42 protein-coding genes, 1 tRNA gene, 29 pseudogenes and 1 riboswitch (1 of these 73 running past the window's edge) are annotated in these 57671 nt (G+C 68.4%); of the genes and pseudogenes, 53 read left to right on the top strand and 19 right to left on the bottom strand.

Annotated features, from left to right (window positions below):
• Positions 1 to 234 precede the first annotated feature (234 nt).
• From K0H76_RS06485 to K0H76_RS06470, 4 pseudogenes are all read left to right on the top strand, one after another.
• A pseudogene (locus K0H76_RS06485) lies at positions 235 to 1180 on the top strand (MoxR family ATPase); the annotation flags it as partial.
• Positions 1181 to 1268: 88 nt separating this feature from the next.
• Positions 1269 to 2574, top strand: a pseudogene (locus K0H76_RS06480) (DUF58 domain-containing protein).
• A 40-nt stretch (positions 2575 to 2614) separates the two neighbouring features.
• A pseudogene (mnmA, locus tag K0H76_RS06475) lies at positions 2615 to 3740 on the top strand (tRNA 2-thiouridine(34) synthase MnmA).
• Between the two features lie 85 nt (positions 3741 to 3825).
• A pseudogene (locus K0H76_RS06470) lies at positions 3826 to 4095 on the top strand (chorismate mutase); the annotation flags it as partial.
• A gap of 92 nt (positions 4096 to 4187) precedes the next feature.
• Here K0H76_RS06470 and K0H76_RS06465 read toward each other — a convergent pair.
• Positions 4188 to 5370, bottom strand: a pseudogene (locus tag K0H76_RS06465) (cysteine desulfurase).
• An 88-nt stretch (positions 5371 to 5458) separates the two neighbouring features.
• Between K0H76_RS06465 and K0H76_RS06460 the strand changes: the two are divergent.
• From K0H76_RS06460 to K0H76_RS06450, 3 genes and pseudogenes are all read left to right on the top strand, one after another.
• Positions 5459 to 6544, top strand: a complete 1086-nt coding sequence (locus tag K0H76_RS06460; RefSeq protein WP_258934861.1) for a DnaJ domain-containing protein — start codon at positions 5459 to 5461, stop codon at positions 6542 to 6544.
• 15 nt (positions 6545 to 6559) lie between these two features.
• Positions 6560 to 7020, top strand: a pseudogene (locus tag K0H76_RS06455) (tRNA (cytidine(34)-2'-O)-methyltransferase).
• A gap of 88 nt (positions 7021 to 7108) precedes the next feature.
• On the top strand, positions 7109 to 9028 hold the full coding sequence (locus tag K0H76_RS06450) for an anti-sigma factor (RefSeq protein WP_258934860.1): 1920 nt from the start codon (positions 7109 to 7111) through the stop codon (positions 9026 to 9028).
• Between the two features lie 89 nt (positions 9029 to 9117).
• On the opposite strand, the pseudogene K0H76_RS06445 reads toward K0H76_RS06450, so the two are convergent.
• The 3 genes and pseudogenes from K0H76_RS06445 to K0H76_RS06435 form a co-directional block, all read right to left on the bottom strand.
• Positions 9118 to 9423: pseudogene (locus K0H76_RS06445) on the bottom strand (PIG-L family deacetylase); the annotation flags it as partial.
• Between the two features lie 470 nt (positions 9424 to 9893).
• Positions 9894 to 10472, bottom strand: a pseudogene (locus K0H76_RS06440) (trypsin-like peptidase domain-containing protein); the annotation flags it as partial.
• 14 nt (positions 10473 to 10486) lie between these two features.
• Positions 10487 to 11155: a hypothetical protein gene (locus tag K0H76_RS06435; RefSeq protein WP_258934859.1), complete on the bottom strand. Its 669-nt coding sequence runs from the start codon at positions 11153 to 11155 to the stop codon at positions 10487 to 10489.
• 111 nt (positions 11156 to 11266) lie between these two features.
• On the opposite strand from K0H76_RS06435, the gene K0H76_RS06430 reads away from it, so the two are divergent.
• From K0H76_RS06430 to K0H76_RS06365, 14 genes and pseudogenes are all read left to right on the top strand, one after another.
• On the top strand, positions 11267 to 12853 hold the full coding sequence (locus K0H76_RS06430; protein WP_258934858.1) for a hypothetical protein: 1587 nt from the start codon (positions 11267 to 11269) through the stop codon (positions 12851 to 12853).
• An 81-nt stretch (positions 12854 to 12934) separates the two neighbouring features.
• Complete coding sequence (locus tag K0H76_RS06425) at positions 12935 to 13744, top strand: PspA/IM30 family protein (RefSeq protein ID WP_258934857.1); 810 nt, start codon at positions 12935 to 12937, stop codon at positions 13742 to 13744.
• A 172-nt stretch (positions 13745 to 13916) separates the two neighbouring features.
• Positions 13917 to 14752: pseudogene (pdxS, locus tag K0H76_RS06420) on the top strand (pyridoxal 5'-phosphate synthase lyase subunit PdxS).
• A pseudogene (gene pdxT / locus K0H76_RS06415) lies at positions 14746 to 15364 on the top strand (pyridoxal 5'-phosphate synthase glutaminase subunit PdxT). The pseudogenes pdxS and pdxT overlap by 7 nt, the downstream one beginning before the upstream one ends.
• Positions 15365 to 15460: 96 nt before the next feature.
• The gene (locus K0H76_RS06410; RefSeq protein ID WP_258934856.1) at positions 15461 to 15952 is read left to right on the top strand and encodes a hypothetical protein; all 492 of its coding nucleotides are present in this window, start codon (positions 15461 to 15463) and stop codon (positions 15950 to 15952) included.
• Positions 15952 to 17247 (top strand): hypothetical protein, encoded by a 1296-nt coding sequence (locus tag K0H76_RS06405; protein ID WP_258934855.1) that lies wholly within the window; start codon positions 15952 to 15954, stop codon positions 17245 to 17247. The genes K0H76_RS06410 and K0H76_RS06405 overlap by 1 nt, the downstream gene beginning before the upstream one ends.
• The gene (locus K0H76_RS06400) at positions 17199 to 17528 is read left to right on the top strand and encodes a hypothetical protein (RefSeq protein WP_258934854.1); all 330 of its coding nucleotides are present in this window, start codon (positions 17199 to 17201) and stop codon (positions 17526 to 17528) included. Before K0H76_RS06405 ends, K0H76_RS06400 begins: the two co-directional genes overlap by 49 nt.
• A 421-nt stretch (positions 17529 to 17949) precedes the next feature.
• Positions 17950 to 18354 carry a hypothetical protein gene (locus K0H76_RS06395; protein ID WP_258934853.1) on the top strand — a complete coding sequence of 135 codons (405 nt, stop codon included), beginning with the start codon at positions 17950 to 17952 and terminating at the stop codon, positions 18352 to 18354.
• 159 nt (positions 18355 to 18513) lie between these two features.
• Complete coding sequence (locus K0H76_RS06390) at positions 18514 to 18882, top strand: hypothetical protein (RefSeq protein ID WP_258934852.1); 369 nt, start codon at positions 18514 to 18516, stop codon at positions 18880 to 18882.
• A complete protein-coding gene (locus K0H76_RS06385) occupies positions 18845 to 19528 on the top strand; it encodes a hypothetical protein (RefSeq protein ID WP_258934851.1) in 684 nt (227 codons plus the stop codon). The genes K0H76_RS06390 and K0H76_RS06385 overlap by 38 nt, the downstream gene beginning before the upstream one ends.
• Before the next feature lie 211 nt (positions 19529 to 19739).
• Entirely contained in the window at positions 19740 to 19892 is a 153-nt protein-coding gene (locus K0H76_RS06380) for a hypothetical protein (RefSeq protein WP_258934850.1), read from the top strand.
• A 133-nt stretch (positions 19893 to 20025) separates the two neighbouring features.
• Positions 20026 to 20241, top strand: a complete 216-nt coding sequence (locus K0H76_RS06375; RefSeq protein ID WP_258934849.1) for a hypothetical protein — start codon at positions 20026 to 20028, stop codon at positions 20239 to 20241.
• Between the two features lie 189 nt (positions 20242 to 20430).
• A complete protein-coding gene (locus tag K0H76_RS06370; RefSeq protein ID WP_258934848.1) occupies positions 20431 to 20766 on the top strand; it encodes a hypothetical protein in 336 nt (111 codons plus the stop codon).
• Positions 20691 to 21212, top strand: coding sequence for a hypothetical protein (locus K0H76_RS06365; RefSeq protein ID WP_258934847.1), 522 nt, complete (start codon positions 20691 to 20693; stop codon positions 21210 to 21212). Before K0H76_RS06370 ends, K0H76_RS06365 begins: the two co-directional genes overlap by 76 nt.
• Here K0H76_RS06365 and K0H76_RS06360 read toward each other — a convergent pair.
• The 3 genes from K0H76_RS06360 to K0H76_RS06350 all read right to left on the bottom strand — a co-directional run bounded on the left by K0H76_RS06360 (position 21184) and on the right by K0H76_RS06350 (position 22168).
• On the bottom strand, positions 21184 to 21453 hold the full coding sequence (locus K0H76_RS06360) for a hypothetical protein (protein WP_258934846.1): 270 nt from the start codon (positions 21451 to 21453) through the stop codon (positions 21184 to 21186). The two genes, K0H76_RS06365 and K0H76_RS06360, sit on opposite strands and share 29 nt — an antisense overlap.
• 258 nt (positions 21454 to 21711) lie before the next feature.
• Complete coding sequence (locus K0H76_RS06355; protein ID WP_258934845.1) at positions 21712 to 21849, bottom strand: hypothetical protein; 138 nt, start codon at positions 21847 to 21849, stop codon at positions 21712 to 21714.
• Positions 21850 to 21877: 28 nt separating this feature from the next.
• Positions 21878 to 22168 (bottom strand): hypothetical protein, encoded by a 291-nt coding sequence (locus K0H76_RS06350; protein ID WP_258934844.1) that lies wholly within the window; start codon positions 22166 to 22168, stop codon positions 21878 to 21880.
• Between the two features lie 89 nt (positions 22169 to 22257).
• Between K0H76_RS06350 and K0H76_RS06345 the strand changes: the two genes are divergently transcribed.
• From K0H76_RS06345 to nrfD, 5 genes and pseudogenes are all read left to right on the top strand, one after another.
• Positions 22258 to 22701: a LysR family transcriptional regulator gene (locus tag K0H76_RS06345; RefSeq protein WP_258934843.1), complete on the top strand. Its 444-nt coding sequence runs from the start codon at positions 22258 to 22260 to the stop codon at positions 22699 to 22701.
• Positions 22584 to 23039 carry a LysR substrate-binding domain-containing protein gene (locus K0H76_RS06340; protein WP_258934842.1) on the top strand — a complete coding sequence of 152 codons (456 nt, stop codon included), beginning with the start codon at positions 22584 to 22586 and terminating at the stop codon, positions 23037 to 23039. Before K0H76_RS06345 ends, K0H76_RS06340 begins: the two co-directional genes overlap by 118 nt.
• Positions 23040 to 23234: 195 nt before the next feature.
• Positions 23235 to 26530, top strand: a pseudogene (locus tag K0H76_RS06335) (molybdopterin-dependent oxidoreductase).
• Positions 26527 to 27532 (top strand): annotated as a pseudogene (locus K0H76_RS06330) (4Fe-4S dicluster domain-containing protein). Before K0H76_RS06335 ends, K0H76_RS06330 begins: the two co-directional pseudogenes overlap by 4 nt.
• Positions 27529 to 28594: pseudogene (gene nrfD / locus K0H76_RS06325) on the top strand (polysulfide reductase NrfD). The pseudogenes K0H76_RS06330 and nrfD overlap by 4 nt, the downstream one beginning before the upstream one ends.
• A 13-nt stretch (positions 28595 to 28607) precedes the next feature.
• Here the strand turns inward: nrfD and selD are convergent.
• Positions 28608 to 29611 (bottom strand): annotated as a pseudogene (gene selD, locus K0H76_RS06320) (selenide, water dikinase SelD).
• A gap of 110 nt (positions 29612 to 29721) precedes the next feature.
• On the opposite strand from selD, the gene K0H76_RS06315 reads away from it, so the two are divergent.
• From K0H76_RS06315 to K0H76_RS06185, 27 genes and pseudogenes are all read left to right on the top strand, one after another.
• Positions 29722 to 29816: transfer RNA gene (locus tag K0H76_RS06315), tRNA-Sec, on the top strand.
• Between the two features lie 24 nt (positions 29817 to 29840).
• A pseudogene (selA, locus tag K0H76_RS06310) lies at positions 29841 to 31172 on the top strand (L-seryl-tRNA(Sec) selenium transferase).
• 2 nt (positions 31173 to 31174) lie between these two features.
• A pseudogene (locus K0H76_RS06305) lies at positions 31175 to 31774 on the top strand (GTP-binding protein); the annotation flags it as partial.
• A gap of 169 nt (positions 31775 to 31943) precedes the next feature.
• The gene (locus K0H76_RS06300; RefSeq protein WP_258935529.1) at positions 31944 to 32591 is read left to right on the top strand and encodes a hypothetical protein; all 648 of its coding nucleotides are present in this window, start codon (positions 31944 to 31946) and stop codon (positions 32589 to 32591) included.
• Positions 32546 to 32989, top strand: a complete 444-nt coding sequence (locus K0H76_RS06295) for a hypothetical protein (RefSeq protein WP_258934841.1) — start codon at positions 32546 to 32548, stop codon at positions 32987 to 32989. The genes K0H76_RS06300 and K0H76_RS06295 overlap by 46 nt, the downstream gene beginning before the upstream one ends.
• A 158-nt stretch (positions 32990 to 33147) precedes the next feature.
• Positions 33148 to 34530: pseudogene (locus K0H76_RS06290) on the top strand (MBL fold metallo-hydrolase).
• A 141-nt stretch (positions 34531 to 34671) separates the two neighbouring features.
• On the top strand, positions 34672 to 35178 hold the full coding sequence (locus tag K0H76_RS06285; RefSeq protein ID WP_258935349.1) for a rhodanese-like domain-containing protein: 507 nt from the start codon (positions 34672 to 34674) through the stop codon (positions 35176 to 35178).
• Positions 35175 to 36031 (top strand): annotated as a pseudogene (locus tag K0H76_RS06280) (sulfite exporter TauE/SafE family protein). The gene K0H76_RS06285 and the pseudogene K0H76_RS06280 overlap by 4 nt, the downstream one beginning before the upstream one ends.
• On the top strand, positions 36028 to 36306 hold the full coding sequence (locus K0H76_RS06275) for a metal-sensitive transcriptional regulator (protein ID WP_146339667.1): 279 nt from the start codon (positions 36028 to 36030) through the stop codon (positions 36304 to 36306). The pseudogene K0H76_RS06280 and the gene K0H76_RS06275 overlap by 4 nt, the downstream one beginning before the upstream one ends.
• Before the next feature lie 100 nt (positions 36307 to 36406).
• Complete coding sequence (locus K0H76_RS06270; RefSeq protein ID WP_258934840.1) at positions 36407 to 37027, top strand: GntR family transcriptional regulator; 621 nt, start codon at positions 36407 to 36409, stop codon at positions 37025 to 37027.
• 37 nt (positions 37028 to 37064) lie between these two features.
• Positions 37065 to 38574: pseudogene (locus K0H76_RS06265) on the top strand (MmgE/PrpD family protein).
• Positions 38574 to 39498: pseudogene (prpB, locus tag K0H76_RS06260) on the top strand (methylisocitrate lyase). The pseudogenes K0H76_RS06265 and prpB overlap by 1 nt, the downstream one beginning before the upstream one ends.
• A pseudogene (locus K0H76_RS06255) lies at positions 39495 to 40632 on the top strand (bifunctional 2-methylcitrate synthase/citrate synthase). Before prpB ends, K0H76_RS06255 begins: the two co-directional pseudogenes overlap by 4 nt.
• A gap of 74 nt (positions 40633 to 40706) precedes the next feature.
• Positions 40707 to 41440 (top strand): annotated as a pseudogene (locus K0H76_RS06250) (GntR family transcriptional regulator).
• A 77-nt stretch (positions 41441 to 41517) separates the two neighbouring features.
• Positions 41518 to 42150, top strand: a complete 633-nt coding sequence (locus K0H76_RS06245) for a 5-deoxy-glucuronate isomerase (RefSeq protein ID WP_258934839.1) — start codon at positions 41518 to 41520, stop codon at positions 42148 to 42150.
• Positions 42147 to 42413, top strand: coding sequence for a 5-deoxy-glucuronate isomerase (locus tag K0H76_RS06240; RefSeq protein WP_258934838.1), 267 nt, complete (start codon positions 42147 to 42149; stop codon positions 42411 to 42413). The genes K0H76_RS06245 and K0H76_RS06240 overlap by 4 nt, the downstream gene beginning before the upstream one ends.
• Positions 42414 to 42438: 25 nt before the next feature.
• Positions 42439 to 43440, top strand: a pseudogene (locus K0H76_RS06235) (Gfo/Idh/MocA family oxidoreductase).
• A 192-nt stretch (positions 43441 to 43632) separates the two neighbouring features.
• Positions 43633 to 43992, top strand: coding sequence for a flavin reductase (locus tag K0H76_RS06230; RefSeq protein ID WP_258934837.1), 360 nt, complete (start codon positions 43633 to 43635; stop codon positions 43990 to 43992).
• Complete coding sequence (locus K0H76_RS06225) at positions 43970 to 44170, top strand: flavin reductase family protein (RefSeq protein ID WP_258934836.1); 201 nt, start codon at positions 43970 to 43972, stop codon at positions 44168 to 44170. The genes K0H76_RS06230 and K0H76_RS06225 overlap by 23 nt, the downstream gene beginning before the upstream one ends.
• A gap of 96 nt (positions 44171 to 44266) precedes the next feature.
• Positions 44267 to 44382, top strand: a riboswitch (SAM riboswitch).
• Positions 44383 to 44952, top strand: coding sequence for an ATP-binding cassette domain-containing protein (locus tag K0H76_RS06220; protein WP_258934835.1), 570 nt, complete (start codon positions 44383 to 44385; stop codon positions 44950 to 44952).
• Positions 44838 to 45935, top strand: a complete 1098-nt coding sequence (locus K0H76_RS06215) for an ABC transporter permease subunit (protein ID WP_258934834.1) — start codon at positions 44838 to 44840, stop codon at positions 45933 to 45935. The genes K0H76_RS06220 and K0H76_RS06215 overlap by 115 nt, the downstream gene beginning before the upstream one ends.
• 48 nt (positions 45936 to 45983) lie before the next feature.
• A complete protein-coding gene (locus tag K0H76_RS06210; protein WP_258934833.1) occupies positions 45984 to 46619 on the top strand; it encodes a MetQ/NlpA family ABC transporter substrate-binding protein in 636 nt (211 codons plus the stop codon).
• 49 nt (positions 46620 to 46668) lie between these two features.
• A complete protein-coding gene (locus tag K0H76_RS06205) occupies positions 46669 to 46875 on the top strand; it encodes a hypothetical protein (RefSeq protein ID WP_258934832.1) in 207 nt (68 codons plus the stop codon).
• A complete protein-coding gene (locus K0H76_RS06200) occupies positions 46872 to 47756 on the top strand; it encodes a MetQ/NlpA family ABC transporter substrate-binding protein (RefSeq protein WP_258934831.1) in 885 nt (294 codons plus the stop codon). The genes K0H76_RS06205 and K0H76_RS06200 overlap by 4 nt, the downstream gene beginning before the upstream one ends.
• Positions 47753 to 48838 (top strand): annotated as a pseudogene (locus tag K0H76_RS06195) (acyl-CoA dehydrogenase family protein); the annotation flags it as partial. The gene K0H76_RS06200 and the pseudogene K0H76_RS06195, both read left to right, overlap by 4 nt.
• 340 nt (positions 48839 to 49178) lie before the next feature.
• Positions 49179 to 49376: pseudogene (locus tag K0H76_RS06190) on the top strand (LLM class flavin-dependent oxidoreductase); the annotation flags it as partial.
• A gap of 226 nt (positions 49377 to 49602) precedes the next feature.
• Complete coding sequence (locus tag K0H76_RS06185; RefSeq protein WP_258934830.1) at positions 49603 to 50277, top strand: LLM class flavin-dependent oxidoreductase; 675 nt, start codon at positions 49603 to 49605, stop codon at positions 50275 to 50277.
• Between the two features lie 156 nt (positions 50278 to 50433).
• Here the strand turns inward: K0H76_RS06185 and K0H76_RS06180 are convergent.
• From K0H76_RS06180 to iolD, 11 genes and pseudogenes are all read right to left on the bottom strand, one after another.
• Positions 50434 to 51080 (bottom strand): annotated as a pseudogene (locus K0H76_RS06180) (sugar ABC transporter substrate-binding protein).
• A 360-nt stretch (positions 51081 to 51440) separates the two neighbouring features.
• Positions 51441 to 51728, bottom strand: coding sequence for an ATP-binding cassette domain-containing protein (locus K0H76_RS06175; RefSeq protein WP_258934829.1), 288 nt, complete (start codon positions 51726 to 51728; stop codon positions 51441 to 51443).
• Complete coding sequence (locus K0H76_RS06170) at positions 51662 to 52012, bottom strand: hypothetical protein (protein WP_258934828.1); 351 nt, start codon at positions 52010 to 52012, stop codon at positions 51662 to 51664. Before K0H76_RS06170 ends, K0H76_RS06175 begins: the two co-directional genes overlap by 67 nt.
• Positions 51996 to 52220, bottom strand: coding sequence for a hypothetical protein (locus tag K0H76_RS06165; RefSeq protein WP_258934827.1), 225 nt, complete (start codon positions 52218 to 52220; stop codon positions 51996 to 51998). The genes K0H76_RS06170 and K0H76_RS06165 overlap by 17 nt, the downstream gene beginning before the upstream one ends.
• Positions 52221 to 52282: 62 nt before the next feature.
• Positions 52283 to 52957, bottom strand: a complete 675-nt coding sequence (locus K0H76_RS06160) for an ABC transporter permease (protein WP_258934826.1) — start codon at positions 52955 to 52957, stop codon at positions 52283 to 52285.
• Complete coding sequence (locus K0H76_RS06155; protein WP_258934825.1) at positions 52939 to 53244, bottom strand: hypothetical protein; 306 nt, start codon at positions 53242 to 53244, stop codon at positions 52939 to 52941. Before K0H76_RS06155 ends, K0H76_RS06160 begins: the two co-directional genes overlap by 19 nt.
• Before the next feature lie 217 nt (positions 53245 to 53461).
• The gene (locus K0H76_RS06150; RefSeq protein WP_258935348.1) at positions 53462 to 53908 is read right to left on the bottom strand and encodes a Gfo/Idh/MocA family oxidoreductase; all 447 of its coding nucleotides are present in this window, start codon (positions 53906 to 53908) and stop codon (positions 53462 to 53464) included.
• A gap of 94 nt (positions 53909 to 54002) precedes the next feature.
• Complete coding sequence (locus tag K0H76_RS06145; protein ID WP_258934824.1) at positions 54003 to 54530, bottom strand: Gfo/Idh/MocA family oxidoreductase; 528 nt, start codon at positions 54528 to 54530, stop codon at positions 54003 to 54005.
• Positions 54531 to 54579: 49 nt separating this feature from the next.
• Positions 54580 to 55595: pseudogene (locus tag K0H76_RS06140) on the bottom strand (Gfo/Idh/MocA family oxidoreductase).
• 12 nt (positions 55596 to 55607) lie between these two features.
• Positions 55608 to 57110: pseudogene (locus tag K0H76_RS06135) on the bottom strand (CoA-acylating methylmalonate-semialdehyde dehydrogenase).
• A pseudogene (gene iolD / locus K0H76_RS06130) lies at positions 57107 to 57671 on the bottom strand (3D-(3,5/4)-trihydroxycyclohexane-1,2-dione acylhydrolase (decyclizing)); it runs 1419 nt beyond the window's last position. Before iolD ends, K0H76_RS06135 begins: the two co-directional pseudogenes overlap by 4 nt.

Raw genomic sequence — 57671 nt, 5'->3', positions numbered from 1 at the left:
GCGGCAGGGAACGCTGCGTCGGCTCGGACGCACCCTGCGGCTAGGCACCCATCCCGAACCCCACGCAGCGGCCCGCGCCGCCGCGCACCGCACAGGACGCGACCCGCAGGAGCTGACCGCGCTGCTGGAGCATCCCCGCGTGGACAGCAGCACCGACCTGGTGACCTATGCTCAGGCACTTCAGACGCTCGAGCAGCAGACCACCACCGTGAACACCCCGACGGAGGAGAACAGATGAGTGATGAGGCCCGGCAGAAGCTGGCCGCCGTGCGCGAGGAAGTGGCCAAGGCCGTCGTCGGCCAGGATGCCGCCGTCACCTCGGTGACCATCGCACTGCTGGTGCGCGGCCACGTGCTGCTCCAGGGGTGCCCGGTGTGGCCAAGACGCTGCTGGTGCGCGCTGTCTCGGCCGCCCTGAGCCTGGACTCCAAGCGGATGCAGTTCACCCCGGACCTGATGCCCTCCGACATCACCGGGTCCCTGGTCTACGACGCAGAAGGCGGAGACTTCTCCTTCCGCAAGGGGCCGCTTTTCACGAACCTGCTGCTCGCCGACGAGGTCAATCGCACCCCGCCCAAGACCCAGGCCGCGCTCCTGGAGGCCATGGAGGAGCGGCAGGTCTCCGTCGACGGCGTCAGCCGGGCCCTCCCCGACCCCTTCCTGGTGGCCGCCACGCAGAACCCGCTCGAGTACGAGGGCACATACCCGCTTCCTGAGGCGCAGCTGGACCGGTTCCTGCTGAAGGTCCACCTGGAGATGCCCGCCCGCGACGAGGAGATCGAGGTGCTCCGCCGGCACGCCGCCGGGTTCCGCCCCTCAGACCTTGCCGCCGCAGGCGTGCGGCCCGTGGCCGGGGTCGAGGATGTGCTCGCCGCCCGCGAGGCAGTCGCCCAGGTCGCCACATCCCCGGAGGTCTCGGCCTACATCGTCGACATCGCCCGGGCCACCCGCGACGCCCCCAGCTTCCAGCTCGGCGCCTCCCCCGCGGAGCCACCGCCCTGCTGAACGCATCCAAGGCCTGGGCCTGGCTCTCCGGACGGGACTACGTCACCCCGGACGACGTCAAAGCCCTGGCCCTGCCTGCGCTGCGCCACCGGGTCATGCTCTCCGCCGAGGCGCACATGGACGGGGTCTCCTCCGACGACGTGCTCCACGGCGTGCTGGCATCGGTCCCGGTTCCCGGCGTCCACAGCCCGGAGGGCCGGACCCCCAGCCCACAGCCCGCATACGCCCCAGCCCCTCAGCGGCAGCACTGAGTCCGCGCCCGCGATGCTCCTGACTCGGCGTGCGCTGTGGGCCGCCCTGGCCCTCGCCCTCCCCGTCGTCCTCCTTCCGGGGCCTTCTGGTGGTGGGTGGGGCTGCTGGCCGCCCTGACCGCAGCAGATGTGCTCCTCTGCGCCTCGCCCCGGCGCATCACGGTGGAGCGTGAGCCGGTGCGCCCCATCCGCCTCGACGAGCACGCCGAGGCCGTCACCGTGCTGCACAACGCCGGGCGGCGGCGCCTGCGCGGATACGCCCGAGACGGCTGGCAGCCCAGCGCCCGCGCCCAGCAGCCGCTTCACCCCGTGAGCATCGACCCCGGCGAGGCCCTGCAGATCCGGACCCGCCTCACACCCGTGCGCCGCGGGCACCTGCGCAGCGAGCACGTCGCCGTGCGCAGCCTCGGGCCCCTGGGGATCGCCGGACGCCAAGTCACCCACCGGGTGCCCCAGACTCTGAGGATCCTGCCCCGTTCCGGTCCCGGAAGCACCTGCCGTCGGCCCTGCGCCGCATCCGTGAGCTCGACGGAAGCTCCGCCGCCAGGAGCCTCGGCGCCGGCACCGAGTTCGACTCCCTGCGCGACTACGTCCGCGGCGACGACGTGCGCTCCATCGACTGGCGGGCCACCGCACGCCGCCGCGCCGGAGGAGCCGACCGGGGCGAGCACCTGGTGGTGCGCACCTGGCGGCCCGAACGCGAACGCCGGGTGATCCTCTGCCTGGACGCCTCCCGGACCTCCGCGGTGCGGATCGGCGACGAACCCCGCATCGAGACATCCATCGAGGCCGCCATGCTGCTGGGCACGCTCGCCGTCTCCGCAGGCGACCGCACGGACCTGACCGCCTTCCACCGCGAGCAGGTCGCACGGGCCTCCTCCGCCGCAGCGGGCTCCTTCAGCCATCACATGGCCGAGCAGCTGGCCTCCGTCCAGCCCGCCCTCGTCGAAGCCGACTTCTCCCAGCTGCCCGCCCGGGTGGCCGAGGTCAGCACCCGGCACGCGCTGGTCGTGGTGCTCACCGCACTGGACGCCGGTGCGGTGCTGGAGGGGCTGCTGCCCGTCCTTCCGACCCTGGCCTCCCAGCACACCGTCGTCGTCGCCTCCCCAGGACCCGGAGCTCCAGGCGCGGCTCGATGCCCGGCAGAGCGTCTCCGACGTCTACTCCGCCGCCGCAGCAGAGCGGCAGCTCTACGAGTCCGCCGCAGTCCGCGACGAGCTGACCGCAGTGGGGCCGAAGTCGTCGAAGCTCCTCCCCGGCAGCTGCCCACCGCACTGGCCGACACCTACATCCGCCTGAAGGCCGAAGGCAGGCTCTAGCTTCGGAATATCCGGATGAGCGCCTACGCTGGATACCGCGATGAAGGTACTAGCAGCAATGTCCGGCGGCGTGGACTCAGCCGTCGCCGCAGCCCGCGCCGTCGACGCTTACCACGAGGTGGTCGGCGTGCACCTGGCCCTGTCCCGCATGCCCGGGACCCTGCGCACCGGCTCCAGAGGCTGCTGCACCATCGAAGACTCCTCCGACGCCTGGCGCGCCTGCGAGAAGCTCGGCATCCCCTTCTACGTGTGGGACTTCTCCGAACGGTTCAAAGCAGATGTGGTCGACGACTTCATCGCCGAGTACGCCGCCTAAGCCGGACCCCAACCCGTGCATGCGCTGCAACGAGAAGATCAAATTCGAAGCGCTGCTGGACAAGGCGATCGCTCTGGGCTTCGACGCGGTCGCCACCGGCCACTACGCCCACATCATCGAGCAGCAGGACGGCACGCGCGAGCTGCACCGCGCCGCCACCTGGACCAAGGACCAGTCATACGTGCTGGGCGTGCTCAACGAGAAGCAGCTCGCCCACTGCTACTTCCCCTCGGCGACACCCCTCCAAGGATCTGGTGCGGGCCGAAGCCGCCGAGCGCGGCCTCTCCGTGGCGAAGAAGCCCGACTCCCACGACATCTGCTTCATCCCCGACGGAGACACCCGCGGGTGGCTGGCCGAGCAGATCGACCTGCAGCAGGGCCCCATCGTCGACCCCGAGGGCGAGCAGCTCGGCGAGCACGACGGCGCGCAGGCGTTCACCGTGGGACAGCGCCGCGGCATGAAGCTGGGACGGCCCGCCCCGGACGGCAAGCCCCGGTTCGTGCTGGAGATCCGCCCCAAGGAGAACACCGTCGTCGCCGGGCCCCAGGAGCTGCTGGAGGTGGACTTCATCACCGGCATCCGGCTCTCATGGGCTAAGTAAGCCCGTCGAGGAGGCCGCCGCGGGCACCCGTTCGACATCGAGCTGCAGATCCGCGCCCACGCCGACCCTGTGCCCGCCCGGGCGCGCGTGCAGCATGACGACGACGGCTCCCCCGCCTGCACGTGGAGCTGATCGATTCCCTCAAGGGCGTCGCCCCAGGCCAGACCGCTGTGATGTACCAGGGAACACGGGTGCTGGGCCAGGCCACCATCGACACCGCCCGCAGCCGCCACTACCAGCCTGCCTAGCCGGATTTCGCTAGGGTGTGAGGATGAGCACCCAGCAGCCCTCCTACGACCGGTAAGCGAAGCCGGGAAATACGTCGACCCAGAGATTCTGCAGGAGCTGCTGTCCATGCGCTCCTCCATCGACAACATCGACGCGGCGCTCATCCACATGCTCGCCGAACGGTTCAAGGCGACTCAGCGCGTCGGGCGGCTCAAGGCGCGGCACAAGCTCCCGCCCTCAGACCCCCAGCGGGAGAAGAACCAGATCGCCCGCCTCAAGCAGCTGGCGGCCAATGCGGAGCTCGACCCGGACTTCGCCGAAAAGTTCCTGAACTTCATCATCGAAGAGGTCATCCGGCACCACCAGGCGCTCTCCGCCACCGAGAGCGACGGACACCCCCGAACCGGCCCGCGGCTCCTGCAGGACCGGACGCGCCCTTCGACTGGGCCACCGAAAGCTGAGCTCCCTCAGCCGACTGCCATCCCGGCGGTGCGCGCCTGCCTGATGATGCCCGGAAGCGCCTGCCTCAGCGCCTCCACATCCTCCTCGGCAGTGGTCCAGCCCAACGTCAGACGCTGGGCGCCCCGGGCCTCCTCCTCGCTGAGGCCCATCGCCAGCAGCACGTGAGAGGGCCGCGGCACCCCGGCCGTGCAGGCCGAGCCCGTGGCCGTGTCGAAGCCTAAGCCATGTCCAGCATGAACAGCAGCGAATCCCCTCCGCCCCGTCGACGGTGAAATGAAGATTGTTCGGCAGCCGCTTCTGCGGGTGGGTGCGCGGATCCGGGCCCCGCAGCCTGACCCCCTCCTCCTGCTCCACCGCCTCCAGAAGCCGGTTGCGCAGGTAAGCCAGGCGAGACGACTCCGCCTCCAGAGAGGCCACCGCCTCCTCGGCCACCGTAGCGAAGGCCGCCAGCCCCGGCACATCCAGGGTGCCTGAGCGGATGTCGCGCTCCTGGCCGCCGCCGTGCTGAACAGGCATCAGCTTCACGTCTCGGCGCACCAGCAGCGCCCCGATGCCCACGGGCGCGCCGATCTTATGCCCGCTGATGGCCATCGTGGAGGCCCCGGACTCGGCGAAGCTCACCGGGATAGACCCGAAGGTCTGCACGGCGTCAGTGTGGAAGGGGACCCCAGCGGCGGCGCACAGCTGACCGATCCTGCCGATCGGCTGCACCGCGCCCATCTCGTTGTTGGCCCACATGGCCGTCAGCAGGGCGATGCTCTCCGGAGCCTCGGCGAGCATCGCCTCGAGCGCGGCCAGATCCACCACACCTTCGGCGTCGACCGGAATGATGACCAGCTCGGCCTCCTCGTGGGCCTCCAGCCATTCGGCGGCCTCGAGAACCGCGTGGTGCTCCAGCGCAGGCAGCAGGATGCGGCGGCGGCGCCCGTCCTCATCTTAAGCGCTGCCAGTACAGCCCCTTGACGGCGAGATTGTCCGCCTCGGTGCCTCCGGATGTGATGATCACCTCACTGGGGTCAGCCCCGGCGGCGGCCTCCAGGCGAGCCCTGGAGGAGTCCGCAGCCAGCCTCGCCCGGCGCCCCGAGCCGTGCAGCGAGGAGGGTTCGCCAAGCCGCTGTGCTCAGTGATCGCCTGCACTGCAGAGGGTTTCAGAGGAGTGGTGGCGGCATGGTCGAAATAGCGGGGCATCACCCTCGATTCTACGCCCGGCCGAGGCCGCGGATCCGGGGTGTCACAGGGATCGGGGGTCAAGGCATGGAGTTATGCTGAACGTCTGATGAACGAGCCAGATCACTACACCGTGCTGGGGGTTGAGCCCGGTGATGATTTCAAGACCCTGCGCGCCGCCTATCGCCGCCGCCTGCGTCAGACGCACCCGGATGCCGGAGGAACGGCCGAAGCATTCCATGAGGTGCAGCTGGCATGGGAGGTGCTCGGCGATGAGGACGCCCGCGCCGACTACGACGCTGACATGTACGGCCCGGCGCCGGAGCGCGAGCCTGCTCCGAGACCGGCGGCCGAACGCGACCGCAGCGCTGCCCACTACGAGCCTGCCGCGGAGGCGGACCAGGGGCTGTACACGCCCCAGTCGTTCTCCAGCCGCGGCTCCGCCGCCAACACCGGCTCCTCGGAGCCTGCCGGGCAGGACCGTGCCCGACGCGGGGGCACAGACGTCGCCGACTTGGCGGTGGAGTACTTCCCGTCCCTGAAGGATCCCCAGCCGCTGCCGCTGCAGCTCACCAGTCAGCGCATGCACGGAACCTTCAAGCGCTCCGGCCTCTTCGGCGGCGGCGCCGCCAAGCGCGGCAGCCGTGTGGCGGCCCTGCTGGAGGCCCACGTCTTCCCGCGGGTTCCTGCGGCCCGGCTGTTCAACGACGTGTACGAGGCCGCAGTGCAGGTGGACCGCCGCGGGCGCGCCAAGCCCACCAGCAGCGACCGTGTGCCGCACGTCCTCATCTGCGGCCACCGGCTGGTGGTCGTCGAGGCGCTGGAGATCGGCGGCGAGGCCGCAGCCTGGGACGGCAGCCAGCTGCATGCCCACGGCCGCAGCCACAGCGTGCCCAACCTTCAGGCTGAGGCGCGGAGGCTCCGCGGGGCAGTCCAGGAGGCCATGCGCGCCACCGCCTCCAGCGTGCCCACGCTGCGCGTGGACTACCAGGTGATCCTCCTCTCCCCAGCGACGACCTCTTCAAGCCTCTGGTCCAGACCGTCGGCGGCGCATCCGACCTGGACGCCCCGTGCCGTGGCGCGCGCGTTCCGGCAGATCACCGATCTGCTGACCGACCAGGAGCAGCCCAACCTGGTGGATCGTCACCTCATGGCGGCCCTGAGGCGGCAGCTGGTCCAGCCGGACGAGATCTAGAGGCACCCAGTGCGCCTGAACGTCATCCTCGACCAGCCCGAGATCCCCGGCAACACCGGCAGCCTCATCCGGCTGGCGGCCGCCGTGGGCTTCGAGCTGCACATCGCTGGACCCACCCTCTTCGAGTTCACCGACACCCGGCTGAAGCGGGCAGGGCTGGACTACCACGACCTTGCCGTCATGACCGAGCATCAGAGCCTGGACGCCGCCTACGCAGCCCTGAGGCCGCACAGAGTCTTCGCGTTCACCGGGAGGCCGCCGCCCACCACACCGACATCGAGTACCAGGACGGTGACGCGCTGCTCTTCGGCCGCGAGTCCACCGGTCTCGACGAGCACGTCAAGCACGACCCCAGGGTCACCGAACTCGTCCGGATCCCCATGCGCCCGGGGATCCGGAGCCTGAACCTTGCAAATTCGGCGAGCGTCGTCGTCTATGAGGCGTGGCGCCAGCACGGATTCGACGGTGCGGTGTGACCGGCAGCATCCCGCTCCGGGACTATCATCTGCGGACCTGCGGGGCGTCGCGCCGGGCCTGCGCGGACTGGCTCACTAGACTCGCACCATGAGCACCCCGAACGGAACGGACGAGCCCGACCAGGACCCGCAGCAGGAGGTGCCGCCTGAGGGCGACCACCACGACGACGCGGCACCCGGTCACAGCGAGGACGGCGCTGAGCTGGGCACGACTGACACTGACGATGAGACGGCCGCACCGGCTGAGGACCCCACCCTGGCGGAGCTGCTGACCGGCACTGCCCGGGGCGACCAGGCCGCATTCTCCCTCTTCTACGAGTCCACCTCAGACGTGGTCTACGGACTTGCCCTGCTGATGCACGCGGAAGCCGACGGCGCCGCCGCCTCGACTCAGGCGGTCTACCAGCACCTCTGGGACCAGGCCGAAGCGCGCGCCCAGGACCTCAGGCTCCAGACCAAGGCCTCCCAGACCCTCACCGACGAGTACGCGGGCTTCGAGCCTGAGATCAGCACCGGTGAGGCCGGACAGGAGGCGCACTGGCGTCCCAACGAGTACGAGCTGGTGCTCGAGTGGCTGGTGCCTTTGGCCCACCGGATCATCGCCGAACGCTTCCGGGAGGGCCTGGCCGAGCCGCTGCCGCTCGTCCCCGTCCCCCAATCCGAGGGAGGCGGCGTCGCCGGACTGCCCGAGGAGGTGCTCGAGGACCTCCTGCCGCTCTCGGACTCCCAGGTTCAGTCTCTGGCGCTGACGTACCTGGCCGGGCGGAGCCATCAGATGGTCGCCCAGGAGGTGGGCGCAGCCGTCCCGTCGGTGAAGTCCCGGCTCCGCGACGCCATGACGCGCCTGCACAGCGCCCGCCTCGAAGGTGAGCAGCGGGGGCACGAGGGCGAGGGCGACCCGATCCTCCGGGCCGCCGTCACCGCAGATGACATCGCCCGCGGCACAGCCGTGAACCGCAACTTCACCAATGAGGTCAGCGCTGACCTGGACAAGGGCCTGCTGACCGAGCTGGCCGAGGCCTACGCCCTGGACGCAGTGGACGATGCGGAGCGGGCGCTGCTGGACGAAGCCGCCCTGACGGCCGAAGCCTCCACCGCGCAGCGGTGGGACACCCGTGTCCTGGCCACCCGCAGAACCCTCGCCGAGATCTTCGCCTCCCACCCCGTCGCACCGCCGTCGGGCCTTCTCGACGCCGTGCTGGGATCGGTCGCCCACAAAGAGGTCGGCATGGGCATGGTGGAGACCGTAAGCTTCGACGCCGAAGAGACGGAACGTCAGGTGCCCAAGGCCAAGCGGTGGATGCTCATCGCCTACTTCGTCGGGGTGGTGCTGGTCGGCCTGCTGGTGTGGCTCATCATCACCGCAGCCAGTGACACCCGCAGTGCGGTGGAAGCCGATGAGGACGCTTACACCATCGAGCAGGAGATGAACGACGGCGGCGAGGTGCGCGCCGTGCTCTCCGAGCAGGAGGACGTCGGGTTCATCGAGTTCGAGGACGTCCCCGAGCTGGACGGCGAGGCCACCTACCAGGTGTGGCTGCTGCCCGTGGGCGAGTCGCCCATCTCATCCCTCGGCAACTTCACCGCCGACGAGCTGGAGTCCGACGGCATCGACGTCAGCGGCCTGGCCCAGCACCGGATGCTGCAGATCACCGTCGAGCAGGTGCGCAACGAGGAGACCCCCAGGGCGACACAGTCACCGAGGTGTCCCTGCAGGTGCCCGAGGAGGGCTAGAAGCCCGAGATCGTCCCCGGGAGTTCACCACCACGTGGTGGAACTCCTCGGCGAAGCCTCCGCCCCGTGGATGCCGCTCATCTGGTCAGAGACGAACCCGACCATCCGCTCCGCATCGCGATGCTGCGTGAAGTGGCGGCTCAGCGCCTCAATCTTGCGCTCCTGCAGTCCGGTCACATCCACTCGCAGGTTCACCCGATCAGCCGGGGCGCCCATGAGGAGCAGGTGCTTGATCTTGAACGCCTCCAGGCCCTGCTGGGCGAGCTCCGGGTAGGCGAAGGGGTTCTCCACCGCCGGGTAGGCGGCCCGCACCACAGCCTCGCCGCAGGCCAGATGGTCCGGGTGAGAGGCCTGCAGCCTCTCCCAATTGCGTTCGGGGTGGAAGGAGAGCACCGCGTCGGGACGGTACGTCCGCATCAGGCGGACCACCTCCCCGATCAGCGCCTCGTCGGGCTGGACGAAGCCGTCCCGGCCGTCCAGGAGGACGACCTCCCGGATGCCCAGCACCTCGGCCGCCGCCTGCTGCTCCTCCAGACGCACACGCGCGGTCTCCTCCGCGCTGCGTGCGGCGTCGAAGCCCCGGCGTCGCGGCGGTGAGCAGCACCAGAGTGACCTCCGCTCCCCGGTCAGCCAGAGCGGCGAGAGTCGCCGATGCGCCGAAGTCGACATCGTCAGGATGGGCGCCGAAGGCCAGCGCGCGGCTGATGCCGAGGCCCTCGATGAGCTCCTCGGGAGTCAGCAGATCCGCGTCGAACCTCATTCCATCTCTGCCAGCGTCGCCTCGGCCTGCTGCTCCTCGCCGTCGCGCAGCACCGTCAGCGTGATCGTCTCCCCGGCGCGGAACTCCCGGATCGTCGCCGACAGCGCCAGCTGCCCGTCGATCCTTCGGTCCTCCACCTCGGTGACGACATCCCCGCCTGCAGGTAGGCCTCATCCGCGGGTGAGCCCTCCAGCACCTCAGTCACCAGGGCGTAAGCGGTGAAGGCATCGCCGCCGATGGGAGCAGCGCTGCCCGCATTGAGGATCTCTTCGTTGATCTGCGGGTCGTGCGAGGCGTCTGTGCCCATCAGGCCGATCTGCCCATGGGAGGCGCTGCCCTGCTCGATGAGGTCCTCAGCGACCCGCTGGGCGTAGTCGACCGGGATGGCGAAGCCCACCCCGATGCTGCCTCCGGCCTCTCCCAGCATGCCGCCGGAGGACGCGATCGCCACGTTGACGCCGATGACCCGCCCTTCCGAGTCCACCAGCGCACCGCCGGAGTTGCCCTGGTTGATGGCCGCGTCGGTCTGGATGACGTTGAGGAAGATGGAGCCGCCCGGGCTGGGCGCAGGCTGGCCCTCCTCCTCGTCGCCCTCGCTGTCCGGGAAGAAGAACTCGAAGCCCTCACCGTCGCCCTCGCCCTCAGGGGCGTCTGCGCCCGGGTCCTCGACCTCCGAGGAGGCCACCGTGATGGTGCGGTCCAGCGTGGAGACGATGCCGTCGGTCACCGTGCCCGAAAGCCCCAGAGGCGCTCCGATGGCGATGGCCCGATCGCCCACATTCAGCTCGCTTGAGCTGCCCAGCTCGGCAGGCGTGAGATCCAGCTCTTCGGCACCCTGCAGCTGCACGACCGCGAGATCCGACACCGGGTCGGTGCCGACGATCTCAGCATCCACCGACGAGCCGTCGAAGAGCTGCACCTGGATGAGCGGGTCGGCGCTGGCTCCGCCCAGCGTCACCACGTGCGTGTTCGTCAGAACATGTCCCTGGTCGTCGAGAACGATGCCGGAGCCGGAACCGGCGGCGCCTCGTCGGCGACCGCCAGCGTCACCACCGACGGAGACGCCTCGGAGGCAGCCGCCGTGACGATCGTGGCGTCATCAGGGCTGTTCACCTCAATGGCCGAATCGCCGGCCTGCTCCTCCACGGATCCCTCTCCGTCCGCCTGGGGCGAACGGTCGGCGAGCGCGGCGATGCCTGCCACCAGCGCGCCGCCGATCAGAGCGGCGATCAGGGTGCAGGCCAGCAGGGCGAAGAGCCCCACGCTGCGCTTCTCCTTCCGGACGGCCGACTGAGGATGATGCGGCTGTCCGGCCGGTGCGCCCGCATAGGGCTCATCGGATCCGTAGGCAGGCCCCTGCGTGCCGGGTCCAGCAGGCTGCGGAGGCATCTGCGCGGTGTGCTGGTGCCCCGCTCCGCCCTCCGCAGGCGTGGGCTCTGAGGGGTCGAAGCGCTGCTCGTGCTCATGCTGGGCGGCGTGGGCGTAGCCGCCGCTGGGAGCGCCCCAGCCCGGGGTGGGCTGCGTAAGCTCGGACGCCCCGGGCGGGGGCGGCTCGCTGGGCGCAGGGCCAGTGGGATTCGACTCGGCGGCCTCGTCCTCGGGGCGGTCGCTGCCGGGCTGGCCGTGGGGGTCCTGGGTCATGAGGGTCTGCCTCGATCCTGTGGATGGACACTGATGTGTCCTGCTTCGTTCTATAGACTCACGGACATGGTGCCAGAAGCTTCTGCATATTTCCCGGTCGCCGTCCCGCCTGTGGGCACGCTGGTGGGTCCGCTGCTCATCGGTGCAGCTGTGCTGGCCCTGATCGGCCTCGGAGCGGTGTGGGTCTCCGGCATGGGGAGCGGCTCCCGGCGGATCTCCTCGGGGCAGCGAAACCAGCAGCTCTCCGAGGCCAAGCGCGACCCCCTCGACGAGCATGACACCGACGAGCTGCGCAAGCAGGCGGGGTCCCTGCTGGTCAGCGCCGACAACGCCGTGCAGGAGTCTGAGCAGGAGCTGCTCTTCGCCTCCGCCTCATACGGCGATGAGAAGGTCCTTCCCTTCCGCAGGGACATCGATGAGGCCAAGGAGCAGCTGAGCGAGTCCTTCCACCTGCAGCATCAGGCAGATGCGGCGCGGGCCGGACGTGAGGAGCTCGACGAGGAGACCGTCCGCGAGAAGCTGAAGACCATCATCCGCAGCTGCGAGCAGATCAGCGAGACGCTGGACTCGCACCAGGACGAGTTCAACGAGCTCCGCAGCCTGGAGCGCGACCCGGGCCCAGCCATCGAGAACCTCGCATCGAAGATCGCCGAGCTCACCCCGCGCCGGCAGGAGCGCGAGCAGGCGCTCGAGGACCTGAGCAGCAGGTACAGCGACGATGCGCTGAAGCAGTACCGCGACAACCTCACACAGTCCGCGCAGGCGCTGAAGGCCGCGGAGGAGGCCAGGTCTGATGCGGCTGCGGCAGCCGAGCAGGGCGATACGTCCGAGGCTGTGCTGGCCCTGCACTCCGGGAGCAGGCTGTCGCGGACAGCCGGCGAGCTGGTCGACTCCCTGGAGCACTCCGGCGAGCGGCTGCGCACCGCGCGGAAGAACCTGGAGACGGGCATCGCCCAGACGGAGTCCGACATCGCTCAGGCGCAGGCCATTCAGGACGCCGGGCAGGCCCATGATCTGGTAAGCCCGATCGCCGCCGCGCAGACTGCGGTGCGTCGAGCCAAGAGCTCACTGGCCTCCGAGGAGCGCATCGACCCGCTGGAGCTTCTGGAGGGTCTCGAGATCGCTCACCGGGAGCTCGATGAGCCGCTCAACGCGGTGCGGGACAAGCAGGCCAAGGACCGCCGGGCACGGGAGGTGCTGGACCACGAGCTCCTCGCCGCCCGCAATCAGGTGCAGTCTTCGGCTGACTACCTCCGTTCCCGCCGGTACGGCATCTCCGCGACCAGCCGCACCCGGATGGCCGAGGCGGAGCGCTGTCTCGCCGAGGCGGAGAGCCGCGCCTCCTCAGAGCCCGCCCGTGCCGTGGACTCGGCCCAGCAGGCCAAGCAGATGGCCGTCCAGGCTGCGCAGATCGCTCAGCGGGAGCAGGCCGAGTCGAACTTCTCGGGCGGCATGGGCGGCGCGTACCAGCACCCCTCCGGAGGGCCCGGCGGCCGCTACGGCACCGGCGGAGGCTTCGGAGGCGGCTTCGGCATGGGCGCCGGAATGGGCATGGGCTACGGCCGACGCTCCCCGATGGGCAGCACCATGCGCACCGCCAGGACCGTCAGCCGCATGACCGGCGGCGGTAGCGCCGCCGCGGAATCCTCTGAGCAGCCCGACGTTCGCCGTGGGCGACAAACTCATCCCTGGGGCTGACGCCGTGCCAGCCCCTGCGACTAGGATCGAGGGCGTGATCGTGCCACCGCGATGCAGCCTGATAAGGAGAAGGTGATCACCGTGAGCAAGCAGTCCATTTTCGGTCGGATGTCCCAGCTCATCCGAGCCAACGTCAACACCATGCTCGACCGGGCCGAGGACCCCGAGAAGATGCTGGACCAGATGGTCCGGGACTTCACCAACAACATCCGTGAGGCTGAGGAAGCCGTCGCCCAGACCATCGGCAACCTGCGGATGATGGAGGACGACTACAAGGAGGACCTCGACACGGCTCGCGAATGGGGGCAGAAGGCCCTCGCAGCCTCCCGCAAGGCAGACGACTTCCGCGGCGACGGCGAGGAGCAGTCGGCTTCGAAGTTCGACAACCTGGCCAAGGTCGCCATCCAGCGCCAGATCGACTCCGAGAACTCGGCGAAGGCCGTGGAGCCGACGATCCAGTCGCAGCGGGACACCGTCGAGCAGCTGCGCACCGGCCTGGAGCAGATGAAGACCAAGCGCCAGCAGCTCATCAGCAAGCGGGACGAGCTTGTGGCCCGCTCCAAGGCTGCCCACGCCCAGTCCCAGGTCCACGACGCCGTGAAGTCCATCGACGTGATGGACCCCACCTCAGAGGTCGGCCGCTTCGAGGAGAAGATCCGCCGCGAAGAGGCCATGGTCCGCGGTCAGAACGAACTGGCCGCCTCCTCGCTCGACGCACAGTTCGAGCAGCTGGAGGACCTCGGCGAGCAGGCAGAGGTCGAGGCGCGCCTCGCAGCCCTGCGCTCCGGAGTAAGCGAGTCAGAGCCCCGCTCGCTGGAGGCAGGCGGGGACCAATCAGCCGTCGACGAGTCGGAGTTCGCCTCGCTGGAGACCGAGAAGGACAGAGCCTGACCCGGAATCGGAGCTGAGGACGGGCATAAACCCGTCGTCTTTGGTGTAATGGAGGGTGGACTTCTTCAGTTCGCCCTCCATTCACCTCTTCTAGGAGATCTACGTGACCGTCAACGGCTCTGACACCGGCGCATCGACAAGCACCGGCACCGTCAACAAGGGACTGGCCCAGATGCTCAAGGGCGGTGTGATCATGGACGTGGTCACCCCGAGCAGGCCCGGATCGCTGAGGAGGCGGGCGCAGTCGCCGTCATGGCCCTGGAACGCGTTCCCGCCGACATCCGCTCAGAGGGCGGCCTGGCCCGCATGAGCGACCCCGAGCTGATCAGCTCCATCGTTGACGCCGTCTCCATCCCCGTCATGGCCAAGGCCCGCATCGGCCACTTCGTCGAGGCCCAGGTGCTCGAGCACCTCAAGGTGGACTACATCGACGAGTCGGAGGTCCTCTCCCCGCCGACGAGGCCCACCACATCGACAAGACCAGGTTCAGCGTCCCGTTCGTCTGCGGAGCCACCAACCTCGGCGAAGCCCTGCGCCGCATCGCCGAGGGCGCATCCATGATTCGCTCCAAGGGCGAGGCAGGCACCGGCGACGTCATCGAGGCCGTGCGGCACCTGCGCACCATCAAGGGCGAGATCGCCCGCCTCTCCGCCCTGGACGAGGTGGAGCTGTTCGCCGCCGCCAAGGACCTCGCCGCTCCCTACCCGCTGGTCAAGCAGGTGGCCGCCGAGGGCAAGCTGCCCGTGGTCCTCTTCGTGGCAGGGGCGTGGCCACCCCGGCCGACGCCGCCATGATGATGCAGATGGGCGCCGAAGGCGTGTTCGTCGGGTCCGGCATCTTCAAGTCCGGCAACCCTGCCGCTCGGGCCCAGGCCATCGTGAAGGCCACCACCTACTACGACGACCCTGCCGTCATCGCCGACGTCTCCAAGGGCCTCGGCGAAGCCATGGTCGGCATCTCCGCAGGAAACCTCCCCAGCACCACCGTCTGGCTGAGCGCGGCTGGTGAGCCGAACCCCCACCATCGGGGTCCTGGCCCTTCAGGGCGCGGTCGCTGAGCACGAGCGCGCCCTGAAGGCCGCCGGAGCCCACACGGTGAAGGTCCGTCGCGCCGCCGAGCTCCAGGGGCTCGACGGTCTGATCATCCCCGGCGGGGAGTCCACCGCCATCGCACGCCTGGCCGCGCCGGTCGGGCTGATGCCACCATCCGGCAGCGCCACGACGAGGGCATGGCCCTCTTCGGCACCTGCGCGGGCCTGATCCTTATGGCCGACCAGGTCCTCGACGCCGAAGCGCTCGAAGGGTTCGACCGCGTCCGCGGCCTGGACGTGGTGGTGCGCCGCAACGCCTACGGCAGCCAGCTCGACTCCTTCGAGACCGAGCTGGAGACCCAGCAGATCCCCGACTCCCAGCGCCGCCTGCCGGCGGTGTTCATCAGGGCGCCCATCATCGAGGACGTCTCCGGCAAGGACGTGGAGATCCTCGCGCAGGCCGAACTGGGCGCCGGGGCTCCCACCCGGTGGTGGTCCGCCAGGGCAACCGCCTGGCCGCCAGCTTCCACCCGGAGCTGACCGCCGACCACCGCCTCCACGATCTCTTCGTCACCCTCTCCGGCGAATAGACCAGCGCCCGCAGGGCACGTGTCAGGGCGCGGGAGCGACACCCACCTTGCACTCAGTGAGTGTTGGGGAAAACGTCAGCGTTCGGCAAGTGACCCGTGACACTCTCTGGCGGTATGCCGGACTTTGACCTCAGTGCGCTCGACCTGGGCGTCATCGCGTTCTTCATCATCGGGACCATCCTCATCGGCTGGTGGTCCGGCCGAAAGACCAAAGACTCGGACGACTTCTTCCTCGCCGGTCGCGGCATGGTCTGGCCGCTCGTCGGCTTCTCGCTGATCGTCACCAACTTCTCGGGCACGCAGTTCCTCGGACTCGCGGGCGCTAAGCTACGACACCGGCATCGCCGTCTGGAACTACGAATGGATGGCCACCCTCATCCTCGTGGTCTTCGCCATGTTCATCCTGCCGATCTATCTGCAGTCCAAGATCACCACGGTCCCGGAGTATCTGGAGAAGAGATACGACCGCCGGTCCCGGCACGCCTTCTCAGGCTTCACGGTGGTGACCGGCATGCTGATCGACTCCGCAGGCGGCATGTTCATCCGGCGCCCTGGTGCTCAGCCTGCTCTTCCCCGACGTGCCCCTGATGGTGCACATCATCACCATCGCCATCCTGGGCGGGATCTACGTGATCCTCGGCGGACTCCGTGCGGTGATGATCACCGACACGATCCAGGGAATCCTGCTGTTCGTGGCGGCGGGCGTCATCTTCGTCTTCCTGTTCCAGGACTTCGACTGGGACTGGATGGCCTTCCCGGAGATCGCCGGCGACGAGGACTTCTCGATCGCCCGGTCCGCCGACGACGACTTCCTGCCCTGGCCCGGCATCTTCACCGGTGCGATCTGGCTGGGCTTCTATGTGTGGGTCTCCAACCACATGGTGGTCCAGCGCGTGCTCGCCGCGAAGAACATCGACCACGGCCGCTGGGGCGTGCTCTTCGTAAGCCTGATGCAGCTGCCGCTGCTCATCCTGCTGATCTTCCCCGGCATCCTCGCCCGGGACGTCTTCCCCGACCTCGACGACCCCGACATGGCATGGCCGTCGCTGGTCTTCGAGTACCTGCCTCAGGGGCTTCGCGGACTGGTGGTCGCCGCCCTGATCGCGGCACTGATGTCCACCCTCGACTCGGTGCTCAACGGTGCGTCCTCGCTGGTCGTCAACGACTTCATCAAGACCCGCAAGAAGCAGTACACCGAGAAGCAGCTGCTGCTCATCTCCCGCGTGCTGGTCGGCGTCTTCATGGTCATCGCCGTCCTCTGGGCTCCGGTGATCCTCACCTTCGACACCATCGTCGAGTACTTCCAGAGCTTCCTCGGCTACGTCACCATGCCGTTCGTCGTCGTGCTGCTGGGCGGCATCTTCTTCAAGCGGGCCACCATGCGCGCCGCCTTCTGGACCCTGACGATCATCGCGCCCCTGGGCATGGTGGGCTTCATCACCGGGGAGCTCCTGGACCTCCACGGCGTGCACTTCCTCTACGCCACGGGCATCATGTTCCTCATCTCGGCGGTCATGTTCGCAGTCATCACCCTCTCCCAGGAGGCCCCGACCCGGAGGACATCCGGGAGGTCATCTTCAGCCGCGAGGTCTGGGACCGCGAAACCGCGGAGCAGGCCCAGAAGCCCTGGTACAAGCGGTACCGCTATGCCGCCATCGGCATGGTCGGGCTCACCGTGGCCGTCGTCATTCCATTCATCTGAGGCCTTGAAGCCGCCGATCAGCGTCACGTTCGTCCCTTTCGGGCGTCATGCCCCGCTCCGGCCCGTCCGGCGCAGTACTCTCAGTCCCAGGCGCGGCCCCGGGCCGCCTGAGGAACGAGATGAGGGCTCTGCATGGGATTGCTGGAACGGCATTGGCGCATCATCTTCGGCATCGCCCTGATACCGGGCATCTGGATGATCTACAACGGCTCTGTGCGCGGCATCGAGATCGGCGAGTTCAGCTACGGGCCCGACGGTTCCGACTACACCAGCTCCTACACGGAGCTCATTACCCGCATCCTCATCCCCGGCGCCATCAGCGTGACGATTGCCGCCGTCGCAGAAGTGGGACGGCGGCGCAGCCTGAACAGGCCGGGGCACACACCCACGGACGCTCGCGCCCCGGGGCACCCCGCCACAGCCGCAGCCCGAGCTGCAGCGTCCGCCGAAGGCCCAGCCTGAGCCTCGCGCCCCCGCACCGAGGGGCCCCTGAACCCCGGAGCCTCGAGGCGCACGTGGCTGATCGCGGGCATCGGCGCGATGAGCGTCGCACTCCTCGCTTCAGCCGCACTGCTGGTGGCCGCGATCATGCTTCGAGACGGCCCGTATCCGCAGCGTGCGCTCACACCCTCGGAGCTGGAGCAGATCATTCCCGCCGAGCATGCGCTGCCGGGCACGCTGCGCGCAGACGCCCCGACCAGGCCGGTGCCGACACCTTCTTCTTCGACGCGGAGTGGGCCCGGCAGGAGCTCAGCGAGGAGCTCTCGTACTCGGAGAACCTGCAGGAGCAGATCAGAGCAGGCGATCCCCGCCCCAGGATGCGGACGCGTGCCTGGAGGCAGTCCACGCGCGCGACGACTTCTGGCACGACCGTGCCGACTCGATGGCGGAGCAGGGACCGGAGGGCCTCGGCACGGAGGCAGAGCGCTCCTTCGCCGGACCCGAGGACCTGCGCGTCACCGCACGCTACCAATCGTATGAGGCATTCCAGGGATTCGGCGACGTCTGGGAGCAGCAGTCCGCGGTGTGCCTTCCCGTGCTGGCGGAGATCGACGGCGGAGCTGCCGAGACTCGGATCTTCGACGAGGGCGGAGTTCAGGGACACATCACCGTCTTCGAGTATCCGGAGCATTCCGGCGTCTCGGTCAACCTCTACCAGGTTATGGGATCCTCCAGCGTGCAGTACTGGGCCCAGAGCAGCGACCCCCAGGATGAAGAGTTGATCGTCGACATGGTTGTCGAGCTGATCGAGCACTCCGAGGCGAGCATCCGGGCCATGGGCCGGTAGGGCAGGAAGCGGCGAAAAGCGGTAGGTTTCCGCACAGACCTGTTCAGACACGAGGAGCATGCAGGACATGACGGACGGACCAAAGGACCCCCGCGCCCAGGCGCAGGATCCGAGCACCAGCGCACAGGAGCTGTACGAGCTGGCCGCCTCCACCCCGAGGTGAGGCCCCAGATCGCCGAGCACCCCAACGCATACCCGGGGCTGCTCGACTGGCTCGGCGGCCTCGGCGACCCCGACGTCGACGCAGCGCTGGCGAGCCGCTCGGGCCCCGGCGAGGACCAGCCCACCCAGGCCCTGCCCACCGGCTCCTCCAACCCGCAGCAGACCGAAGAGTTCGGCGCCGTCCACCACGGGCAGTGGCACCCCACGGCACCCCGCCCTGGGAGGACCAGACCGCCGCCTACCCGGCCCAGCAGCACGCGCAGGAGCATCAGCAGCAGGGCTACTACCCCGCCGCTCCGGTGGGAGCGCCCCTGGCCAGCACCCGCCCATGCGGCTACGAGCCCGTGCAGCAGCAGCCCCGCGTGAAGAGCGCCGCAGTCCTGCGGGCATCTGCGCGATCATCGCCCTTCTCGTCCTGCTGGTCATCGGGGCCCTGGTGGCCCTCTGGGTGCTGTTCTTCTCAGGCGACGACGAGGACGAGCCCGTGGACGATCAGGCGCAGGAGCAGCCCGAGCAGCAGGACGAGGAGCAGGAGCTCTCGCCTGAGGACGGGCAGGAGGACTCCGACGCCTCCCAGACCGTCACCCCGCAGGAGGTCAGCTTCGACGAAGAGGACGGAATCATCACGATCCCCGACGTCGAAGGGATCCAGTACCTCGTCGAGGGCCAGCCGGTCAGCGATGAGGTGGGTGTGGAGCCCGGCGAGACCGTCACCGTCAACGCTGAGGCCATGGACGGCTACGAGTTCTCAGAAGGCGCCACGACCGAGTGGCAGTTCACCGCCGAGGAGGTGGACGAGGAGCGCCCCGCACCGGCGAACGCGGCCAGCGGCAGCTCCTTCACCTCCCCAGCGGCAGCATCCACTGCCAGCTCGGCAGCGATGACGTCACCTGCACCATCGACGAGCACAACTTCAGCGCCCCCATGCGTCTGTGACGACGGATCCACCTTCACCGTCAGCAGCAGCGGAAGCTCCGAGCCGGACTGTGACTCGTCAGTGGGTGGACAGTAAGCGAGCCTGAACTACGGACAGGCGATCACCAACGACGACTTCGCCTGCACCTCTGCCGAGACCGGCGTCGAATGCTGGTCCGTGGACACCGGCAACGGCTTCACGCTCGCCAGGAGAACGTCGACCTGTACGACTGGTGAATTCGCCCCAGCAGTAGGCACGCGCCGCAGTTGGCCATAGGCTGTCTCTCACACTGATCAGAGGGGCTCGCATGAGCGACAACCAGCCGCTCGGTGCTGCTGACGGCAGGGGTCAGTGGCAGCCCGGATTCCACGACGCCCAGGGCCTATGGCACGGCGGATTCTACGACCCGGACGGTCAGTGGCAGCCCGGATTCTACGACGCCGAAGGCTCTGGCAAGTAAGCTTCCACGACGCTGACGGCGGGTGGCACCCCGGGTTCCGCACACCCGACGGCACCTGGAACCCGCTCGAGGACCCCGCGCACCCGCAGACGGTCGGCTCAGACCGAGACCGCCCCGCAGCCGCGTCCGCGCAGTGGCGAGCGCATCCCCTCAGGGCGAAGCCTCCGTAAGCGGACGCAGCAGAGGCATGTGGGCGGTTCTGATCGTTCTCGGCATCTTCACCGTCGCCATGCTGGGGACCGCTGCGTGGCTGCTGCTGTCCAGGCCCGGAGGCGACCCGCTGCTGACCAGCCGCCTGCCGCGCAGGAGCCGGAGCAGGAGGAGCAGGACGAAGGGAGGCGAGTCCTGAGACGACGGCCGAACCAGGGCTGTTCATCCAGGCCCCGCGCAGGAGGACTTCGAGCGCGGCAGGGACCTCACGCTCCCCTCCCCTCCCAGCACCGGTGGGCACCGTCACCATCGACGACTTCGCGGAGGTGGACAGCGTGCAGACCGACGGCCAGACCGCCGTCGCCGCCGAGGAGAGCAGCTGCGGTACGTGGAGTGGAGCTACGAGCCCGCGGACGACCCGTGGTCGGAGGACGGCGAGCTCAGCGTGCGCATAGGCGGCGAGGAGCAGTCCGGAGCGCTCGCCGGTGAGGAGATCAGCGGCAGCTTCATCGCCTCCGTCGCGGAGGGCGACGCGCTCGTCCTCTCGGCGCACGGCGTGGAGCAGGAGATCAGCCTCGCCGAGGGCGAGGCCACGGATCCTGAGGCAGCCGCACTCTTCCACCTGCCGGAGATCCCCACACCCTCGAGGTGGGTGAGACGTTCGTCTTCCCCGACCAGACGCTCTACAGCGGCGACGAGGGCTCCGAGCACAACGCGCAGCTGATCATCAACAGAGCGATGCTCACCTACGAGCACGACGAGCTCGAATGGGACCCGGAGGCGTACCAGGACGGCTACAACTGGGAGAACCAGGATGCCTGGATGCTCTACGGGCTCGACAGCACCGGCCCCGCGGAGCCCGGCAGCATCTGGCTGATCCTCGACATGCGCATCGAGATCCAGGGACCGGACGGGGTCCTGGACTTCGACGGCGGCACATGGACACTCACAGCCGTGGACCAGGACGGCAGCAGCACCCAGCACGAGTACACCTCTGAGGCCTCCGGCATCGACCAGTGGCCGTACGGGGACTACGGCGCGGCCTTCGAGGTCCCCATCAGCGCCGCCACCGTCGACCTGGTCGCCTCGCTCGAGGTGGAGTACGAGGGGCAGAGCAGCACGATCGAATCGGCCACACCGATCACCCTCGACCTCCTCCCGGAGAACTGAGGCGCAGCCCCGCCCGTCTACAGGGCAGTGCTGAGCGCACCGGCAGCCACCACGGCCGCGGCGCCCACCAGCCCGGCCCACCCACGACGGGTCGGCCGCTCCCCAGCAGCACCACCGCCAGCAGGATCGGCACCGCCGGGTAGACGGCGACCGTCGCTGAGGTCGTCGCCAGCCCCACCGCCGAGGAGCTGAGGTGGAACAGCAGCATGCCCGCCGCGCTGAACCCGCCGGCGAGCACCACCAGCGCCCCTCCCCGACCCCTGGGAGCACCCGCACACCGCGCCGCACCGTGACCAGGCCGAGCATCACCAGGAACGAGGCGGCCGCCCATGCCAGCAGCCCCTGGGTGAACGATTCCCCGGAATCTGGGCCACCCCCACCAGCTCCACGGCATAGCCCAGCCCTGCGCACAGAGCCAAGGGCGCGGACCCGCGTCCAGAGCGCGTGCGCGGAGCCTGAGGCAGAACAGTGTCCGGACCGACGATCGTCATCGACGAGGTCACCACCGGCAGAGGGAGGTCACCACGGTCACCGCACGGTCATCCCTGCGCTGGGAGACCAGCAGCCACACGGTGAGCATGGCCAGGCCGATCAGCGCGAACCGGATGGGCTCGGCGCCCTCGCCCAGGAGCAGCATCGCCACCAGTCCAGGGTCACCGTGGCCGTCACCGTGGACGCCCCGACGGCAAGGGTGAACGTGGCGCGGGAGAGAGCGGCGTAGAGGCACAGGGACCCTGCGATCCCGCCCAGGGCGGCCACCGTCCCCACGTGATCGCGGAGAAGCTCCAGCTCGGCGGAAACGGCTGGGTGAGCAGCAGCATCGCGGCCACCGCGACCACCCCGTACTGGGTCCAGTAGGCCACCGCGAGAGGCCCGGCGGTGCGCGCGACCGTGCCGCTCATGTAGTGGTAGGCACCGAACATCGCTGCTGCTCCGACGGCGAAGAAGATTTCCATACGGACTACCATCCGGCCTCGGGACCCTATGCGTCCACGGCACAATAGTCAGCTGTTCCATTGCGCTTTCAGCAATGGTTGACTGGAGGGTGGCGACTCCCCTGATGGATGATGCGGTTCCCCTGCTGGAGGCTGTGGCGGAGTACGGCGGCGTCACTGCCGCCGCTGACGTGCTGGGGCGCAACGCTTCAGGCATCTCACGCAAGATTCAGCGCCTGGCCTCGGACCTCGGAGTGCCCCTCCTCGAGCGCCGAGGACGCAACGTGGAGCTCACAGCCGCGGCAGAGGCTCTGGTCCAAGCGGCTCCCCACCTGCACGCTGCCGACGAGGCGGCGCGGATGGCCGTCGCCGATGCGGCGGATCCGGCCGTCGGCGAGGTGCGCGTGGCCTCCACGTCTTCGCCATCTCCTCCATCGTGCTGCTGGCCCTCGGCCGGTGGCGGCCCGCCTGGCCGCAGAGTCCCTGGCGCGTGCGCGAAGTGGAGCCGTCCCAGGGCCCGCGCCTGCTGGCGGGACGGCAGGCCGACATCGTGATCATGCCCGCCGGGCCGCACACCCCGCCCGACGACCACCCGCGCTTCTCCGTGAGGAGGCTGGTGACCGAGCCCGTCGACCTCATCGTTCCGCGGGGACACCCCCTCTCCGCGCGTGAGGATGAGGTGCTGCTCAGCGAAGCGAAGGAGGACCTCTGGATCCTCGGATCGCCGTGGCAGGGGTCGCGTCAGGAGATCCTTGAGCAATGCTCCAAAGTAGGCTTCACACCCTCTGAGGGCCACCACGCCCAGGACTGGACGGCCGTCTCCACGCTGGTCGCCTCAGGGCTGGGGTCTCGCTGCTGCCGCGAATGGCGCCCACCCATCCCGGCGTCGTGAGGGTGAGCCTCGGCGGTGCCACCGCTCCAGCCCGCACCATCCTCGCGGCGGCGCGGCGCGGATCCGAACGCCATGCGGCTCATTGCGGCGGCCCTGGAGACCCTCACGGCGGCGGCGAACGCCGCGGTGACCAGCCAGAACCCGCTGACAGGCCTGGACTGACCGCTCGCGGAACGGCCCTGATAGTATCCCTTCATGACACGGCTCACACCGCTGGAATGGCCCGTCATCCGCCAGCTCCGCTCCCGGGACTCCTCGGGCCGCGGCGCAGCCGTGACGTCAAGAAGACGCGTCAGACGGCCCCCGCACAGCGGACGCCGACACGGTGGTGCAGAGCGTCTGCCCCTTCTGCGCCGTGGGATGCGGCCAGAAGGTCTACGCCAGGACGACCGCGTCATCCACATCGAAGGCGATCCCGACTCACCGATCTCCCGCGGGCGGCTCTGCCCCAAGGGCGCTGCGAGCGAGCAGCTGGTCAACTCCGTAGGCCGCCAGACCACAATCCTGTACCGCGCTCCCCGCTCCCACGAGTGGCAGGCGCTGGGCCAGGACGAAGCCATGGACATGATCGCCGACCGGTTCGTCGAGTCCCGCCGACGCCACTGGCAGGACCATGACGAGCACGGCAACCCGGTCAACCGCACCATGGGCATCGCCAGCCTCGGCGGCGCGACGATCGACAATGAGGAGAACTACCTCATCAAGAAGCTGTTCTCGGCCATGCGCGCGGTGCAGATCGAGAACCAAGCTCGCATTTGACACTCCTCCACGGTTCCCGGTCTGGGAACCTCGTTCGAGCGAGGCGGAGCCTCACAGCCCCAGCAGGACCTGGCGAACGCTGACTGCATCGTCATTCAGGGCTCCAACATGGCCGAGTGCCACCCTGTCGGATTCCAGTGGGTCACTGAGGCGCAGAAGCGCGGTGCCCGCGTCATCCACGTCGACCCCGCTTCACCCGCACCAGCGCCGTGGCCGACAAGCACGTGGCTCTGCGCGCAGGCAGCGACATCGCCCTGCTGGGCGCCCTGATCAACTACGTCCTCAGCAACGACCTCTACTTCGAGGAGTACGTCCGGCACTACACCAACGCGGCGACGATCATCTCTGAGGACTACCGGGACACCGAGGACCTCAACGGGCTCTTCTCCGGGTACGACAAGGAGAGCAGCTCCTACAGCCCGGCCTCCTGGTCCTACCAGGCCCGCGGCAGCGGGGAGAAGGTTGAGGAGAAGGGAGCTGAGGATGAGGGCGAGACAGCCGACCCGCAGGGTACGGCGAAGGAGGACCTCCTCTCACGCACGCGGACCTCGCCCACGACCCCACCCTGCAGGACCCCGCTGCGTGTTCCAGGTGCTCAAGCGCCACTACTCCCGCTACACCCCGGAGATGGTCGAGGAGACCTGCGGCATATCGGCCGAGGACTTCCAGTACCTCGCCGAGTCGGTGACGCAGAACTCCGGGCGCGACCGCACCACCGCGTTCTGCTACGCGGTCGGCTGGACCCAGCATGCTCAGGGCGCGCAGTTCATCCGCACCGCCGCTGCCCTTCAGCTGCTCCTGGGCAACATGGGACGTCCCGGCGGAGGCATCATTGCCCTGCGCGGCCACGCCACCATCCAGGGCTCCTCCGACATCCCCACCCTGTTCAACCTGCTGCCGGGCTACCTGCCGATGCCCGAAGCCGGAACGCACAACACCCTGGCCGAGTTCACCAACGCCATCGGATCCAAGCACCAGAAGGGCTTCTGGGCCAATGGCGATGCGTACGCGGTCAGCCTGCTCAAGGCCTGGTGGGGCGATGCGGCCCAGAAGGAGAACGACTACGCCTACGGCTACCTGCCGCGGCTGACCGGCCCCCACGGGACGTACCAGACGCTGGAGAAGATGCTCAAGGACGAGATCGACGGCTACTTCATCGTCGGTCAGAACCCCGCCGTGGGCTCCGCGAACGGCAAGATGCAGCGGATGGGAATGTCTCATCTGAAGTGGCTGGTGGTCCGCGACTTCAGCCTCATCGAGTCGGCCACCTGGTGGAAGGCCGGGCCGGAGATCGACAGCGGCGAGCTGCGCACCGAAGACATCGACACCGAGGTGTTCTTCATGCCGGCGGCGAACCACACCGAGAAGGTGGCACCTTCACCCAGACCCAGCGGCTGGTCCAGTGGCGCCACCAGGCGGTGAACCCGCCCGACGACGCGCAGAGCGAGCTCGAGTTCTTCTACGAGCTGGGCAAGCGCATCAGGGAGCGGGTGGCCGACTCCACCGACCCGCGCGATCGTCCCCTGCAGGACCTCACCTGGGACTACCCCGTCGATGAGCACGGCGAGCCCGACGCAGAAGCCGTCCTGCGTGAGATCAACGGCTACCACCTCACCGGTGAGGACAGCCGGCAAGCCGCTGTCGAGCTTCACCCAGATGCGCGCCGACGGGTCCACCTCAGGAGGCTGCTGGATCTACACCGGCATCTTCGCCGACGGCGTCAACCAGTCTGCCCGCCGCAAGCCCGGCCAGGAGCAGGACGAGACAGCATCCGAGTGGGCGTGGGCATGGCCCGCCAACCGCCGCGTGCTGTACAACCGCGCGTCCGCCGACCCTCAGGGCAGGCCCTGGAGCGAACGCAAGAAGTACATCTGGTGGGACGAGGACCAGGAGAAGTGGACCGGCAAGGACGTGCCGGACTTCCCCATAGGCCTGAAGCCCGGCACGGAGGCCGACCCGGACTCAGGCGGGCCGGACGCGCTCGCCGGGGACGACCCCTTCATCATGCAGTCGGACGGCAAGGGCTGGCTCTACGCGCCCAAGGGCATGGTGGACGGTCCGCTGCCCACGCACTACGAGCCGCCCGAATCCCCGATCACCAACCCCTCTATGGGCAGCAGAGCAACCCTGCGCGGATCGTCTTCCAGCGCCGGGACAACCTGCTGGCTCCCTCCTCGGAGCAGCCGGGGGCAGACGTGTACCCCCACGTCTTCACCACCTACCGGCTCACCGAGCACCACACAGCCAAGCGGCATGAGCCGCTTCCTGCCGTATCTGGCGGAGCTTCAGCCGGAGATGTTCTGCGAAGTCTCCGAAGAGTTCGCAGAGCTGGTCGGGCTGGAGAACTACGGCTGGGCCACCATCATCTCGCCCCGCTCCGCCATCGAAGCCCGCGTCCTGGTCACCAACCGTGTGCGTGCGCTCACCGCAGGCGGACGACGGATCCACCAGGTGGGACTGCCCTACCACTGGGGCAGCGGCACCGATGCCGTGGTCGAAGGCGACTCAGCCAACGACCTCCTCGGCATCGTCCTTGACCCCAACGTGCAGATCCAGGGATCCAAGGCCGCCCAGTGCGCCGTGCTGCCGGGACGCCGCCCCGCGGCCCCGAGCTGCTCACCCTGGTGGAGGAGTACCGGCAGCAAGTAAGCCTCTCCGTGGAGACGGGCAACACCCGGCTCACCGTCCCCTACGTCGAGTCCGACCGGACCACCAGTCAGGAGAAGACATGACGGATCATCTCGTCGAAGACCCGCAGCGCAGCGCCGAAGCCCACGGCGACGCGGCTGAGGCGCGCAAATCGTTCTTCACCGACACCTCCATATGCATCGGCTGCAAAGCCTGCGAAGTGGCCTGCAAGGAGTGGAACCGCAACCCGGCCGACAGCGACCTCGAGCTCTCGGAGTCCTCCTACGACAACACCGAGGGCCTCGGCGCCAACACGTGGCGCCACGTCGCCTTCGTCGAGCAGGACCAGGAGCGCATCGAGACCGCGCGGGAATCCGGGCGGAAGCTGGTCAGCCTCGGCATGCCCAGCGTCGGCCCGCCGCCGCCCTCAGAGACCAGCACCGGCACCGCTCCCCGGACACCGACGAGTTCCGCTGGCTGATGTCCTCGGACGTGTGCAAGCACTGCACCCACGCCGGCTGCCTGGACGTCTGCCCCACCGGGGCCCTGTTCCGCACCCAGTTCGGCACGGTCAAGGTCCAGGAGGACATCTGCAACGGCTGCGGCACCTGCGTCGGCGGCTGCCCGTTCGGCGTGATCGAGCGGCGCGACGAAGGCATCATCCGCGCCAAGGTCGAGCGCAACCAGTCCAAGTACGCGCAGGACATCCCGAACGAGGGCACGGCCAACAAGTGCACGTTCTGCCACGACCGCCTCGTCGACGGCCAGACCCCTGCCTGCGCCCAGACCTGCCCCACCACGTCCATCAAGTTCGGCGAGCACACGGACATGGTCGCGGACGCCCGCGCCCGGGTCGCTGAGCTGCACGCCCAGGGCATGACGGAGGCCCGCCTCTACGGCGCCAACCCCAAGGACAGGGTGGGCGGCACCGGATCGGTGTTCCTGCTGCTGGACGAGCCCGAGGTCTACGGCCTGCCTCCCGACCCCGCGTGCCCACCAAGGACCTTCCACGGATGTACAAGCACACCGCGATGGCCATGCGCGCCATGATCGCCGCAGTCGGGGCCTCCTTCGCCGCGTCCTTCGCCTCAGGAGGCCGCCGGTGACGACCTCCCAGCACGACGCCTACCGGCCGCCGGAGCCCCACCTCGAGAGGGCGAAAGAGGAAGGCCGACGAGGGCGGGCGCGAAATGCCCGTGGTGGAGAAGCCGAACTTCACGTCCTACTACGGACGGCCCGTCGTCAAAGCCCCGCCCTGGGGCGACGAGATCGGCGCCTACCTGTTCCTCGGCGGCCTGGCAGGCGGCTCCTCGCTCCTCTCGGTCGGCGCCCAGCTGACAGGTAGGCGAGTCCTTCAGCGCAACGCAAGGCTCACCTCACTGGGTGCAGTCAGTCTGGGGACAGTCGCACTGATCCACGACCTCGGACGGCCCGAGCGCTTCCTCTACATGCTGCGCACCTTCAAGCCCACCTCGCCGATGAGCGTCGGCAGCTGGCTGCTGAGCACCTTCAGCACCATGGCAGGCGTCACGGCAAGCATCGAAGCCGACCGTCTCCTCGGCCACCGGCTCCCGCTGGGGCCGGCCGCCGCATCCTGCGGCTCGCCGAAGTGCCCGCCGAGGCAGGCACGGCCCTGCTCGCCGCCCCGCTGGCCAGCTACACCGGCGCGCTGCTGTCCGACACGGCAGTCCCGACGTGGAACGCCGCACGCGACGAGCTGCCCTTCGTGTTCGTCTCCTCCGCCTGCATGGCCGCCTCCGGGGCAGCCATGGTGACCACGCCGACGGCGCAGACCGGCCCGGCCCGCTCGCTGGCGGCCGTCGCCGCGGTGGGCGAGGTCGTCTCGATGAAGATCATGAAGAAGCGCATGCACCCCGCCGAGGCGGAGCCTCTGGAGCAGGGCCCAGCGGGCACCATGCTGAAGTGGGCGGAACGGCTGACCATCGCCGGCGCCGCAGGCTCGACGCTGCTGGGCGGTAGGCGGACGGCCGCGGCGGCCAGCGGCCTCATGATGCTCAGCGCCTCAGCGCTCACACGCCTGGGCATCCTGCGTGCCAAGCATCGCCTCTGCGGACGACCCTCGCCACACCATCGAGCCGCAGAAGGCCCGCCTGGCAGCCCGTCGGGCCCAGGGCATCGTCGACGACTCCATCACCACCGTCAGCTGAGCACCGGCCGGGATCAGCGGAGGCTGATCCCTCCGGCGCGGCCATCCGGACCGCTCGGCACCGTGTGTCCGATGACGGGGTAGCCCGGCACCTCGCCGACCACCAGCAGCCCTCCGGATGTCTGAGCGTCGGCGAGCTTCAGCAGATCGTCCTCACCGATGCCGGGCCCCGCACTGAGATGGTCTCGGACCCAGTCCAGATTCCGGCGCGTGCCGCCCGAGACGTAGCCGTCCCGGAGGGCCTCCGCAGCGCCCTCCAGCATGGGAACGGCCTGCACATCGAGCTGCGCGCCCACTCCTGAGGCGCGGCACATCTTGAACAGGTGGCCCAGAAGCCCGAAGCCGGTCACATCGGTGGCCGCCCTCAGGTAAGCGGCCACGACAGCCTCGGCGGCGTCCCGGTTCAGGAGGCCATCGTCTCGACCGCCTCGGGAAGACCTCGGCGGTCGCCTTGTGCCGGTTGTTCAGCAGCCCCAGGCCCAGCGGCTTGGTGAGCGTCAGCGGCATGCCCGGCTCGGCGGCATCATTGCGCAGCAGCTGGTCAGTAAGCGCGATGCCCGTCACCGACAGTCCGTACTTCGGCTCCGGATCATCGACGGTGTGCCCGCCGATCAGCGGACAGCCGGCCTGCTCGGCCACGGCGAGACCGCCGCGCAGCACCTCGGCGAGCAGCTCCATCGGCAGCGTCTCCGCGGCCACCCCACCAGGTTGATCGCCACCTTCGGAGTGCCGCCCATGGCGTAGATGTCTGAGAGGGCGTTCGCGGCCGCGATCCGGCCCCAGTCGTAGGCATCGTCGACCACTGGGGTGAAGAAGTCAGCAGTGGAGAGCAGCGCGGTGTCACCGTCGAGCCGCACCGCTGCAGCGTCGTCCCCGTTGTTGAGACCCACCAGGACTTCGTCGTGGTGCGGGGAGGGCAGGCCGCTCAGCACCTTCTCAAGCTCCCCGGCGGAATCTTGCAGGCGCACCCTCCGCCGTGGGCGTAGGTGGTCAGACGGGTTGCCGAGTGTGAAGACATGGGGCGAGTATAGGAGCGGCGGAGACCCGGGTCACAGCCTGGGGCCGTGGAGGCTGCGTCCGCCTCTGACCTGGAGATGCGTGTCCCCAGCGCCGTGGTAAGTTGCTTGCGGAGGTGTATGAGTCCTGGTGGGCTCCACGGTCTTCAAAACCGTTGAGACCGAGTACCTCGGTCTGGCGGGTTCGATTCCCGTCCACCTCCGCCACCACCGGCAGGAGGGAGGCACGACATGGTCGGAGACGATCCCCGACGCTTCATTCCCTCGACTGCCGCGCTCCTGGCCCACCCGCGCGTGCGCAGCGCCGCCCTCAGCCAGCATGTGATCGACCAGACCATTCACCGCGCCCAGGAGCGCGCCCGCCGCGGTGAGCTGCCCCGGGCCAGGTCGAGGCGGAAGTTCTTGCCCGCCTGGACAGCGCCCGCCCCTCCTCCATGCGGCCGGTCATCAACGCCACCGGCGTGGTGGTCCATACCAATCTCGGACGAGCGCCGCTGTCTGCCGCGGCGCGCGACGCCATCGTCGACGCGTCCGGCTACGTCGACGTGGAGATGGACCTGGAGACGGGCCGCCGCTCCCGACGCGGTGCCTCCGCCCGCAGCGCTCTGCTCGCCGCCTGCCCTCCGGCTGAGGACGCGCTGATCGTCAACAACAGGGCCGCCGCCCTCGCCCTTGCCTGCGCCGCACTGGTGGGCCGCGGCATCGTCGTCATCAGCAGAGGCGAGCTGGTGGAGATCGGGTAAGCTTCCGCCTGCCCGAGCTCATCGAGTCCGCCGGGGCGCAGCTGCTCGAGGTGGGCACCACCAACCGGACCCACATCACCGACTATGCCCGGGCCCTGGACCGGATACCCGAAGGCACCCGGGCCTGCGTGCTGAAGGTCCACCCGAGCAACTACCGCATCAGCGGGTTCACCGCCGGAGCGTCGGTGGCCGAGCTGAGCGAGCTCTCCAAGCACCACGGGCTTCCGCTGGTCGCCGACATCGGCAGCGGGCTGCTCAGCCATGAGCCCGCTCTGCCGGAGGAGCCCGACCTCAGCACCACCCTCTCCGACGGCGCAGACCTCGTCATCGCCAGCGGGGACAAGCTGCTCGGCGGCCCGCAGGCTTACCTGCTGCTGGGCTCCTCGGCCGTCATCTCGCAGCTCTCCGCACACCCGATGGCGCGGGCGATGCGCACCGACAAGCTCACCCTTGCCGCGATGGAGGCCACCCTCAACGGAGGGAGGACTCCGGTCAGCGACGCTCTGCAGACAGACCCCGAGGAGCTGCGCCGGCGCACCGAGGGCATGGCCGAGTCTCTGGATGCGCGCACTGTGCCCCATGACGGCCGCGTGGGAGGCGGCGGCGCCCCAGAATTTCCGCTGCCCGGGTGGGCGGTGCAGCTGCCCCAGGCGGCCGCATCGCTGCTGCGCCGGCACGAGCCGCCCGTCCTCGCCCGCACCCACGACAAGACGTGCCTCATCGACCTGCGCTGCGTGCCCCGGGCGACGATCCCACCGTCCTGGAAGCAGCCCGCTGGGCACTGGAGGAGCTCTCCTCAGCACGCGGGAGTGATGCCTGAGCATGTTCGTCATGGCGACCGCAGGGCACGTCGACCACGGGAAGTCGACCTTGGTGCGCGCCCTCACCGGAACCGAGCCTGACCGGTGGGACGAGGAGCACCGTCGGGGGCTGACGATCGATCTGGGCTTCGCGGCCACCGCCCTGCCCTCGGGGCGCGTCGTCTCATTCGTCGACGTACCCGGGCATGAGCGCTTCCTGGGAAACATGCTCTCCGGGCTCGGCCCGGCCCCATGGTGTGCTTCGTCGTCGCCGCCGACGAGGGTTGGCAGCCGCAGTCCAGCGACCACCGCGATGCCGTCGCAGCCCTGGGCATCGACACCGGCCTGATCGTCATCACCCGCGCCGACCGTGCCCCCGACCGCGCACAGCACGTGCTGGAGCAGGCGCGCGAGGAGCTCTCCTCCACCGGCCTGGCATCGGCGCTAAGCCGTCGTGGTCTCCGCCGCCACCGGTGCAGGGCTCGACGAGCTGCGCACCGCCCTCGACAGCGTGCTCGCCGCAGCCCGGCCGCCCGCGGCCGACGGCCCGGTGCGCACCTGGGTGGATCGAGCCTTCAGCGTCGCCGGGGCCGGCACCGTCGTGACCGGCACGCTCGCCGCCAGTGGCTCCATCGCGAACAGCGGCTGCGGCTGGTCGGCGAGCAGGTCGACGAGACGGTCGTGGTGCGCGGCCTGCAGGCCCACGGCTCCGACGTGGACTCCTGGCAGCCGCCCAGCGGGCGGCCGTCAGCCTCCGAGGGGTCGACGCGGAGCGCACAGGTCGCGGCGATGTGCTGCTCACCCCAGGCGACTGGCACCTCACCGACACGATCGATGTGCGGCACACCAGCGGCGACGACTTCTCCCACACTCCGCAGAGCGTCACCGTCCACGTGGGCACAGCTGCGACGGCCGCGAGGTGCCGTCCCTTCGACGACGCGCATGCCCGGCTCTCCCTCGACAGGCCGCTGCCCCTGCAGATCGGCGATCGTGTGCTGCTGCGCACCTCCGGCAGGCGCACCGTGCTGGCAGGTGCGCTCGTGCTGGACCCGGACCCGCCCTCGCTGAAACGGCGGGGTGAGGGAGCACGCCGAGCGGACGCCCTGGCACAGACGTCACCCGAGGGCGACCTCATCGGTGAAGTGCGCCGCCGCGGAGCAGTCCGGTCCGAGGCGCTGCGCCGCATCGGCGTGGAGGTGCCGGAGGATCTGCCGGAGCAGGTCCGCCGCCTCGACGGCTGGCTCGTGGAGGCGGCTCAGGCGGCCCGCTGGAGCGAGACGCTCCGGGCGGCGGTGGAGCAGCACATGCGCCGGGACCCGCTCTCGGAGGGCCTGTCCCAAGGCGCTGCCGCCGACCTGCTGGACCTGCCCGAGCCCAAAGTGCTGGCCCCCTCGTGGAGGAGGCTGGGCTCCACCAGTCAGCCGGGCGCATCACGGTAAGCGGGGCCGAGCGGGGCCTGGGCCCGGCCGAGGCGTCGATCGCCGCTCTGGAGCAGGACCTCAGCCGCAGCCCTTTCCATGCGCCCGAGGCTCACAGGCTCTCAGAGCTCGGCCTCGGCGAACGTGAGCTGGCCGCCGCCGAAAGCCGTGGACGGCTCGTGCGCCTGGCCGAAGGCCTGGTGCTGCTGCCCAGTGCACCCGCCCGCGCGATGCGGGAGCTTGCGGCGCTGGAGCAGCCCTTCACCCTCAGCGCCGCACGGAAGGCGCTCGGCACCACCCGCCGGGTGGCTGTTCCCCCTGCTGGAGCACCTGGACTCCCGGGGCTGGACGCGCCGCGTCGACTCCTCACTGCGCGAAGTGGTCCGCTGAGCACCCGGAGGACCCAGCTCTCCCGCTGATCATTGCCGTACGCTTCCGCACGGCTCACCGGCGCTCCATCATCAGTCTTCAGGATCCTCCAGAAGCACCCTTTCTTTTATACCCCTAGGGTATATGCAATACTCACCTGCATACCCCTAGGGTATCCAAGAAATGTCTACGGAGAGGGAACTGTCCCATGCTTCTGGAACGCATCTACGACGAAGACCTGGCCCAGGCGAGCTACTTCATCGGCTGCCAGACCAAGGGCGAAGCTGTCGTCATCGACGCCCGCCGCGACCTCAGCGACTACTTCGACCTCGCCGCCCGGCACGGCATGCGCATCACCGCGGTGGCCGAGACCCACATCCACGCCGACTACCTCTCCGGCACCCGCGAGCTCGCCGCCGCGACCGGCGCCGAGGCATACGTCTCCGGTGAGGGCGGTGAGGACTGGCAGTACGGCTTCGACGCCAACCGGCTCAAGCACGGCGACGCCGTCTCGATCGGCAGCATCCGCATCGAAGCCCGCCACACCCGGGCCACACGCCGGAGCACCTGGTCTTCCTCGTGACCGACGGCGCATTCAGCGACGACCCCGGCTACATGATCTCCGGGGACTTCGTCTTCGCGGGAGACCTCGGTAACCGGACCTCCTCGATGAGGCCGCAGGCGGACAGGACACCCGCTTCGAGGGTGCGCAGCAGCTGTTCCGCAGCCTGAAGAACGAGTTCATCACGCTGCCCGACCACGTCATGGTCCACCCGGGCCACGGATCCGGCAGCGCCTGCGGCAAGCCCTCGGCGCCCTGCCCTCCACCACCGTCGGGTACGAGCGCGAGAATGCATGGTGGGCTCAGTACGTCGCTGACGAGGACGAGCAGGGCTTCATCGACGAGCTCCTCGACGGCCAGCCCGACGCCCACGCCTACTTCGGACGCATGAAGCGGGAGAACAAGGACGGCCCCACGTGCTCGGCCCCAGGGCCCCTCGTGGAGATGACGGCTGACCAGGTCCGCAGCGCCCTCGAAGAGTCACGCGCGATCTTCGTGGACACCCGCAGCCAGGATGAGGTCAAGCACGGCACCCCGTGGAGCCCTCAACATCCCCGCCGGAGGCAAGACCGCAAGCTTCGGCGCCTGGGCCTACGACCCCGAGCGCGAGACCCGTCCCTCATCCTTCTCGCCGAAGACGGCGAGCAGGCGGACTCCTGCGCGAGCACCTCATGCGCGTCGGCATCGACCGGGTCAAGGGCTACATCACCAGCCTCGAGGGCCTGCAGAGGACCCAGCCTTCGACCATCACCCCCGCCGAGCTCGAGAACTTCGAGCCCGCCCTGCTGCTGGACGTGCGCAACAAGTCCGAGCACGCAGAAGGCCACATTCCAGGGTCTGAGCAGCTCAGCGCCGGACGGGTCCTCTGGCACCAGGACCAGCTGCCCACCAGCGGTCCGATCGTCACCTACTGCCAGTCCGGGACCCGGAACTCGGTGGCGGCGAGCGCGCTGAGGCGCGAAGGCCACGACGTCCGCGAACTCGTCGGCAGCTACGCTTAGCTGGACCGAGTGGAAGCAGTCCAACTGACATGTCATCCCGAAAGGAAAGCACCTCTATGCCCGCATCCTCTCCCGCCGCACCCATGAGCCCCGCAGAGCTGGCTGAGAAGCTCCAGTCTCAGCAGCCCCTCTGCTGGTCGACGCCCGCACCCCGGCGGAGCACGAGTCGCTGCGGGTCCCCGGATCCCACAACGTTCCGCTGGACCTGCTCCAGAAGAACAGGGAGACCCTGGCCGAACAGTTCACCGGAGACATCGTGCTGATCTGCCAGACAGGAAACCGCGCCAACCAGGCCCTGCAGCACCTGCGTGCCGCAGGAGTGGACACCGCACGGGTCCTCGACGGCGGCGTCGTCGCCATGGAGTCGCAGCACAGCCAGCACACCCCGCGGTCAGCAGCGCTGGGCCATGGACCGGCAGGTGCGCATGGTCGCCGGGTCCTTGGTGCTCACCGGCTTCGTGGGCGGGAAGCTGATCTCCCCAAGGTGGGCTATCTCGCCGGAGCGATCGGCGCCTACCTGACCTTCTCCGCTCTGACCGACTCCTGCGCTATGGCCGCGGCACTGAACAGGATGCCGTGGAACAAGGTGGAAGCTGACCCGACAGTGGAGAAGCTGCTGGCCGAGATTCCCCAGTCGCTGCAGGTGAAGGTCCCGCAGCAGTCTGCGCAGCGATGACCACCGGACTCATTCTGGCGATGGTCCTCGCCGTCGGGATCGGGCTCTCCCTGGGCCTGCTCGGCGGCGGGGGCACCATCCTGGCCGTCCCGCTGCTGACCTACGTAGCGGGGATGCCTGCCAAGGAGGCGATCGCCGCCTCGATGTTCATCATCGGGGTCACCTCCGCGGTCAGCGTCATCGCCCACGCGAGGCGCGGGACCGTGCAGTGGAGAACAGGGTTCATCTTTGGGGCCGCAGCCATGGTCGGCGCCTTCGGCGGGGCCTGCTGGGCAGCCAGCTTCCCGCCGTGGTGCTCATGGTCGGCTTCGGCATCATGATGGTCGCCACCGCCCTGGCTATGATCCTCGACCGCAGAGCCAAGCAGTCCGGGGCGCCCCAGAAGAAGCTCCCGCTGGTCAAGATCCTCCTGGAGGGACTGGTGGTCGGGGCGGTGACCGGCATGGTCGGCGCGGGCGGAGGATTCCTCGTGGTGCCTGCGCTCGTTCTGCTCGGCGGGCTCTCCATGCCCACCGCGGTGGCGACCTCGCTGCTCATTATCTCGCTGAAGTCATTCACCGGCCTGGCTTACTACCTGACCACAGTGAGCATCGACTGGGTCCCGGTGCTCATGATCACCGGCATCACCGTGCTCGGGGCACTGGTGGGCTCCGCGCTGGTGAAGCACGTGCCGGAGAAGGCTCTGAAGAAGGCGTTCGGGTACCTGGTGCTCGCGATGGGCATCGTGGTGTTCCTCCAGGAGCTGCCTCTGAGCGTGGGGCTGGGGGCTGCGGCAGCGGTCCTCATTCTCCTCGCGGGACTGATGCTCCGGGGACGCCGACGAGCAATAGGAGAAGGAGGAGCGGCAGCGTGAAAGAAGCAGATCCGGAGACGCAGCGACGCATCGTCAACCGGCTCAAGCGGGCCCGCGGGCAGCTCGACTCCGTCATCTCCGCAGTGGAGAGCGGCGACGGGTGCCGTGACGTGGTCACGCAGCTCTCGGCAGTGTCCACCGCTCTGGACCGTGCGGGCTTCGTGGTGGTCTCCTCCGCGATGCAGTTCTGCATCACGGACCCGGAGGCGGCCGCCGCGTCCGAGGACGGACTGACCGTCGAGGAGCTGGAGAAGCTCTTCCTCTCCCTCTCTTAGGCACCCTCTCTGTATACAGAAACGATGCGAAACCGGCGCGATGCGGGAGTATTCGCCCTCCTGGGTTCCGCCGAGCCCTGTTTATGTATACAGTGAGGCTATGCGAGCAAGTGATGCGGCGTACACTTCCCTGCAGGAGGAGATCCTCGAAGGTCACCTCGCACCCGGGACTGTCCTGGGCGAGGTGGGCCAGTCCGAACGCCTCGGCGTGTCTCGCACCCCTATCCGAGAGGCTCTGGCTCGTCTGATCGCTGCTTACTTGGCCGTACAGCAGCCAGGGCGCGGAACCGTCGTCAGCGAGATCTCGCTGGAGGACGTGGACCTGCTCTTCGAAGCCCGCATCCCGCTGGAGACTCAGGCCGCTTACCTGGCCGCCGCACGAGGCGCCCCTGACGCGTTCCTTCACCTGGCAGACGAGTTCCAGCACGCTCAGCAGTCAGCTGAGGCGGAATCTCACTACACGCTGGCATCCCGCATGGATCAGGCGATCGACGAGGCGGCGCAGAACCCGTATCTCAGTGCGATGCTCGCCAACCTCCGGGTGCACCTCATCCGTGTGCGCCGCATGGCAAAGAACCAGCCGCAGCGGCTTGCGCAGTCAGCCGCTGAGCACCGCGAGATCTGCCTGGCCGTCGCCTCCGGCGACGAGCAGATGGCCCAGGCGGCCACCACGCTGCACCTGCGCCGGAGCCTCGCCTACATCTCCGCGCTCAGGAACTAGAAGGATCAGCCCAGCCCATGAGAGGACGCCCCCGTCGATGATCGAGCACACCGTGAGAGTCCGTCCCAGCACGGACAGCCTGCCCCGTGAGGACCAGCTGGCCCACAAGATCGCCCGCGTCGCCCGCGACGAGGTGCCCGTGGAGGCCGACGTCGCAGACATGGTGATCAACAGAATCATCGACAACGCCTCCGTGGCAGCGGCGTCCCTGGCCCGAGCGCCCGTGGCATCCGCCCGCGCCCAGGCCCTCGACCACCCGGTCTCCGCCAACGGACGCGGCGCGTCGGTGTTCGGCACCTCCCAGAGGACCTCCCGAATGGGCGGCCTGGGCCAACGGAGTCGCCGTGCGCGAACTGGACTTCCACGACACGTTCCTCGCCGCGGACTACTCCCACCCCGGCGACAACATCCCCGCGATCCTCGCCGTCGCGCAGCACACCCGGCGCTCCGGGGCAGACCTGCTGCGCGGAGTGGCCACCGGCTATGAGATCCAGGTGGATCTGGTGAAGTCGATCTGTCTGCACAAGCACAAGATCGACCACGTGGCCCACCTGGGCCCCTCGGCCGCTGCAGGCATCGGCACCCTGTTGGATCTGGACACGGAGACGATCTTCCAAGCCGTCGGGCAGGCGCTGCACACCACCACCGCCACCCGCCAGTCCCGCAAGGGCGAAATCTCCACATGGAAGGCCCACGCCCCCGCCTTCGCAGGCAAGATGGCGGTCGAGGCAGTCGACCGGGCTATGCGGGGACAGACCTCCCCGTCCCGATCTATGAGGGCGAGGACGGAGTGATCGCCTGGATCCTGGACGGCCCCGACGCCGAGTACACGGTCCCCTGCCCGGCCCCGGAGAGCCCAAGCGGGCCATCCTCGACACCTACACCAAAGAGCACTCGGCCGAGTACCAGGCCCAGGCCTGGATCGACCTCGCCCGGAAGCTGCACCATCAGCACCCTGAGCTGACCGACCCTGCGAACGTGGAGTCGGTGCTGATCCGTACCAGCCACCACACCCATTACGTCATCGGCTCCGGCGCGAACGACCCGCAGAAGTACGACCCGGGAGCATCGCGCGAGACCCTCGACCACTCCATCCCCTACATCTTCACCGTCGCCCTGCAGGACGGCACGTGGCACCATGCCGACTCCTACGCCCCGGAGCGCGCAGGACGACCGGACACGGTGGAGCTGTGGCAGAAGGTCACCACCGAGGAGGACCCCGAGTGGACCCGCAGGTACCACTCAGCGGAGATTGCGGAGAAGGCCTTCGGCGGCTCCGTGGAGATCCGTCTCACGGACGGCCGCACCATCACCGACGAGATCGCCGTCGCAGACGCGCACCCCTGGGCGCGCGCCCCTTCGAGCGCGAGCAGTACATCGCGAAGTTCCGCTCACTGGCCTACGGCGTCATCGACGACGCCGAGATCCGCCGCTTCCTCGACACCGTGCAGCGCCTCCCGAGCTCTCCCCGAGGAGCTGGACGGGCTGAACATCGCAGCCGCCGACGGCATCCTCGAGCAGTCCCCGCGCCGAAGGGCCTGTTCTGATGCTCTACGCCGCGACGACACCTCAGCAGAAGCGTCAGCACCTGCGCGAGATCCTCACTCCCGGAGCTGCCCGGCAGTTTCCGGGTGCGTTCACACCGCTGAGCGCACCGCTGATCCAGGAGAAGGGCTTCGACGGCGTCTACGTCTCCGGGGCGGTGATCGCCAACGAGCTGGGACTGCCGGACATCGGGCTGACCACGCTCACCGAGGTCGCGCAGCGGGCAGGGCAGATCGCACGCATGACCGACCTGCCGACCCTCGTCGACGCCGACACCGGCTTCGGCGAGCCCATGAACGTGGCGCGCACCATCCACGAGCTGGAGAGCGCGGGTCTGGCTAACTGCCACATCGAGGACCAGGTCAACCCCAAGCGCTGCGGGCATCTGGACGGCAAATCCACCGTGGACGCGGAGACCGCCGCCCAGCGCATCCGCTCCGCGGCCCAGGCCCGGCGGGATGAGGACTTCCTCATCATGGCGCGCACTGACGTCCGCGCTGCGGAAGGCCTGAATGCCGCAATAGAGCGCGCCAAGGCCCTGGTGGCCGCAGGCGCCGACGCGATCTTCCCGAGGCGATGAAGGACCTCAGCGAATTCGAGGCGATATGCCGCGCCGTGGACGTTCCCGTCCTGGCGAACATGACCGAGTTCGGCAGATCGGCCCTCTTCACCCGCCAGCAGCTGGCTGACGCGGGGTGGCGCTCGTCATCTACCCGGTCACCTCGCTGAGGGCAGCGATGGGCGCGGTGGAGCGCACCCTGGACACGCTGGCCGCCGAAGGCACCCAACAGTCTGCAGTGCCGCAGATGATGACCCGCGCCCGCCTCTACGAACTCGTCGACTATGAGGGATACAGCAGCTTCGACTCCGACATCTTCACTTTCGATGTGCCTGAACCGTTCAATGACGAAGGAGCTCAGACGTGACCGACACCGATGTTCACAAAGGTTTGGTTAAGCATCGTCGCCGACCGGACCGCCGTCTCCAAAGTGAACCCTGACACGAACTCTCTGCTCTACCGCGGCTACCCCGTGCAGCAGCTGGCGGCAGGCCTCAGCGTCGAGGCCGTTGCCCTGCTGCTGTGGAGCGGGGAGCTGCCGAGCACGCAGGAGCTCGCTGAGTTCGAGGAGTTCGAACGCAGCCACCGCGGTCTGGACCCCAAGGTCCGCGAGGCCGTCGACCTGCTCCCGGCCGACTGCCACCCCATGGATGTGGGCCGCACCGCCGTCTCTGTGATGGGCGCGAACGACCCGCACGCACAGACCTCCGACCCGGCTGCAGAGCTGCAGAAGGCCAAGAAGCTGTTCGCCGCGTTCCCAGCGGTCCTCGCCTACGATCAGCGGCGCTGGCGCGGCCAGGACCCGGTGGCTCCTCGCGATGACTTGGACTATGCGCAGAACGTCCTGTGGATGACGTTCGGCGAGGAGGCGGCAGCCGAGGTGGTGAACGCCTTCCGCGTCTCGATGGTTCTCTACGCCGAGCACTCCTTCAACGCGTCCACGTTCACCGCGCGCGTGGTCACCTCCACCCTTTCGGACCTGCACTCGGCGGTGACCGCGGCGATCGGCGCCCTGAAGGGCCCCCTGCACGGCGGCGCCAACGAGGCGGTGATGCACACCTTCGCCGAGATCGGGATCCGCCCTGGCGAGACCCGCGAAGAGGCTGCCGCGCGGTCGCGGGAATGGATGGAGAACGCCCTGGCTGAGAAGCGCAAGGTCATGGGATTCGGCCACCGGGTGTACAAGCGCGGGGACTCACGGGTCCCCACCATGAAGGAGTCCCTCGATGCGATGGTGGAGCACTATGGCCGCCATGAGCTGATGGGGCTCTACGAGGGGTTGGAGTCCGCGATGGACGAGGCCACCGGCATCAAGCCGAACCTCGACTACCCGGCAGGGCCCACCTACCACCTCATGGGGTTCGACACCGAGATGTTCACTCCGCTGTTCATCGCCTCGCGGATCATGGGGTGGACTGCGCACATCATGGAGCAGCGCGCGGACAACACCCTGATCCGCCCGCTCAGCGAGTACAGCGGCCCGGACGAACGCTCACTGTAGCCCCGCACAGGCTGCCCGCTTTTCTCAGCGCAAATGTCATGACAAACTGTCATTTATGCTGAAGGAGAGCCCTCATGGTTGACCTGGACATCGCGCTGGACCGATCCTCACCGGTGCCTCTATACCACCAGGTCGCCTCAGCCTTCACCGCAGCGATCCGCGAAGGCGTCCTTCCTCCCGAGACGAAGCTCGAGAACGAGATCGCACTGGCCAAGAGGTACAGCCTCTCGCGCCCCACGATGCGCCAGGCCATGGACCAGCTCGTCCGCGACGGACTGGTGGTGCGGCGCCGCGGCGTCGGCACGCAGGTCATCGGCCCTCCCGTCCGGCGCAACCTTCGCCTCTCCAGCCTCTACAACGACCTGCAGGACGAGGGGCAGAGCCTCAGACGCGCGTCCTCTCGCTGGAGACCGTGACCGCCGATCAGGAGGTGTGCGAGCAGCTCGGCCTCCCCGAGGGCTCGGAGGTGCACCACCTGCGACGCCTGCGCCTCGTCGACGGCCGACCCCTGGCTCTGATGGAGAACTGGCTGCCGCTCACCGTCGCCGAGCTGGACAGCAGAAGCCTTGAGACCGACGGGCTGTACAACATTCTGCGGCGCGCCGGCGTCGACTTCCGCATGGCACACCAGAAGGTCGGCGCCAGGATCGCCGATGCCGAGCAGGCTCGCCGCCTCAAGGTGGAGCAGGGCTCCGCGCTGGTCCTGATGGAGCGCACAGCCCTCGACAGCAGCGGAGCGCCCGTCGAGTTCGGCAAGCACGTCTACCGCGCCGACAGGTACTCCTTCGACATCATGCTTGTGGATTAGACCCAGACCCCAGTGGAAGGCAGCGCGACCATGTCCGCTCACACATCAGCGACCCGACAGGACCCGAGGGAAGCGCCGTGGGTGCACCCTCCGGCACGGCCAGCACGGCTGACTGGACCGTCGACGTGGGGACCCCTGACTCCGAAGTGCAGCCGCCCGGCTGGACGCACACCGGGCTGCGCGTCACCGGCCTCGCCGCCGGGGCCTCGGTGCGGCTGGCCGCCCAGCCGGAGGAGCGCATCATCATTCCGCTGTCCGGGTCCTTCGAGGTGCGCATCGACGGCGACACGTACGCCCTCGGCGGCCGCCCCTCCGTGTTCCACGGCCCCAGCGACGTCCTGTACACCGGGATCGAGACCGCCATCACGCTCTCCTCGGAGCGAGGCGGGCGGGTGGCCGTCGCCTCTGCGCCCGCGAGCGCACACCACCCCATCCGGCACATCGCCCGGGAGGAGGTGCCCGTGGAGCTGCGGGGAGTAAGCGTCGCGTCCCGCCAGGTGCACAACTTCGGCACGCCTGCGGTCCTGGAGGCGGACCGGTTCATCGTCTGCGAAGTGCTCACCCCGGCGGGCAACTGGTCCTCCTACCCGCCGCACAAGCACGACGAGGAGAAGGAGGGCGAGACCTCCCTCGAAGAGATCTACTACTTCGAGATGCAGCCGACCGAGGGCGCCCCGTGCCCTCTGCGGCAGACGGCGGACCCGATGTGATCGGCTACCAGCGCGTCTACGCCTCCGATGAGCGCCCGATCGACGTCACGGCAGAGGTCCGCACCGGCGATGTGGTGCTGGTCCCCTACGGCTGGCACGGCCCTGCCATGACCCCGCCGGGCCACGACATGTACTACCTCAACGTCATGGCAGGGCCGGGGCCCGTCCGCCAGTGGCTCATCAGCGACGACCCGCACCACGGCTGGATCCGTCGCACCTGGGACGAATCCGCCATCGACGACCGGCTTCCCTTCATAGGCTGATGAAGCCCCTGCCCAGGGAGGTCGCATGCCGCCCACTGCTGTAGGACTCGTCGGAGCAGGCCGCATCGGGACGATGCACGCCGCACATCTGAGCCTGCTCGCCCCGACGGCGTCGAGCTGATCGTGGCCGACATCGACCCCGCGCGGGCGCAGCAGGTCGCCGGGCAGCTGGGAGCGCGTGCCGCACCCTCAGTCGACGCCCTCTTCGACATGCCGCTGGACGGGCTCGTGATCGCCGTGGGCACCGCCCACCACGCACCGCTGATCGTGCGGGCCGCGCAGGCGGCCATCCCGGTGCTGTGCGAGAAGCCGCTGGCGGAGTCGACGGCAGCCTCGGAGCAGGTGCTGCGCGTCATCGAAGAGACCGGCGCCGCGGTCCAGGTGGGCCATCAGCGCAGGCTCGACGCCGGCTACGTCCAGGCCAAGCGGGCCTACGAGAACGGGGACCTGGGCTGGCTGCACACGATCCGTGCCATCACCGCCGATATGCGGCCCCCTCCCGTCGAGTTCATCGCCGGATCGGGCGGCCTGTTCCGCGACTGCTCCGTGCATGACTTCGACGCCCTGCAGTGGCTCACCGGCCAGCAGATCGTCGAGGTCTGCGCGCGGGGTCCAACAACGGCGACCCCGCCATCGGCGAGGTGGGGACGTGGACTCGGCCACCGCACTGATCACCCTCGAGGACGGAACACTGGGGTCGGTGTCAGCGACCCGCTACAACGGAGCGGGCCACGATGTTCGCCTCGAACTGCACGGGTCCGCCGGCACGGTGCACGTGGGACTGGACGCGAGCTACTCGGGAGTCTCCGCGGAGCCCGGGTTCGTCTTTCCCGCCGACATCCCGCACCGCACGTTCCATGAACGATTCGCTGAGGCCTACCGTGCGGAGATCCGAGCCTTCGTGCAGCTCGCGCGCGGAGAAGGCCCGAACCCCTGCCCTGCGGCGGAGGCCGTGGATGCGTCACGGGTCGCCGATGCCGCACAGCTGTCCCTGGAGACAGGCCGAGCCGAGCGCGTGCGACGATGAGATCGCCCCAGGCGAGTCCGGCAGGCATCAGCGCACCGCGGTGTCCTCCGAGCTCGGAGGCGCCCGTGGGGTCTGTCTCGGAATGTGACAGGCGTTTTGCCCGCTCTGACGGCGCGGACGTAGTCTCAGGAATGAACATTTCGACCGGCTCTGAGGTCTGGCTGCCGATACGAGCGATGGGAGTTGATCGGTATGATCACCGCTGCCCGTGATGACGGCGCCGAAGACATCCCCGCGCCTGCGGAGTTCGACCCGTTGGAGCTCAGAAAGGCCCTGGGGCAGTTCCCGCAGGGCATCGTCGCGGTGGCGGCCGAAGTCGACGGACACCCGGAAGTCCTCGTGGCATCCAGCTTCACCGTGGGGTCTCCTGGAGCCCCGCTGGTGACCGTCGCGGTGCAGCACACCTCCTCCACCTGGCCCAAGCTGCGTGACCGGGCGTCCCGCTTGGGCATCTCGGTGCTGGGTGCGCAGCAGTCCGAGCTCACCCGCCAGCTGGCCTCCACGGATCGTGCTTGGCCGCTTCCACGGGGTGGAACGCAGGATCGACGGTGAGCGGGCGCTGGTCCTGGAGGGCTCTCCGCTGTGGTTCACCACGCGCATGCACAGCCAGTTCACCGCCGGCGACCACGACGTGGCCGTCCTGGAGATCCTCGACTTCGGCTACGACGAAGCCTCTGAGGGGCTGGTCTTCCACCAGAGCCGGTTCAAGGGCCTCACCCCGCTGGAGTGAGCTCAGCAGCCTCATCGAACAGGTCGGCGCAACGGCGCGCAATATATGTGCTCGCGTTTTGTTCATCCGCGGCGTGTGAACGTAGAGTCTCCGCTGTAACCATCCAGAGCGACTGAGGGACCTGGCCCGACGACGACGCAGCAACCTGGATCTCCGCATTGCCCTCATCGGCTGCGGGAATCCTTCGGTGCTAACGCCAGGACCGATGGAGAGTGCATCATGATTTCGCTACGCCATGTGTCGACTGCCTTCGCGGCTCGCGGCAAGGAGCCCGTCCGGGCGGTGCAGGACGTCAGCCTGAGATTCCCCGCGGCAGCATCCAAGGCATCATCGGATTCTCCGGCGCCGGAAAGTCCACCCTGCTGCGCAACATCAACCTCCTGGAGCGCCCCACGGAGGGCGAGGTCTGGGTCGGCGGCACGGAGCTGACCGGGCTGAAGGACGAGCAGCTGCGCCAGGCCCGCCACCAGATCGGCATGGTCTTCCAGGGCTTCAACCTGGTCAACAACCTCACCGTGGCCCAGAACGTGGAGCTCTCACTGAAGTTCGCTTACCAGAAGGACAAGAAGCAGCGCCGGCGCCGGGCCGCCGAGGCGCTGGAGATCGTCGACATCTCCCCAAGGCGAAGAACTACCCCGCCCAGCTCTCCGGCGGCCAGAAGCAGCGGGTGGCCATCGCCCGCGCGCTGGCCACCCAGCCGGACGTGCTGCTGTGCGATGAGCCCACCAGCGCCCTGGACCCCTTCACCACCGCCACCGTGCTGCAGTACCTCGCTGACGTGAACCGTGAGTTCGGAATCACCGTGGTGATCGTCACCCACGAGATGGAGGTCATCAAGGCCTTGGCGGACCACGTAGCGGTCATGGAGGACGGAGCTGTGGTGGAGCAGTTCCCCGCCGCAGAGCTCGGCCGCGAGGACTTCGCCCCGAGAACCTCCATCGGGCGGTATCTGACCTCCGACGGCATCAGCGTGAATCGCGACGGCCGCACAGTCCCCGCCGCCGCGGCTGAGGGTGATCAGGACACCTTCGAAGAGATCGCCGACGAGCGGGACCAGAAGATCTTCGCCGCCGTCGAAGGGGTGTTCGCTGATGAACCTCCAGCTCATCATCGACCGCATCCCGGAGATCAACCACGCGATGCTGGAGACGTTCGCCATGATCGGGGTCTCCATCCCGCTGGCAGTGCTCCTGGGCACCCCATTGGGCATCTGGCTGTGGAGCCACGCCCCCGGCGGGCTGAAGCCCACGCCCAAGAGCCACACGGTGGTCTCTGCGATCGTCAACATGGTCCGCTCCTTCCCGTTCCTCATCCTGCTGATCGCCCTGATCCCGTTCACCCGGTTCATCGTGGGCACGTCGGTGGGAACGGCCGCGGTGATCGTTCCCTGACGATCAACGCCATCCCCTACTTCGCGCGCCTCGTGGAGCAGAACATCACACAGCTGGGCTCCGGCGCCGTGGAGGCCTCCCGAGCGATGGGCGCCACCAGCGGACAGATCATCCGCAGCGTGCTGCTGGTGGACGCCAAACCCGCCCTCATCGGCTCCATCACCATCACCACGGTCAGCTTCATCTCCTACTCCGCGATGTCCGGCCTGGTGGGCGGAGGCGGCATCGGCGACCTCGCCATCCGCTACGGCTACTACCGGTACGAGACCGAAACCATGATCGTGGCCTGCATCCTCATGGTGCTCCTCGTCAGCATCGTCCAGTACGGCGGCACCCGCATCGCCCGCATGACGGACAAACGCGTCTCCGCCTGAGAGACCTCCCTCACTCGCCCCGCAGAGCAACAGAAAGAGAACACCCCTATGCCTTCTTCCGTCCGTGCCCACCCTCGGCTCCTCAGCATCGCCGCCCTGACCGCGGCCGGAGCCCTGACCGCCACCGGCTGCGGCCTCGTCGAGGATGAGGACACCATCAGCATCATGGTCACCGAATCCGCCCCCTTCCAGGAGCCCACCGAGATCGCGGTGGAGCTGCTGGAGGACGAGGGCTACGAGGTGGACGTCAACTACGTCACGGACATCAATCAGCCCAACCAGGTGGTCCACAACGGCGAGTACAGCGCCAACTACTTCCAGCACCTGGCCTTCCTGAACAACTTCAACCAGTCCAACGAGACTGAGGTGGAGCCGCTGTTCAGCGTCTACTACGCACCGGTAGGCCTCTTCAGCCTGGAGCACGACTCCCTGGAGGATCTCCCCGACGGCGCCCAGATCAACCTGCCGGTGGACCCCTCCAACAACGGCCGGGCCCTCCAACTCCTGGCCGATGAGGGCCTGATCGAGTTCGATGACGAGGTCTCCGTCATCGAACTGACTCAGAACCACATCACGGAGAACCCCGGGGCTTCGAGTTCGTCGAGACCGACCAGCAGCAGGGGCCGCCTCCCTGCCCGATGTCGACGCCGGGTTCGCCTTCGTCCGCCTCGTCGCCGAAGCTAGCCACGATGTCGACGACACGCTGCTGGCCATTGAGGACGGACGCGACGAGGTGCGCATCCCCTTCACCTGTGTGGTGGCCGCGGCGCCGGACAGCGTGACCGACGAGCAGGCCCAGGCCCTGCAGAACGCCTTCCAGTCGGAGGAGGTTGAGCAATGGTTCCAGGAGTACCAGGGCGGCGTGATCGACTACGTCGACGACATCACCCTGGAGAACAGCGACGAGATCTGGACAGAGTTCACCGAGGGCGACGCATGAGGGCCGACGCTCCCAGCCGCAGACCACCGGCACTGGCTGCCGCCGCCGGTGCCGCCGGTGCCGCGTCCCTGGCGGTCACCGGCTGCGGACTCATCGACGGGGATGACCAGACCATCACGATGGTGGTCACAGAGAATGCGCCCTTCCAGGAACCCACCGAGATCGCCGAAGAGCTGCTGGAGGAGGACGGGTGGGACGTGCAGACCACGTACGTCACTGACATCATCCAGCCCAACTACACGGTCGACAACGGCGAATACGACGTCAACTTCTTCCAGAACCTCACCTATCTCCTGCAGTTCAACGAGGACCACGACCTGGATCTGGAGCCGATCCTCTTCATGTTCGAGCAGCCCTCAGGCATCTACTCCCAGGAGCACAGCTCGCTGGAGGAGCTCCCCGACGGGGCGCAGGTGGCGCTGCCTGTGGACACCGCGAACAACGGGCGCGGCATCAGCCTGCTGGCCCGCGCCGGGCTCATCGAGGTGGACGAGTCCAAGAGCACTCCGGAGCTCAGCGTGGACGACATCGAGGAGAATCCGCGCAGCCTGGAGTTCATCGAAGTGGACCAGCAGTCCGTGGGCACCGTCTACGACGACGTCGACGCCGTCTTCGGCTTCGCGCGGCTGCTCGCAGAAGTGGACGTCATGCCCGACGAGGCGCTGATCATTGAGAACGAGGAGGAAGCGCTGCCCTTCGCGATGACGATCGTGGCGCAGCCTGGGTTCCGCGAGCAGGAGCCGGAGAAGTACCAGGCCCTCAGGGAGGCCTACCACTCCGATGAGGTCAGGGACTGGTACCAGGAGTACCTCGACGGCCTCCTCACCCCGGCATTCGACCGCGACATCGACCAAGCATGGGAAGAGGCCAACAGCCGATGACACTCGCAGCCGCACCGACCGCCTCAGCCCAGCTTCCCAACCACGTGCTGGAGGACATCGCCTCCGGGGCCGTTGAGCGGGAGCTGCACCGAGTGCTGCCCTTCGAGCCGGTCCGCCAGCTGGACCGCCACGGCTTCGGAGCCCTGAGAGTGCCCGAGGCGTTCGGCGGCCCGGGCCTGAGCATCGAGGAGCTGATCGTCGACGTCATCCGCCTGGCGCAGGCCGACTCCAATATCGCCCATCTCTACCGCGGGCACTTCGGATTCGTGGAATCGCTGCGCTTCCAGCCGGAGGAGATCCAGCAGACCTGGTACCCGCGCGTGCTCGCCGGCACCACGGTCGGCAACGCCTCCACCGAGAAGGGCGGCAACGAACTGGGGACGCTGAACACCAAGCTCACGACCGCCGCCGACGGCACATGGCGGCTCAATGGTGAGAAGTTCTACTCCACCGGAACGATCTTCAGCGACTACACACGCGTCTCCGCCTCTCAGGAGGAGGGGATCGAAGGTAAGCGCTTCGCCGTCGTGCCCACCGACGGTGAGGGGGTCACGGTGCATGACGACTGGGACGGCTTCGGCCAGAAGCTCACCGGCACCGGCACGACGGTTCTGAACGACGCCCCGGTGGAGAGTCTCGGCATTCTCCGCCGGGTGCACGGATCCCATGAGGCGGTGCACGAAGCGGCGTTCTTCCAGCTCTACCTGCTGGCCGTGCAGGTCGGCATCGCCCACGCCGCAGTGCGCGACGCCGCCGAGACGCTGCGCAGGCGCACCCGCACCTTCAACACCTCAGCGTCCGGGGCCGCGTTCAAGCAGGACCCGCTGATCCAGCAGATCGTCGGGAAGATGGCCGCGAAGGCCTATGCCGCACAGGCCATCGTGGCCGAGACCGCCCGTGCCCATGATCGGGCCCTTGAAGCAGGCTTCGCCGCCGGAACCTGGAACCCCGAGTTCTCCGGTGAGCTGCCCGAAGGGGTCTACGAGTCCGAACTGGCGGTGGAGAAGGCCCAGATCACCGTGCCCGAGCTGGTGCTCAGCATCACCCAGGAACTGTTCGACACCGCGGGCGCCTCTGCAGTGCTGCGGACCAAGGCGCTGGACCGCCACTGGCGCAACGCCCGCACGATCGCCACCCACAACCCCATCGTGTTCCGCGCCCGATCCGTGGGGACTACGAGATCAACGGAACCCTGCCCGAGGGCCTCAACGCCATCGGCGATGCGAAATCCGAGGAGAGCCGATGACCATCCACTTCAACGCCTTCGACATGCTCGTTCCGGTTCACCAGAGCCCTGGGCTCTGGCGGCACCCCGAATCGCGGATCGACCAGTTCGACCAGTTGGAGTACTGGACCGGCTGTCCCAGACGCTGGAGCGCGCCAGCTTCTCCAGCCTGTTCCTCGCCGATGTCCCCGGCGTCTATGACGTCTACGGCTCCAGCCATCATTCCGCGGCGCGCGGCGGGGTGCAGTATCCGCTGCTGGACCTGCAGGTTCTGGTGCTTAGCGCTCGCAGCCGCCACCACCCACCTGGGGTTCGGCCTCACCGCCTCGGTGACCTACGAGCAGCCCTACCTGCTCGCCCGCCGCTTCGCGACCCTGGACCACCTCACCCAGGGGCGAGTCGCATGGAACGTGGTGACCAGCTACCAGGACTCCGCGGCCCGCAACCTCGGAATGCAGGGGCAGATCCCCACGATGAGCGCTACGACCGCGCCGATGAGTTCATGGAGGTCATGTACAAGCTCTTCGAGCACTCCATCGACGACGACGCCGTCATCGCCGACAAAGAGTCAGGAGTCTTCACCGACCCGGAGAAGGTCCGCGGCATCGAGCACGAATCCACGTGGTTCTCCGTACCAGGGCCCATGCTCACCCACCCCGGCCCGCAGCGCACGCCCCTGCTGTTCCAGGTGGCTCCTCCGCTCGCGGCCAGACGTTCGCCGTCGACCACGGAGAGGCGATCTTCGTCATCAACGCCAGGCCGGAGAAGCTGGCCCAGCAGGTCGAATCCACCCGCGCCCAGCTGACCGACGCAGGCAGAGACCCGTCCTCGGTCATCTTCTCCGCGATGGTGACCATCATCGTCGCGGACACTGAGGCTGAGGCGCAGGCCAGGTTCCAGGAGTACGCCGCCTACGTCGACACGGAGGCCGCGCTCACCCTCTTCGGCGGCTGGACCGGAGTCGACCTCTCCGATCTGCACGAAGACGACGATGTGGCCGACGTGCAGACCGAGGCGAACCAGTCCGCGCTGGCGATGTTCACCAAGGACCCCAGCAGGAGGTGGACGGTTCGGGAGGTCGCGGAGTTCATCTCCATCGGAGGCCGAGGCCCCACCATCATCGGCGATCCCGTGCAGGTCGTGGACCAGCTCTTGGAGTACCAGCGGATCTCCGGAGTGGACGGCTTCAACATCTCCGCCGCCGTGCGCCCGGCTGACTTCGAACGATTCGAGCAGTTCGTCACCCCGAGCTCCGCCGCCGCGGCCTATTGCCGGAGCGCCCCGAGACTCCGCTGACCCTGCGAGAGTCGCTGCTGGGCGCTGGGCCCCATCTGGCCCAGGACCACCCCGCCCGCCTACTTGCCCGGGCGGATGCCCGAGGTCCTCGCGCGGACGAGAGAGCGGGCCTACCTGACATGCGCCCGGGCCGCCCTGCTCCTTCGCCGACGTGCTCTACTCGGCTGACTGGTCCTGCAGCTGCTCGAGGAAGTCCTCAGCGTTGTCGCCGGTGACGAGCGTCGCGTCGATGGCAATCTCCTCCTCGACCGTCTCGCCCTCGATGACCCGGACCGCCTCTTCGATGCTGCGGTGGCCCATCTCGTAGGCGCCCTGGGCCATGGTGGCATCCAGCTCACCGGCGATGATCGAGTCGACCGCGTCCTCGGTCCCGTCGACGCCGACGATGAGGAAGTCCTCAAAGTCAGGCTTGGCGGCACGCACTGCCTCGACTGCCCCGAGGGCCATGTCGTCGTTGGCGGCCACGATGATGGACAGGTCGGGGTTCGACTGCAGCGCGTCGCTCGTCGCTGCACGGGCCTGCGCTCGGTCCGAGTCGGCGGCCAGCTCCGCGACCACTTCCACGCCGCTGTCCTCGAGGACCTCCATGGCACCGTCGATCCGGTCATCGGTCGATGGGTTTCCGGGAACTCCGCGGATCGCGAGCATCTCTCCTCGTCGCGCTCCTCCAGGACGAACTCCCCGAGGGAACGGCCGAGATCGAGGTTGTCGGTGCCGATGAAGGTCTCGGCCCCGTCCCAGCCGGGAACGCTGGTGTCCACCAGGACCACCGGAACGCCTTCGTCGGCCGCACTCTGAAGCACCGGCTCCAGCTGCTCGGCCTGCGTCGGCGAGACCACCAGGGCGTCAGGCTCCTGGTCAGGTCCGTGTTGATGCGGTCGATCTGCTCCTGGACCTCGGACTCCTGGGTGGCGCCGCCGATGGTCACGTTCGATCCCAGCTCCTCCGCGCCGTCATCGACACCGCCCATGACCTGGAGCCAATAGGGCGAGGTGGTGGTCTTCAGCACGACCGCAATGTCGTACTCCTCATCGGATTCGTCGCCCGCGTCGGCATCATTGCCGCATGACGTGAGGACGAGGGCTCCCACGCCGAACAGTCCAGCGAAACGCATAAGTCTTGTGGACATCGTTATTCCTCTTTCTTCTTCTGGGCCCCCACGATCATGGCGACCATCTGCTCCATGGTGTCTGCGTGCGGCTCAACCTCTCCGACGACCCTCCTTGCCTCAGGATCATCGCCTTGTCGCACACTTCGACAACATGATCCATATTGTGTGAAATAAGAATGATGGAGATGCCGAACTGCTCCGGAAGCCTCTTGACCGCATCGAGAACATTCCTGGTCTCGCGGAGGCCCAGAGCTGCCGTCGGCTCGTCGAGGATCAGCACCCGGCTGGCGAAGGCCACCGCACGGGCGACCGCCACTGCCTGGCGCTGACCGCCGGACATGAGGCCCACCGATGCGTTGAAGCTCGGCAGGTGCACCTGCAGGAGTCCAGTCGCCGGCGTGCATCCTTCTCCATCGCCTTCTTGTCCAGCCAGCCCAGGGCCCGAAATCGGCGCGGCTTGGTGAGCTCATTGCCGAGGTACAGATTGTTGACGATGCCGAGATTGTCGAACAGCGCGAGGTCCTGATACACCGCCTCGATGCCGAAGGCGCGTGCATCGTTCGGGCTGCGGATGTGGGCGCGCTTGCCGTCGACGAGTATTTCCCCGTCATCGATGGTGTGCACGCCGGTGATCGCTTTGATGAGCGTGGACTTGCCAAGCGCCGTTGTCGCCCAGCAGCCCCAGGACCTCTCCCTGCTCCAGCCGGAGATTCACGCCGTTGAGCGCCTTGACGGGCCCGAACATCTTGCTCGCGTTCCTCACCTCGAGCACCGGGGCCGTCGGGGCCGCCCCCGCCGCTCTCTCAGCACCCATGTTCTCTGTCGAGGTCATTCCTGCGCCTCCTTGCGCTCGAGCTTCTCTTCGACCTGCACCGACCGCAGCCGCGTCTCAAGTTAGCTTCGGACGACGTCGAGTTCGACGGCGAGGATCACCACGACGCCGAGAGCGACGTACTGCCATGACGGGTTGACGTTCAGAAGGTTCAGTCCGTTCTGGATGACGCCCAGAATGAGGGCGCCGACGAGGGCCCCGAACACGGTGCCGCGGCCGCCGAAGAAGCTGGCTCCGCCGATGATGACCGCGGCGATGGAGGAGAGCTCGAGCAGGTTGCTTACCGTGGGGTAGGCCGAGTTGGTCTGACCGCTGACGACGATCGCGGCTGTTCCGGCGAAGAAGCCGCTCATCACGTAGACCGAGATCAGCACACGGTCCACGGGGACTCCGACGCGCCTGGCACCTTCCTTGCTGGCTCCTACGGCGTAGATCCACTGGCCCCAGGTGATGCGCGTGAGCAGCAGGTGGACGAGCACCGCGAGCACCAGCACGACGATCACGGCCAGAGGGACTCCGAACAGCCGGTAGGTTCCGACCAGCCGCACCGATTCCGGCATTCCTGTGATGGGCTGACCGCCTGAGATCAGAAGGGCCGCGCCGCGGGCGATCATCATCATGGCCAGGGTGGCCAGGAACGGGTGGGGCAGCTTTCCCTTGACGAAGAGCGTTCCGCTGACTGCTCCCGCCAGGGCGCCGCCGAGCATCATGGAGGGGATCACCAGCCACCCCTCCACCAGCTCCAGGTCTCGGACCCACAGGGCACCGAGGACGCTGGAGAGCGCGATGAGGAGCCTACCGAGAGGTCGATGCCTGCAGTGATGATGACCAGCAGCTGGCCCAGCGCCAGCAGGGCCACCACCGAGGTCTCCAGGCCGATGTTTCCGAGGTTGCGGCCCGAGAGGAAGACCGGGCTGAGCAGGCTCAGCACGAGGACGATGATGAGCAGCATCAGCGCCGGACCCATACGTACGGCCGTCAGCGCCAGCCGAAGCTGATGACTGCTTCCAGTCCTTGCACTCATATCAACCATCCTGTCTGTTGCTGCTGTCCCGAACAGCCTCTCAGTCCGAGACAGCGTCAGCGTGAGCCACGAGACAACGCTAACGTGAGCCGAGTCACATTTTCCTGATGAAATGTAGGCTATGAGTCGTTAGTACTAATGTCAAGACATATGGTCAGGAAAGGGGCCGGTTCTCTGGGACGCCTACTCTCTCCTGACAGCGCAGAGCAGGAGGGCCTCAGGCAATCTCAACCGTGCGGCCCGTTCGGACCGACTCCTCCGCCGCGAGCGCGACCTGCAGGGCGGCCAAGCACTGCCTGGGAGGCGAGGTGCTCTCGGCGCCCAGCACGAGCCTCACGAACTCGTCCGTCTCGTTGAGGTAGGACTCCTTGAAGCGGGTCATGGCGCTGGTGAACGGCTCGCCCTGCTCCTCATGCCCGTCGAGGCGGTGAGTGCGCGAGCCCGTGGCCGCGACGTCGGTGCTCTCGGAGCCCTCCGTGCCGTGCACCTCCATCCGGGTCTCCTGCCTCCACCCCATGCGCCTACCGCACAGCAGGGTGGCCACGGCGCCGGAGGCGAACTTCAGCACGGCCGAGGCCGTGTCGACATCTCCGTGGCGCCCATACATGGGGTTCTCCGCCACGGAGCTGTGCGCGGACACGGAGACGATCCGGTCGTCGAAGATCCACGCCAGGGCATTGAAGTCATGGACGGCCAGGTCGCGCCACAGGCCCCGGACGAGGGCACGAACGCCTCGTCGGCGTCCAGATAGTCCAGGTTCACCGCCACGGCACCCCGGGGGTTCCCAGGACGCCGGAGAGCACCCGGCTGCGCAGCTGCCGGTGAGCGTCGTCGAAGCGCCGGTTGTAGCCCATCATCGCTCGGATCCTGCGGGACTCCATCAGCCGGATGAGCTCGAGCTGCTCCTCCACGGAGGCGGCCAGAGGCTTCTCGATCAGCAGCGGGATCCCAGAGGCGACAGCCTCGGTGATGAGAGGCCCGTGGGCCTCCGTGGAGGCGGCCACGACCAGTCCGTCCAGTCCCTCATACGCCCCGACGCGCCCTGCGGACTCCGGGAGCACGCGCGGGCGAAGCTTCGCTGCGACCTGCTCCTGATCGGAGGGTCGCGGTGCCTCCTCGGCGATGCGCAGGATCTCCGGGATCGCGCTCTCCAGCCGTCCCTGATCCCGGCCGAGCAGCACGACGGCGCCGACCTGCGGATGCATCGCCATATGCGCGGCATGGATGCGGCCGATGCGCCCTGCTCCCAGCACTCCCAGCGTCAGCTCTGAGGTGTCCTCCGACATGATTGCTCCTCACTGCGACAGCGCGCCTGATCACGCTGCGGGGTGACCATCACCCGTAGAACTCCGGACGTGCCGCAAGCTCCACGCTGACGATACCGTCACCGCCCTGGCTTGCCACGCCTGCCGCGCAGCAGGCCGCCGTGGCATAGCCGTCCCATGCGGAGGGCCCGGCGATGCGGCCCTGGTGCACCGCATCGACCCAAGCCTGCACCTCGACGTCGTAGGCATCCCGAAAACGGGAGACGAAGCCCGCGTCCACGGCAGTGCCGCGGCGACCATCCGCGGTGACCTCCAGCTCCCCGCTTCGCCGACGGCCACCACGCCGCGCTCGAACACCGCCTGCGTCCGCACCTGGTACCCGAACTGGGCGGAGCAGAAGATCTCCACGTCCGCCAGCAGCCCGGAGGAGGTCTGGATCACCACCTGCTGCGGATCCTGCAGCCCGGGAGCAGCCAGCGAGGTGGTGCGGCCGACGCGGACCTGCACAGAGTCGATCTCGCTGCCCGTGAAGAAGCGGACCGCATCGAACTCGTGGACGACCGAATCGTTGATGATCATCTCGTTGGTGAACCCAGGGGGCGTGGAGGGGTTCCGGTGCTGCAGGTGCAGCATCAGAAGCTCCCCGTACTCGCCGGAGTCGATGACGGCCTTCAGCTGACGGTACCCGGCGTCGAACCGGCGCATGAAGCCCACCTGGATGAGCTGCCGGCCCGAGACGGCCTCCGCCTCCATCACCCGCATCGACGACTCCGGATCGGGCGTCAGGGGCTTCTCGCACAGCGTGGGGATGCCGGCGTGGATCAGGCGCAGCAGCGCCTCCTCGTGCAGAAACCCCGGCGTGGCCAGCACCACAGCGTCCACCGCATCGGCGTCAAGCATCTCCTGGAGCGCGGTGAAGCTCTCCGCTGCCGGAGCCGTCTGGGCGACCTCGGCCGCTCGGAGCGGGTCCACGTCCACCACCGCGGACACCCGCGCGCGCAGGATGTGGTGGGCCAGCCTGTCGACGTGGTCGGCGCCCATCCGGTAAGCACCGACCACTCCGACGCGCAGCTCTTCCTGGGTCATGATGATCCTTCCTCAGCCGTTGGACGGAAAGTTCAGGGACGCCCCAGATTCGTCGTTCTGGGCGGGCCAGCGCTGGGTGACGACTTTGCCCCGCGTGTAGAAGCGCACCCCGTCGGGGCCGTAGATGTGGTGGTCGCCGAACAGCGAGTCCTTCCACCCGCCGAACGAGTGCTGGGCCGCGCGCACAGGCACCGGCACATTGACGCCGATCATCCCGACAGTGACCCTGCTCTGGAACGTGCGCGCGGAGTGGCCCGAGCCGGTGAAGATCGCCGTGCCGTTCCCGTAGGGATTCGCGTTGATGAGGGAGACGGCGTCCTCCAACGTGTCGACGCGCACCACGGCCAGGACCGGCCCGAAGATCTCCTCCTCGTACGCGGACATCGCCTCCGTGACCCTGTCCAGGACCGTCGGCCCCACGAAGAAGCCCTCCTCGTGCCCCGTGACGACGAGGTCCCGACCGTCGACGACGACGGCCGCTCCGTCCTGCTCAGCCTCCGTGACGAGCCGCCGCACCCGATCCTGCGACGCCGGAGTGATGAGCGGGCCCATCTCCACCCCGTCCTGGGTGCCCTCGCCCACGGTGATGGACCGGGCCCGCTCGCCGACCTTCGCCACCAGCTGCTCCGCGGCGTCGCCCACTGCCACAGCCACGGACACGGCCATGCACCGCTCGTAAGCGGAGCCGAACGCCGCGGCGGAGAGGTGATCGGCTGCGAGGTCGAGGTCCGCGTCGGGCATGACCACCGCGTGGTTCTTGGCGCCCCCGAGGGCCTGCACCCGCTTTCCGTGCCGCGTGCCCGTCTCATAGACATGCCGTGCGATCGGGGTGGACCCCACAAAGGAGATCGCGTCGACCAGCTCGTGGGTCAGCAGACCGTTGACGATCTCCTTGTCCCCGTGCAGCACTTGGAAGACGCCGTCCGGCAGCCCTGCCTCCTTCCAGAGCTCGGCCAGCAGCAGCGACGCTGAGGGGTCGCGCTCCGAGGGCTTGAGCACGAACGCGTTGCCGGTGGCGATGGCCAGGGGCGCCATCCACAGGGGAACCATTGCAGGGAAGTTGAACGGCGTGATGCTTGGCGACGACGCCGAGCGGCTGCCGGAAGGAGAAGACGTCGATCCCGGAGGAGATCTGTTCGGTGTACTCGCCCTTCAGCGTCTGCGGCAGGGCGCAGGCGAACTCGACGACCTCAAGGCCGCGTCCCACCTCGTAAGCAGCGTCGGAGAGCACCTTGCCGTGCTCAGCCGTGATGATCGCAGCGAGCTCCTGGGTATGGCTGTGCACCAGTTCGCGGAACTTGAAGAGCACCGCCATGCGCCGGGACAGGAGGCCTCCGACCATGAGTCGGCGGCGGCGCGGGCCGCCTCCAGGGTCTTCTGGAGGTCGCGCTCATCTCCGAGGTGCAGACTGCCGCTGACCTCGCCCGTCGCCGGGTTGTACACCTCCTGCCGACGCTCGCCCTGGCCGGGGTCCGGCGTGCCGCTGATCCAGTGTGTGATGTCGGTGATGCTCATGAGCTCTTTCCTTCCTCGCCCAGCAGGTGACGCTGCCGGGATTTGAATTCTGCGTACGTGGTGCGGGCGGAGATGGTGGAGTCCAGCTCTGCGACGTCGGCGACCGGCACGTCCCACCAGGACTCGGAGTCCGGGGAGTCCAGGTACAGGTCGGAGTGGATGTGGATGAGGACCGGGCCGGATCCTTCCGGCCTGGCCTTCGCCTCGGCCACAGCTGCCCGCAGGCGGTCGACGGCATCTGCGCCGGGCTCCACGCGCAGCACGCTGACGCCCAGCGATGCGGCGTTGGCGGCAAGATCGACGGGAAGAGTCTCCCCGTCCCCGTCGGCGGGGTGCCCTGCTGCGCGTACCGGTACTTCGTTCCGAATCGCTCAGAGCCCACCGATTCGGAGAGGGAGCCGATGGAGGCGAACCCGTGATTCTGCAGCAGCACGACGATCAGCTTGGTGCCTTCGGCCACCGCAGTCACCAGTTCGGTGTGCATCATGAGGTAGGAGCCGTCGCCGACCATCACCACCACATCGCGCCCGCCGTCGGGGCTTCCCGCCGAAGCGAGGGCCT

This window comes from Nesterenkonia pannonica (assembly GCF_019575955.1).
Classification (GTDB): Bacteria; Actinomycetota; Actinomycetes; order Actinomycetales; family Micrococcaceae; genus Nesterenkonia; species Nesterenkonia pannonica.
Note: the sequence above shows the minus strand (reverse complement) of the source record. Positions and strands in the feature narration are given on the sequence as shown.

Coding starts and splice junctions, on each gene's coding strand:
- K0H76_RS06460 (WP_258934861.1), top strand. CDS start 5,459: ATGAACGAGCCAGATCACTACACCGTGCTGGGGGTTGAGCCCGGTGAT.
- K0H76_RS06450 (WP_258934860.1), top strand. CDS start 7,109: ATGAGCACCCCGAACGGAACGGACGAGCCCGACCAGGACCCGCAGCAG.
- K0H76_RS06435 (WP_258934859.1), bottom strand. CDS start 11,155: ATGACCCAGGACCCCCACGGCCAGCCCGGCAGCGACCGCCCCGAGGAC.
- K0H76_RS06405 (WP_258934855.1), top strand. CDS start 15,952: ATGGTGCACATCATCACCATCGCCATCCTGGGCGGGATCTACGTGATC.
- K0H76_RS06400 (WP_258934854.1), top strand. CDS start 17,199: ATGGGATTGCTGGAACGGCATTGGCGCATCATCTTCGGCATCGCCCTG.
- K0H76_RS06395 (WP_258934853.1), top strand. CDS start 17,950: ATGGCGGAGCAGGGACCGGAGGGCCTCGGCACGGAGGCAGAGCGCTCC.
- K0H76_RS06385 (WP_258934851.1), top strand. CDS start 18,845: ATGCGGCTACGAGCCCGTGCAGCAGCAGCCCCGCGTGAAGAGCGCCGC.
- K0H76_RS06380 (WP_258934850.1), top strand. CDS start 19,740: ATGAGCGACAACCAGCCGCTCGGTGCTGCTGACGGCAGGGGTCAGTGG.
- K0H76_RS06355 (WP_258934845.1), bottom strand. CDS start 21,849: ATGCTGCTCCTGGGCGAGGGCGCCGAGCCCATCCGGTTCGCGCTGATC.
- K0H76_RS06350 (WP_258934844.1), bottom strand. CDS start 22,168: ATGGAAATCTTCTTCGCCGTCGGAGCAGCAGCGATGTTCGGTGCCTAC.
- K0H76_RS06270 (WP_258934840.1), top strand. CDS start 36,407: ATGCGAGCAAGTGATGCGGCGTACACTTCCCTGCAGGAGGAGATCCTC.
- K0H76_RS06230 (WP_258934837.1), top strand. CDS start 43,633: ATGATCACCGCTGCCCGTGATGACGGCGCCGAAGACATCCCCGCGCCT.
- K0H76_RS06210 (WP_258934833.1), top strand. CDS start 45,984: ATGCCTTCTTCCGTCCGTGCCCACCCTCGGCTCCTCAGCATCGCCGCC.
- K0H76_RS06200 (WP_258934831.1), top strand. CDS start 46,872: ATGAGGGCCGACGCTCCCAGCCGCAGACCACCGGCACTGGCTGCCGCC.
- K0H76_RS06175 (WP_258934829.1), bottom strand. CDS start 51,728: ATGTCCGGCGGTCAGCGCCAGGCAGTGGCGGTCGCCCGTGCGGTGGCC.
- K0H76_RS06165 (WP_258934827.1), bottom strand. CDS start 52,220: ATGACCTCGACAGAGAACATGGGTGCTGAGAGAGCGGCGGGGGCGGCC.
- K0H76_RS06155 (WP_258934825.1), bottom strand. CDS start 53,244: ATGAGTGCAAGGACTGGAAGCAGTCATCAGCTTCGGCTGGCGCTGACG.
- K0H76_RS06145 (WP_258934824.1), bottom strand. CDS start 54,530: ATGTCGGAGGACACCTCAGAGCTGACGCTGGGAGTGCTGGGAGCAGGG.